This is a genomic window from Flavonifractor sp. HCP28S3_F3, from assembly GCF_052065355.1.
Taxonomy (GTDB): domain Bacteria; phylum Bacillota; class Clostridia; order Oscillospirales; family Oscillospiraceae; genus Flavonifractor.
On sequence record NZ_JBQHUF010000015.1, the window covers coordinates 1 to 56821 of the forward strand.

The following is a 56821-nucleotide window of genomic DNA, read 5'->3' on the forward strand; positions in this document are numbered from 1 at the left end:
CCCCGCCCCCCCGCCCCCCCCCCCCCCCACGGTTTTACCGCTTCATCACAAAGTTGGTCAGCAGCACGCCGCGGCGCTCCACCTGCTGCTCCTTCACCACCCGCCAGCCTCTTTGCTCAAAAAAGGGCCGGGCGGTGAGGGAAGCGTGGGTCAATTGGGCTTCGGGCAGGGCATCGCACAGGGCGGTGGCTACTCCTCTCCCCTGCCAGTCCTTGTGAACATACAGCCGATCCAGGTAACCGTCGTCCGCCAGGTCGGCAAAGCCCACGATGCTCCCCTCCGCCTCCGCCACCAGAGTAGTGTGAGCCAGGAAGGAGGCATCCCAGGCGGCCAGATCCACCTGTCCGTCGGCCCAGGCATCCAACTGTTCGGGCGTATAGTCCCGGGCATTGACGGTGTGGACGGTGTCATAAAACAGCGCGGCCAGGGCGGGGCAGTCCTCAGAGCGATAGAGACGCAGGGTCATAGCTTCCGCCTCCCCCGCAGGTGCTTTCCCTTATTGATCAGGGAACTACCCAGCTCAAAGAGGTTGAGCATCAGCTTGAATACCGAGTAGGACAGACCCAGGAAGACCAGCAATACCAGGAAGGGCTGGATTTCCAAAGGGCTGAGGCCGAAATTCTGGCCAAAGAAGATGATCGTCACCGCCGAGGAGCCCGCCATGGCCCCCCACAGCACCCGCCGCTTCCAGTCAAAGGGCTTGCACACCTGATAGAGCACCAGGATACCCACCACGATCAGCAGAATGGCGGAGATGGTAGACAGCTCGTCGGTGGTGAAGCCGAAGGCCAGGTAGAAGGCCTCCGCCCCCAGCACCACAATGAGGTCGGTAAGGCCGCCGGGCAGGGCGGAGCGGAACACGTTGCCCAGGAATTTGCCCTTTACCAGGCTGTGGTTGGGCTCCAGGGCCAGGAAGAAGGAGGGCACGCCGATAGTGACGGCACTGAGCAGGGAGAGCTGCAGAGGAGTCACCGGATAGGGCACCGTGGCAAACAGAGAGATAATGGACAGGCAGAAGGAAAAAATATTCTTTACCAGGTAGAGGGCGGCGGCCCGCTGGATGTTGTTGATGACCCGCCGGCCCTCGGCCACCACCTTGGGCATGGCGGAGAAGTCGGAGTTGAGGAGCACCAGCTGGGCGGCGTGGCAGGCGGCATCGGCACCGGAGGCCATAGCGATGCCGCAGTCGGCATCCTTCAAGGCCAGCACATCGTTGACACCGTCGCCCGTCATGGCCACGGTGTGGCCTTCCTTCTGGAGGGCACGGACCAGCTTGCGCTTCTGGTTGGGGGTCACCCGGCCGAAGACGGTATACTGGCGTACCGCCCGCTCGATGGCGGCGTCCGACTGAAGGGTGGCGGCATCCACGTACTTGTCCGCCCCCTCGATGCCCGCCTGGCGGGCCACCTCGGCCACCGTCACCGGGTTATCGCCGGAGATGACCTTCACCGCCACACCCTGCTCAGCAAAGTAGCGGAAGGTCTTGGGGGCTGCGGGACGCACCCGGTTGGCCAGCATGGTCAGGGCCATGGGGGACACCCGTCGTGGGTCCAGGCCCCGCTGCTGATCGGGCACGCCGTCGTACTCCGCCACCAGCAGCACCCGGTAACCCTTGGCAGACCAGGGCTCTACCTGCTCCTTCAGGTCGGAATACCGCTGGCCCATAATGAACTCGGGGGCACCCACCACATAGGAGCCATGGCCGGGGAAAACGGCGGCGCTCCACTTGGCTGCCGAGGTGAAAGGAATGGTTTGTGAGGCGTGCCACGCGGAATTGCCGTGGAATTTCTTCTGCATAGCCCGGCCGGTGTCGTTGTCCGCCTCCATTACCTTATAAAAAGCGTTGAGGGTCTCGGTGACCACCGTCTCGGCGTACTTCTCCTCGTCCAGGTACACCACCTCCCCCACCTCCATCTGGGGTTCGGTGATGGTGCCTGTCTTGTCCACGCACAGCACGTCCACACGGGCCAGGGTCTCAATACAGTTCATATCCTGGGCCAGAACCTTACCCTGGGCCAGGCGGATCATGCTCACCGCCAGAGCCACGCTGGTCAGCAGGTACAGGCCCTCAGGGATCATACCGATAAGGGCCGCCACCACGGACACCACCGCCTCCTGGGCGGTACGTTCCAGGAAAAAGTACTCCTTTACAAACAGAGCCACGCCGATGGGCACCAGCAGGATACCGATGATGCGGATGAGCTTGTCCAGGGAGGACATCATCTCACTCTTGCCTACGGTGACATCCTTTTTGGCCTCCAGCGTCAGCTTGGCGGCATAGGAATCGGCGCCCACCCGGTCCAGCCGGGCCCGGCACCGGCCGGCCACCACGAAGGAACCGGAGAGCAGCTCGTCGCCGGGATTTTTTACGATTGCATCGGCCTCGCCGGTGATCAGAGCCTCATTCACCTGCACCTGGCCGGAGAGGACGGTGGCGTCGGCGGGGATCTGCTCCCCAGAGGAGAGCTCCGCCACGTCGTCCCGCACCAACTGGGCCGCAGGGACGGACACCACGTTCCCTTCCCGCACCACGTTGGCTCGGGGTGCAGACAGCAGATTCAACTTGTCCACCGTCTGCTTGGATCGCAGCTGCTGGATGATGCCGATGCCGGTATTGGCCAGGGCGATGAGCAGGAACAGCAAGTCGTCAAGGGACCCCACCGCAATGAGCAGGGCCGCCAGTACGATAAAAATGAAGTTGAAGAAGGTGCAGCAGTTTTCCCGCACGATCTGGCCCACCGTCTTGGTGGGGGATTCCACCGGGTCGTTGGCCCAGCCGTGGTGCTGCCGCTCCTTCACCTGGGACAGGTTCAGGCCCTTTTCCGGGTCTGCAGTCACCCGGGGGACCTCCCGCCGGGCCGGTTTTACTGCCTCCGCCGGGGCTTTCCGACGCAATTGTTTCTTTGCCATGCTCCCGCCTCTGCTTTTTTGTGGTCTTTTGTAGGCATTATACTGGATTTGCTTCCGCCGGACAAGGGCGGCAGGCAAATCTTAACTGTTTCCTCACAATTTTTTCGTATTTTATTCGTTTTCAAGGGAACCGCTTTCCCGGTCTGTCCGGGCACGTCCTCCGCTATACTGGATAGAAAGGAGGGTCGCCTATGGAGTGGAACATGGACCGAAAGCAGGCCGCCGGCCGGCTGATGCTGTGCGGAGGCCTGGCTGCGGTGCTCTGCGGGGCGGCTGTCAAGCTGCCTGCTCTGGAGGAGCATCGCCCCTGGCTGGAGGAGCACAAGCTGGAAGTGGGGGCGGTAACGGCGGCGGCGCTGTTTGGCCTGTCCCTGCTGGTTTTTCCTCTGCCAGAGGAATGCGAAGAGGAGGAACCGGACCCCTGTGACGGATACTGCCCCGTGGAATAGCCGCAAAAAGGACCCGCCGAAGGGCGGGTCCTTTGTCGTTCAGCGGAACAGGGGCAGCAGGGCCGCGCCGATGATGCCGGCGTCGTTGCCCAGAGCGGCCCGCACCAGCCGGGTGCGGTGGACACTGTTGCGGGCGTAGTCCTCCCGGTTCAGGATGTAGCGCACCGGAGCCATCAGGGTCTCCCCCTGAGCGGAAGGTCCGCCGCCGATGCAGAACACTTCCGGCTGGAAGATGTTCACCAGGCTGGCCACGCCGCAGCCCAGGTAGTCCACATACTCGTCGATGACCTTTCCGGCGGCGGCGTCCCCCTGAGCGGCGGCGTCAAAGGGAGTACGGCCGTTGACCTTGTCCAGGCTGCCCGCCAGCTGCCACAGCAGGGAGTCGGGATTTTCCTCCATCACTTCCCGGGTTCGCTTGATGAGGGCGGTGGCGGAGCAGTAGGCCTCGAAGCAACCCTTCCGGCCGCAGGTGCACAGCCGGCCGCCGTGCTCGATCACGAAGTGGCCCACCTCCATACCGGCGTAGTTGAAGCCGGTATACAGCTTGCCACCCAGTACGGCGCCGCCTCCCACGCCGGTACCCAGGGTAATGGCCACCATGGACTGGCTGCCCTTGCCCGCTCCGGCGGCAAATTCGCCCAGGGCGGCGGCGTTGGCGTCGTTCTCCAGATAAATGGGTTTGTTCAGCCGCTCCTCCATCAGGGCTGCCAGGGGCACATCCTCAAAGTCCAAATTGGACCAGAATTTGATCAGGCCGTGCTGGGGCTCGATGGTGCCGGGGGAGCCAATGCCCACCGACCGGATCTCCTCCATCCCGATCCCCGCCTGTTCCGCCGCGGCCCGGGCGGCGGCGGCCATTTGGTCGGCCACAGCCTCAGGACCCGTCCGGGGGGTAGGCAGGCTGACCTTGCCCAGGATGGTCCCGTCCTGATCCACAACGGCGGCGGCCACGTTGGTGCCGCCCAGATCAATGCCAAGATAGTGCATACTCCAGCCTCCTCGTTTCTTCTGCTGACATTATAAGACACCTCCGCCCCCAGTACAAGCAAAAAACGCCCCGGAGCGAAAACTTCGCTCCGGGGCGGATGATGTCTGAATGCCAGGGCGGGCCGTCAGGTGGTCACGGTCCCCCGGGCCGTCCTAGGGAGCCGGGGAGAGATGGCTACCTGCTTCTTCTGACGGGAACGCAGGTGGACCAGCAGGGTAATACCGCCGCTGATAATCAGGAAGGAATAGAAGCTGATGCCCCGGGACACCAGCACCGCCGGAGTCACCAGGGTGGGGCCGAAGAAAAGGGCCATAGCGGTGACGAAGCCTCCCTCAGAGGCGCCTACCGCCCCGGGCAGAGGCAGATTGGACACCGCCAGGGTCACCAGCGCCTGGGTGCAGATGATGCTCACTGCGCTGCTGCCGGTAAGGCCGAAGGCGTTGTACACCATCACCGGCACAGCAAAGAGGGCGGTAAGCTGGAGGAAGGTGAGCCCCAGCAGCACCGGCACCAGGCCGGGATTGGCTTTGACGCACTCCGCGCCCCGGCGGTACTCCGCCAGCTGACGCTCCAGCTTCTCCTGGGCCGCCTGCTCGTTGCGCACCAGATGCAGCCGTACCAGCAGTCTGAGCACGCCGCCGGTGAGCTTGCGGGCGGCATTGGGCAAAAACATTAGGCAGAGCATACCCGCCGTCAATGCGCCGTTGACCAGTGTACCATAGAGCAGCAGAAGCATAAGCCCATTCCCAAGGTTGGTCACCAGCTTGAAATGGGAGAGCACCACTACCAGAGCGTAACACACCACCGTCACCTGATAGCACACGGCAATGAGCATCATGTTCAGAGCACCATGGGCGGCGGGGATGTTGTCCCGGCTCATATAGTAGACCTGGGCAGGCTGGCCTCCGGTAGAAGAGGGGGTAATGGAGCTTACGTAGAACCCCACAAAGGAGTAACCCAGGCAGCGGCGGTAACTGGCCCTGTGGCCCAGCCGCCCCAGGATGAGGTGGGAACACATAGCCTCGCACCCCACAAAGGCCACCATCAGGCCCAGGCCCAGCAGCAGCCAGCCCGGCTTGACCTGGACCAGGATGCCGGCCAGCTTGTTCAGGGACAGGTCCTTCAGCAGCAAATAGCCGGTGAGGGCCATCAGTGCCAGGATCATCCCGATGCCCAGCAGACTTTTCCGTTTGTTCATCCGACTTTCGCCTCCCGTTCCACGGCCAGCCCGGAGAGGATGCGGTTCAGGCCCTCTTCCTCCAGCCGGGCTTTCATGGCCTGCATCCGGGCGGACATCGCGGCCAATGCCTCGTCATCATAGATCAGGTTCCGGATAGCCGCCAGACAGGCCTCCGGCTCCTTGGACGCCACCCGTCCCATTCCCTTCCGCACCAGGAAACGGGCGTTGTTCTTCTCCTGCTCCAGGAAGGGCTCCCAGGCCAGGATGGGCAGCTCAGAAAAAATACTCTCAAACATGGTAATGCCGCCGGGCTTGGTGAGTACCAGATCGGAGGCGGCCATATACTCGTACACCCGGTCGGTAAAGCCCAGCACCTCAATGTTGGCGTATTTCCCCGCCAGGCGCTCGTATAGCTTCTGATTTCCACCGGTAATAATCGTGGTGTGGACGTTGGGCAGATCGTTGAGCTCCTCATAGAAGGAGTCCTTCCGGGGCATCAGCCCCAGGCCGCCGCCCATGACCAGCAGCCGCCGCTCCTCGCCGCCCCGCCGCCGGGCAGGGTGCTTGAACTCCAGGCGCACCGGGATACCGGTGACGCAGATGATCTCCCGGTCCACGCCCTTGGCCGCCAGCTTCTCCCGGATATCCTCAGAGCCCACCAGATAGCAGTCCGTGCTCTTGTGGATCCACTCGGAGTGGCTGGACAGATCGGTAACACAGGTGATCAGGGGCAGATTGCTCCCTGTCTCTCCCTTCCAGCGGGACATCATCCGGGCGCAGATGGGATGGGTGGCGATGACCGCGTCGGGCCGCCGGTCATCCAGCAGTTCCTCCAGCCGGTCCATCTCCTGCTCCTCAAACAGCTGCCAGTCCGTGGAGGGCAGGTCCTGGGTGATCTTATAGTAAAGGTTGAACAGCCCGCTGCCGCGGGTCACCAGCAGGTTGAACCAGCGGTACATGGCCTCCGAGGTGTTGGGCTTGGTATAGGCGATGAGATCCAGCACCTCTGCCTGGGCGTCGGGGAACGCCCGAAGCAGCTGCTGACGCAGAGACATGGACGCGGACCAGTGGCCCATGCCGAATTTTCCGGTCAAAATCAAGATCTTCACGGGGTTTCCCTCCCTTTCCTAGCTTACAGGTCTAGTATAAAGGAGGTTTCTTTAGAAAACGTTGGGCAGATTCTTAAAAAGAAATTAAGAAAAAGAAACATTTTGCTCACAAAGCATTTCCACGGCCTCCGGCGGGCGCTCCGGAGGCGTGCAGCAGGCCGCTCCCCGCCACCCGGAACCGGCGTAGGCGTGGAAGATCAATCCATCCAGCTCCCCGGTCCCGCCGGGGGCGATCAGAGGAACGGCAATGGTCTTGGGAAGCTGACGCAGGCCCTGACCGGTACACTTGATCCTGGCCTCCTTCAGGGTCCAGATGGTGTACAGGCTTTCCCAGTCGCCCCCCAGCTCCTCATACCAGGCATACTCCGCCGGGGAGCAGATATACCGGACCAGGCCGCTTCGCCGGGGGCGTACTTCCTCGATATCCACCCCCAAAGGGGCGGAACCCGTGCCGCACAGGGCCAGGCCGCCGCTGTGGCTCACGTTGAAATGGAGGTCCGGATGTTGGGGAAAGAAGGGTTTACCCCCCTCCTGCCGTGCCAGTTCCGGCAGCTGAGGCAGACCGTATTCCGCCGCCAGCAGCTTTGCCAGCAGCCCGTATGCCTCTTCCCTTCCCTGCCAGAGCACCATATCCGTCCCCTCCTTTTTCTTCAGCATACCACAGAACCCCTTTGTTGGGTATCCCCTTTGCCTCCGTCTTTTCTTTCAGTTGCTTTTGGGTGGACAGGTGGGGTAAAATGATTCTTGGTCTTAAGGCACTCTTAAAACATTTCCACCTTCGGACTTAAATCTTTTCATCTAAACTGAGACCACAGTATGAGGTGAGGATATGAATACCATTCTGATCTGCGACGACGACAAAGACATCGTATCCGCCCTGGACATCTACCTGTCCAGCGAGGGCTTTGCCACCCTGAAAGCCTATGACGGGCTGGAGTGTCTCCGCCTGGCGGAGAGCAACCCGGTGGATCTGATCCTGCTGGACGTGATGATGCCCGGCCTGGACGGCATCCGCACCACCGCCAAGCTGCGGGAAAGCTGCAACGTGCCTATCATTCTGCTCACCGCCAAAAGCGAGGACGCGGACAAGGTGCTGGGTCTGAACATTGGGGCGGACGATTATATCACCAAACCCTTCAATCCCATTGAGGTCATCGCCCGGGTGAAGAGCCAGCTGCGGCGGTACACCAGTCTGGGCGGCAAGAGCTCCGGCGGCGGGGCGGCAGACCCCACCCTGCTCACCAACGGCGGCATCACCATGGATGACGGAGCCAAGTCGGTGACGGTGGATGGGGAGCCTGTGAGCCTCACTCCGCTGGAGTACAACATTCTTCTGCTGCTGATGAAAAACCAGGGACGGGTGTTTTCTACCAGCCAGATCTATGAACTGGTGTGGAACGACCCCTCTCTGGGCTCGGAGAACACGGTAGCCGTCCACATCCGCCACCTGCGGGAGAAAATAGAGATCGACCCGGCCAACCCCCGATATATTAAGGTGGTGTGGGGCCTGGGCTACAAGATGGAAAAGGCGTAAGGGTCCGCCTGGCGCCGCCTATTGGGGAGGACTGCATATGAGAACTAAATTTGCCGTGAAGCTGGCCACCTTTCTGCTGGCCCTGGCCACCGGCGTGGGGGGCTTCTGGGCCTCCCTGTTCATCCTCTCCCAATGGGATACTCTGTGGACAGGGACAGGCTATTACACCAGCAATTCCTACTATCAGGACCTGAACAACCGCTTTTACCAGGCCAGGGAGCTGGCCCTGCTGCTGCAGCACAAGGAGTGGAACAACGGCACTCTGCCCTACCTGGACCAACAACGGCTGGCCGATCTGGAAGCGCTTTTGGACCCGGAGCAGACCAATTTCCGTTTTGCCATCCGCCGCAACGATACCGGTACCCTGATCTATACCAACGGCGACGCCGACCAGTCTCTGGAAAGTCAGGTCCACACGGTGGAGCGGGAGGCAGTCACTCCTACCCTGGAGACGGAGCCAACAATAAGCAGTGACAGGGTCACTCAGGAGGGAGACGAGCCGCCGGTGCTCCATGTCATCGCAGGCGGCAAGGAGTACACCTATACCCCGGATACCGCCGCGGGTGCCGCCCAATATGGCTACACTTACAGCGGCTATGGGGAATGGAGCTATAATACCGACCAGGACAGCCGAATTCTCCGTTCTGAGCTGGCACTGGAGTTCGGCGTCACCGATCGGCTGACAGCCGAGGATGAGTTTCTGTCCGGCTATCGGGACTACGTAGAATACGCCAGTTATCTGCCCGCCCTGGCTCTGCTGGCCCTGGCTCTGGACACACTGTTTGTGGTAACACTTACCCTTCTGCTCCGCTCCGCCGGGTGGCGGAAGGATGCAGAACGTCCGGTCCGAAGCGGCTTTGACCGCATTCCTCTGGACCTGTTGGCCTTCGGCCTGTTCTGGGCAATCATGCTTCTGCTGGCCGGCGGAGATTCCATGGCCTTTGCCGTCAACCAAAACGGCCTGACCCGGGACCTGGTGGTGGGACTGGCCCTGATCTCCTGCGGCATCGCGCTGTGCCTGCTGTCCTTCCTGCTTACCCTGGCTGTACGCATCAAAACCCACACCGTTCTGTCCTGTACTCTGATTGCCGCCCTGTGCCGGCTTATTGTCCGCCTTATTCGGGCCATGAGCCGGAGCTGGCCCCTCATCTGGCGGGTGGTGCTGGTGTTTCTGCTCTATGTGCTGGGCTCCGTACTCACTTTCTTCACTGTTATCCTGTTTCCCATCTACCAGATCGCGGTGCTGTTTGCTATCTGCCTCTGGGCTATTCAATGGAGCAAGGTACGGGAAGGAACCGGTAAGATCCTGGGCGGCGAGCAGGACTACCAGATCGATACCACCCATATGTACCACGACCTGGCCGGCCACGCTCGGCAGCTCAACGACCTGGGCCAGGCCATTGGCGCGGCGGTGGAGGAGCGCATCCAGAGCGAGCGGTTCAAGGCCGAGCTGATCACCAACGTCTCCCACGATCTAAAGACCCCACTCACCTCTATTATCAACTATGTGGACCTGCTGAAAAAGCAAGGGCTGGACAGTCCGGACGCTCCCGCCTACCTGGAGGTACTGGACCGGAAGAGCCAGCGGCTGAAGAAGCTGACGGAGGATCTTGTTGAGGCATCCAAGGCTTCCACCGGCAGCCTGCCTGTCCACCTGGAGCAGCTGGGCATGGTACAGCTGTTTCAACAGGCGCTGGGAGAATTTGAGGAAAAATTTGAGCAGAGCGGTCTGACTGTGGTACCCAGGTTCCCGCCGGAGGAGCTGTGGATCATGGCTGACGGCCGTCATCTGTGGCGGGTGATGGATAACCTGCTCTCCAACTGCAACAAGTACGCCCAGCAGGGCACCCGCATCTATGTGGACATCTTCCGGCAGGAGGGCCGGGCGGTGCTCACCATCAAAAATGTCTCCCGCCAGCAGCTGAATATCCCCGCTCAGCAGCTGATGGAGCGGTTTGTCCGGGGCGACGAGTCCCGTACCACCGAGGGCTCCGGTCTGGGACTGTCTATTGCCCGCAGCCTCACCGAGCTGCAGGGCGGACAGTTTACCATCGACATTGACGGAGACCTGTTCAAAGCGGCTGTCTCCTTCCCAGAGGCGCCCGCCTTGCCCGTTCCCACAATGCTGAAATAAAAAAGAGCCGTCCCATTCGGGACGGCTCTTTCTTCTGCTGATTAGTCGGTGACGAAGGGCAGCAGCGCGATCTGACGGGCGCGCTTGATGGCCTCGGTCAGCTGACGCTGATGCATAGCGCAGGTGCCGGTGGTGCGGCGGGGCAGGATCTTGCTCCGCTCAGACAGGAACCGGCGCAGCTTGGCGGCATCCTTGTAGTCGATGTGCTCCACCTTATCCACGCAGAAGGTGCAGACCTTGCGGCGCTTCCGGCCGCGGGGACGCTCTCTATCCATAGCCATAACAGGAAAACCTCCTTTTGACGGGCCTGCAGCCCGTTTGTTTTATGAGGGCGGTACGCACCGCCGAAAGTTCAATCAGAAGGGCAGCTCCCCGTCGTCGTCGGAGAGCTCGGCGAACTGATCCCCCGCAGCGGGAGGCGCGTAGGCGCCGCTGGCCGGAGCCGCCGGAGGAGCATATCCGCCGGGAGCTCCATAGCCGCCGGGCGCGGCGTAACCGCCGGCCTCAGCGTCTCGCTTGGAGTCGCCAAAATACACGTTGTCAGCCACCACTTCGGCGCTGGTACGCTTGTTGCCGTCCTTGTCGGTCCAGTCACGCATCTGGAGCCGGCCCTCCACCACGGCCAGCCGGCCCTTGGTGAAGTAACGGGAGACAAACTCCGCCGTCTGGCGCCAGGCCACCACATCGATCCAGTCGGTGGCCTTTTCGCCGGTGGTTCTGTCCTTAAAGTCCCGGTCCACGGCCAGCCGGAAGGAGGCCACAGGGGTCCCCGTCTGGGTGTGGCGGAGCTCGGGATCACGGGCCAGGCGGCCCATGAGAATGATTCGGTTCAGCATAAGCGCTTCCCCTTTCTTACTCGTCCGTGCAGACGATCAGGGAACGCATCACGCCGTCGGTGATCCGCAGGATACGATCCAGCTCGCGGGGGAACTCGGGCTTGGAGCTGAAGGTCATCAGCACATAGTAGCCCTCGGTCATGTCGTTGATGGGATAAGCCAGGTGGCGCTTGCCCCACTCGTTGACCTCAGCCAGAGTGCCGTTCTGCTCCACCAGAGTCTGGAACTTGGACACCATGGCAGCGGTAGCCTCCTCGTTCATGTTGGGATCGAGGATGTAGACCACCTCATAATTTCCGCTGAGTTTTGCCATTTTGTTTGCACCTCCTTATGGACGTATGGCCCCCGCCCTTTGTCGGGGGCAAGGATAGTGCCTGTTTTTGAAACAAGCCCTATTATTATATAAAAATTCTCCAAAAAGTCAAGCCTTTTTCCGCATTTTAAAAAAGAAAAGATTTTTTGAAAAATTTTTGCCCGGTCTGCAATAAACCGGCCCTCCCCCGCATTTTACAGTCAGAACGGAGGGAGCAGCCCCCACGGGGCCCGCCGGTATCATAAATAAACAACAAATCAAATTGCAAAGGAGTTTTTGACATGAAGAAGGGTTTCGGTAAAGGTTTCGCCACTGGTATTCTGGTCACCGCGCTGACGGTTGGTCTGGGCGTGTCCGCCCTGGCCGCCACCCGCACCATCACGGTGGACGACAACATCCGGGTCACCATCAACGGTGCCACGTTCACCCCCAAGAACGAGCAGGGCAAGGAAGTCCCCCTGTTCTCCTACAACGGCACCACCTACGCCCCTGTCCGGGCCATCTGTGAGGCCGCCGGTCTGAAGGTGGACTTCGACTCCGCCAGCTACACCGCCGTGCTCACCACCCAGGATCAGTATATTGCCTCCACTCCCGGCGCCTCCGACTATATCACGGTGGAGAAGGCCAAGCAGATCGCTCTGGATCACGCCGGTGTCAAGGCCTCCGACGCCGTTTTCGTCAAGGCCGGTCTGGACTGGGACGACGGCAAGGTGGAATATGAGGTAGAGTTCTACGCCGGCAACACCGAGTATGACTACGATATTGACGCCGTCAGCGGTGCCATCCGCTCTTACGACCGGGACTGGGATGACTTCTCCCTGAAGAATACCTCCTCCGGCTCCGGCTCTTCCGCTACCACCGACGGCCTGATTTCCGAGGCCAAGGCCAAGGAGATCGCCCTGGCCAAGGCTCCCTCCGGCGCAACGGTGGTCAAGTGCGAGCTGGATCGGGACGACGGGCGCTACGTCTTTGAGGTGGAGATGCGCTCCGGCCGCACCGAGTACGACTGCGAAATCAACGCCGTCACCGGCGTCATCCTGGACTGGGATGTGGACTACGACGACTAATCGCAAACGGCAAGCAAAAGCGGGGCGGCTGCTCTGGCAGCCGGCCCGCTTCCTATTATATATTACGCCAACAGATCGGGCCCGGGCAGGTCCATCTGCCGCTTCCGGGCAGCGGAGAAGGCCAGCTTCTCCGCCAGAGCCTGCCGGTCGCCGGAGGCCAGCACGTCCCGGTAGGACTGGAGGTTGCCCAGCAGCCTGTCCAGCACCGAGAGCAGGGCGGGCCGGTTCAGGGAAAACAGCTGGGTCCACAGGCCCACGTCCAGAGCGGCCACCCGGGTACAGCCCCGGAAGGAAGAGCCCTCGAAGCCCTTGCAGGCAAACAGATCCGGGTCGTCGCACACTGCCACGGCAATGATGTGCATGACCTGGCTGGTATAGGCGATGAGGGCGTCATGATCCTCACCGGTGGTGCGGCACACGTCCTTGCAGCCGATATAGTCTGCCAGCCGCTCCAGCAGGGCGATGTTCTCCGGCTTGCTATCTTTGCGAGGAACCAGCAGGAAGTGGGAGCCCTGAAACATCTCCCCAAAGGCGTGCTCCACGCCGGAAAACTCCGTACCGGCCATGGGGTGGCAGCCAATAAAGTCCACTGTATCAGGCAGCACCGACGCTCCCTCCAGAATGGCGGACTTGACGCCGCACACATCCCACACCAGGGCACCGGGCTTGAAATGGTCCCGGTGGGCCGCCAGGAAATCCAGGATACCCTGGGGATGGAGAGCCAATGCCACCACATCGGCCTGAGGGAGCACCTCCTCCGCCCGCTCGGTCACCCGGTCGCCCACGCCATGTTCGGCGGCGTAACGCAGGGTGGGCTGGGATACATCCACTCCCACGATCTCAAAATCCTCAAAGCCCTTCAGGGCAATGGCCAGGGAACCGCCAATCAGGCCAAGTCCCACGATGACCAGCGTTTTTTTCATATTTTACAGCTCCTTTCCCACACAGGGGGCCAGTACCCGCAGCTTATCCATGAGAGCGGAGAATTGGTCAGGAGTGATGGACTGGGCCCCGTCGCACAGGGCATGGGGCGGATCGTTGTGGACCTCAATGATCAGGCCGTCCGCCCCGGCGGCCACGGCAGCCTGGCTCATGCGCTCCACCATCCATGCCTTGCCGCAGGCGTGGGAGGGATCCACCACCACCGGCAGGTGAGAGAGCTGCTTCACCGCCAGCACTGCCGACAGGTCCAGGGTATTGCGGGTGAAGGTCTCAAAGGTACGGATGCCACGCTCGCACAGGATCACCTTCTCGTTGCCCCCGGCCATGATATACTCGGCAGACATGAGCCACTCCTCAATGGTGGAGCTGAGGCCCCGCTTGAGGAGGATAGGTTTGGTGGTCTTGCCCAGCTGCTTCAAAAGGTCAAAATTCTGCATGTTCCGGGCCCCAACCTGGATCACGTCCACGCACATCTCGAACATCTCCACATTGTCGGTGGACATGATCTCGGTGACGATGGGCAGACCGGTGACCGCCTTGGCCTCCTGGAGCAGGCGGATGCCGTCATTGCCCATGCCCTGGAAGGCGTAGGGGGAGGTACGGGGCTTGAAGGCGCCCCCCCGGAGGGCGGAGGCTCCGGCGGCCTTGACGGCCTGGGCCACCCCCACGATCTGCTCCTCACTCTCCACCGAGCAGGGCCCGGCAATGACCGCCAGCTTCTCGCCCCCAACCAAGATGCCGTTGCCCAGGTCCACCAGGCTGTCGTCCGGGTGGTACTTCCGGTTGGCTTTCTTGTAGGGCTCGGTGACCCGCATCACCCGGTCCACGCCGGGCAGCAGGGACAGCTTTTCCTGGTTGATGCCGGCGGCGTTGCCCTCCGCACCCAGAATAGTGGTCTCGGTGCCTTTGGACACCATCACCTTTACGCCGCCCTCCTCCATGGTGCGGATAGCCTGCTGTAATTGCTCCGGGGTAAAGCCCGGCTTCATAATCACTACCATAATTCTGGTCCTTTCGGTAAAAAACAAAGAACCGCGGCCGCCCCACGGTGCCCGCGGATCCTTCTGCTCCTCTCTCGGAGAATGGTCCCGTCACAGGCCGGTCATGGGCACGCAAAATCGCCGCTGGCAAAATAGCAGCGGTAGTAGCGATACACATAACCGGCAACGTGTTTCACAGGGACACACCCTCCTTTCCTTGTGTGCACTTTAGCACTTTTTGGCGCGAAAGTCAATAGGAAATTTTGCTTGAAATCCTACCACTTTTATGGTATTATAAATTCTATTAAAGCAAGGTAGGGATGTACATGAAAATTTCTACAAAAGGCCGCTATGCTCTGCGTTTGATGCTGGATGTGGCGCTGCACAGCAACGGTGCGGCAGTCCCCCTGCGGGACGTGGCCCAGCGGCAGGAGATTTCTGATAAATACCTGGAGCAGATCGTGACCCAGCTCTCCCGGGCGGGCCTGGTGCGCTCAGTGCGGGGAGCCGGCGGCGGTTATCTGCTGACCCGGGAGCCCTCGGAGTACACCGTGGGTGAGATCCTCCGTACCCTGGAGGGAAACCTGGCTCCGGTGAGCTGCGCCGACAGCGACGATGTGTGCCGGTGCAGCCGCGCCGAGCAGTGCGTGACCGTGGAGATCTGGCGGGATATTCAGGCCGCCGTGTCAAGCGTGGTGGACCACCTGACCCTGGCCGATCTGGTGGAGCGCTATCACCAGAAGTGCCCGGATAAGCAGGAAACCGCCGGCTGACACCGGATGTAAAAGGATCTTTGCGTGACAAATCTGCCGGTCCGGCCTATCCTTGAGGCGAGGTGATAAGGGTATGCGCGACATCGGCAAGAACATCCGATCCCTACGCGAAAAAAAGGGCATGACCCAGGAGGCGCTGGCGGAGGCCCTGTTTGTCACGAGGCAGACGGTATCCAACTACGAGACCGGCCGCAGCCGCCCCGACCTGGATATGCTGGTAAAGATCGCACAGGTGCTGGAGGCCGACGTGAACCAGGTGCTCTACGGCCTGCCGGCAGATCAGGACCGGAGCCAGGAGGCCAGACGGCTGGGGATCGGGTGTCTGATTCTGGCGGCGGTGTTTCTGCTGCTGACTCTTCCCGCGCCGCTGCTAAATGAGATGCTGAAGCGGGCCTATGTAGGGGCAACTCTGGTCATGGCGCTGTCTTTTCTGCTGAAGCCTGCCTTATGGCTGGTGCTGGGCTGGTGCGTACTTCAGGGCCTGTGGCTGCTCCGGGTGATCCGTCCCCTGGAAGAGCGGGCGTGGATGACCTGGACACGGCGTGGGGTGCTGCTTCTGCTGGCGGTATATGTGGTGCTGCTTCTTCCCCCGCTGGTGGTGGGACTGATCCAGGTGATCCAGGCCGGTCTGGGTATGCCTTATGAGGCTCTTGCGGAAATTCCTCAGATCCCGGCGTACACACGGCTGATGAATCGGCTGCTGTACTTTACCGTGTTCATCCCTCAGGGATGTGCGCTTATAGGTGCAGCCCTGTGGCTCCTCCGGTTCCCAAAACCATAAAAAAGGGACGCTGCTCTTGCAGCGTCCCTTTTTTGTTTTTATTCGCCCTTGATGCTCTCCGCGATATGAGCGTCGCTGTAACCCATCAGCTTGCCGTAGCGGGTGGCCAGGTCGATCTGGGCAGCCTCGGTATAGGTACCGTCAGCGATCATCTACTTCTCTTCCGCCTTCAGGTCCAGGTACTGCTGGAGCACAGCGTCATCCTGATAGAGGATATAGACCCACTGTCCGTCCATCTCAACCCCTGCAAAGAGCTTGGTGAGCAGAAGGTCCTTGTCGATGTAATACTTCACCCCGTAGCTCTCACACTTTTTGGCCACATAAGGAGTGAGGATGGGCTCGTCCTCCGGGTCAAAGGGATCGCTGAACGCCAGATCCTTGGTACCCGTCATGATCACATCGCAGAACGCACCGATGGTACCGTCAAAGTTCCCCAGCTGGAAGCTGTATTCATCCACCTCAGGAGCGGGAGTCACCTGCTCGTCGGCAGTCTTTTTTCCGATGGAAACACAGGCACCGTCCTGGTACCAGTTGGTGTGGTAGCCCAGGCCCTCCATCAGGGCGCGGACACCTACATAGCGCACGCCGCCGATCTCTTTGACCGGCACCTGGACCGTCTTGTCGTCCAGAGTCACGGAAACCGGATTCTCCCCGGCGACAGTGGCGCCGATGCCGTTGACCATGTCGTTCAGAGGCACATAGATGGTGCCGGGCTCCACCACGATCTCGCTGTTGAAGGTCAGAGGATCGCCCTGCCATACGATGGTGGGATCGGAGGTATCCTTGGCATACACCAGTTCATTGCCCACATAGGTGGCCAGGACCTGGATGTCCTTGATGTCAGCCTCGGGACAGGTCATGTAGTCGCGGTCGATGATGATGAAGTCAGCCAGCTTGATGGCCTCGTACATCTCCTCGTCGGTAAAGCGGTACTCACCCTTGGTTCCCGGCGCATCGCTGTAATCCTCCAGCATGGCGGAGGACCGGGAGCCCAGAGAGCCGTCACCCACGATCTTCACACCCCGCACCAGCATGCGGTTGCCGTACAGCTCCTCTGTGGGCTCATGGGTACGGATATACTCCGCCTCCGCGCTGGTCAGGTCGTTGGTCAGCATGATCATAGGATAGGTGCGCAGCTTCATCTGACCGCTCTCGTACAGTGCCTCAAAGTTCTTCAGGCCCTGCACTGTGGTGCCGGCGTTCACCGCGCTGGTAAAGCCGTAGCTGAACAGATGGTCCTGGGCCAGCAGGAGAGCCTGCTGCTGCTCCTCCACGGTATAGCTGGGCACCAGGTCACGGACCAGGTTGATGGCGGTATCGGTCAGGCAGCCCCATACCTCGCCGTCATCCGTCTTAAGGATCTTGCCGCCCTGGGGATCGGGGGTATCCTTGGTGATGCCCGCCAGCTCCAGAGCCTTGCTGTTGACCCAGCACATGTGGTTGTCCGAGCGGATCAGGATCACCGGGTTGTCGGGCGCCACGGCGTCCAGCTCCTCCTTGGTGGGGTAGCCCGGGGTCTCCCACAGAGTATCCAGCCAGCCGGAGCCCTGGATCCATGTGCCCGGTTCAGCCTTCTCCGCCTCCTGGCGAACCAGTTCCAGGATGGCTTCCTTGCTCTTCCAATAGGCGTCGATCTTCATCTGATTTTCGCCCAGATTGTTGATGTGCATGTGTCCTTCGATCAGACCGGGAAGCACGGTCTTTCCATTAAGATCTGTAACCTCAGTGCCTGCGCCCACATAGGCCTCCGCACCAGCCTGGTCACCCACATACAGGATTCGGTCATCCTTCACTGCCATTGCAGTGGCGGTGGAGAAATCTTCATCCACGGTATAGATATTGCCATTGATGTAGACGCTGTCGGCCACCTCTCCCGACCCGGCCGCCAGTGCGGGCACCATTCCCGCCAGTATGGACAGGCTCAATCCCACCGCACACAGTTTGCGCAAAGTGTTTCCTTTCATTTACAGTATTCCTCCCTTTCTAATTTTTGAGACGATCTTTGCAGCGCATCAGGCAGGTATCTGTACATATTTTATAAAAGTTTCTCTTTTCTTTCTGTTAAGTACTTCACATCTTGCCTAAATTCTGCAAGAATAGGGAGGCCGGCAGATTCTCCGGACCGGCAAACGGCAATGGGAGAGGAGAGAGCTCCATTGGGAACTGAAACGCCCTGGGAAAAGAGATGGATACCCCAGCGCCTCCCCTCATTGGGAAACCAGCGGTGGGATACCGTGTGGGACGGACTGACAGAGGGCTTTGAGCGGGAGACCGCACCGGCAGGGACGGCACTCTATCAGCAGGGCGACCCTGCCAGCGAGGTGATCTTCCTCCACACTGGACAGGTCCGGATAGAATGTGTCCACAGCAACGGAAAAAAGCGGGTGCTCTGCCTGCTCTTTGACGGGATCCCTGTGGGAGAAGAGGAATGCCTGTTCGGCGGACCTCGGGAATACCGGGCCGTCGCGGTTACGGAGTGTCAGTTCTCCCGCATCCCGGCGGAGGTATTCAAGGACCGGGCAGAGGCCTCCCCCGCCTTGGCGCTGAAGCTGTTTCAGATCTCCGCCCGAAAGTGGCAAATGCTCAGCCGCACCGTGGTCCGGGACAGCTTTTTGGACGCGCGGGGACGGGTGATCCAGTTTCTGCTCTCCATATCGGGGCCATATGGCGTGAAAGAGGCGGCGGGTATTCGCTTCACCATCCGGCTGACTCACCAGGAAGTCGCGGACTTTCTGGGGCTTTCCCGGGTGGTAGTGTCCCAATGCTTTCAGAGTCTGATACGGGACGGGCTGCTGAAAAAGGCCCACCAATATTATTTGATTCCGGACCGTGCATCGCTTGAGGCGCAGCTTTACCTATAAAAATACGGCTCCGGCCGCGGGCAGGATACCCGCAGCCGGAGCCGTACTGTTTTTGTCTATATTTCCCTGTCAGTCAAACACCCCGGTGGAGAGATAGCGCTCTCCGGTGTCGGGCAGGACCGCTACAATGGTCTTGTCCCGGAAGGCAGGGTCCTTAGCCAGCTCCAGGGCCGCCCAATAGGCCGCGCCGGAGGAGATCCCAGCCAGCACACCCTTGCCCCGGGCCAGTTCTTTTGCGGTATCCATAGCCGCCTGGCCAGGGACGGGAAGCACCTTGTCCACCACGCTCACATCCAGAGTGCCGGGGACAAAGCCGGCGCCGATGCCCTGAATCTTGTGGGGGCCCGGCTTGCCGCCGGAGAGGACGGGGGATTCAGCGGGCTCCACCGCCACCACGGTAATGTTGGGATTCTGCTCCTTTAAATAGCGGCCCGCACCGGTGATGGTGCCGCCGGAGCCTACCCCGGCCACCAGTACATCCACCTTGCCCTCGGTGTCCCGCCAGATCTCGGGACCGGTGGCCTCATAGTGGGCCCGGGCATTGGCCGGGTTGTTGAACTGGTCGGGCATCCAGGCGCCTGGCACGGTGTCCAGCAGCTCCTTAGCCTTGGCGATGGCGCCGCCCATGCCCTTGGCACCCTCGGTGAGTACCAGTTCCGCCCCCAGTGCGGCCAGCAGGCTGCGCCGCTCCTGGCTCATGGTCTCAGGCATGGTAAGCACAACCTTATATCCCCGCTGGCGGCCGATATAGGCCAGCGCTACGCCGGTGTTGCCGCTGGTGGGCTCCACGATGGTGGCCCCGGGCTTCAGCAGCCCCTTCTCTTCGGCGTCCAGAATCATATACAGCCCCGCCCGGTCCTTGGCGGAGGACAGGGGATTGAAGCTCTCCAGCTTGCCCAGCACCGCTCCGCTGCCGTTGTCCGCCAGCTTGAGCAGGGGGGTATTGCCGATCAGCTGTGCAATGGAATCCGCGATCTTCATAGGAAAGTTCCTCCCATAGTTTTTCTCCAGTATAACACGAAATTCCTATCAAATCAATAGGAATTTTAAAAAGACACAAGGCCCGCCGTTTGGCGGGCCTTGCTGTGATTAAAACATGGGGACAACAGCGCCCTCGTAGGTCTCCTCCATGAAGGTCTTGACCTCGTCGCTCTGCAGGGCGTCAACCAGAGCCTGGATGGCAGGATCGTTCTCATGGCCCTCCTTGACGGCCAGGACGTTGACGTAGGCCTGAGCGGCTTCGCCCTCAGCGGACTCCACGGCCAGGGCATCGGCCATCTTCAGGCCGGCGTCAATGGCGTAGTTGCCGTTGATGACGGCCAGGTCCACATCGGCCAGGCGGGAGGTGATCTGAGCGGCTTCCAGCTCCACGATCTCCAGGTTCTTGGGGTTCTCAGCGATGTCAGCCTTGGTGGCAGTGATGCCGGCACCCTCCTTCAGGGTGATGAGGCCCTCCTGCTGGAGCAGGAGCAGAGCCCGGGCTTCGTTGGTGGTGTCGTTGGGCACGGCGATCTGAGCGCCGTCGGGCAGCTCTTCCAGAGAGGTGGTCTTACCGGCGTACAGGCCCAGAGGCTCGTAGTGGATGCCAGCGGCGCTCACCAGGTGGGTGCCGTCGCTCTCGTTGAACTGGTTCATGTAGGTGATGTGCTGGAAGTAGTTGGCGTCCAGCTCCTCATTCTCCACGGCCAGGTTGGGCTGGATGTAGTCGTTGAACTCCACGATCTCCAGGGTGATGCCCTGCTCAGCCAGGATGTCCTTCACGACCTCCAGGATCTCAGCGTGGGGAGCGGGAGTGGCGCCCACCTTCAGGACGGTGCCCTCCAGGGTGCTGCCGGTCTCGGAAGGAGCCTGGGAGCCGCCGGGGGCGGGGGTGTTGGTGGAGCCGGTGCCGGAGCCGCAGCCGGCCAGCAGGCCGAAGGTCAGGGCGCCGGTGAGGAGCAGAGAGACGAGCTTTTTCATGATTCATTTCTCCTTTTCACGGTGTTGTTACCCAAAATCCGAGCACAAAAAAACGCCCTTGAACTAATTCAAGGACGAGAGCTTTCGCTTCGTGGTACCACCTTGCTTCACCCATGCCTCACGGCAAGGGCCTTATGGAGTACAGTCATACTCCTGCGCGTTCACGGGCGCGCCCGTCGCAGCCTATACCTTGCGGTAGTCGGTGCGCCGCTCCAAGACCATCTTCACCAAAGCCTTCCGTACCCGTTCCCACCATACCGGGCTCTCTGTGCCGTATCTCAATGGCTACTCTTCTCTTCCTCGCGTTTGAGGGGCGTTATTCAGTTCCCTTTTGGGTTGCACTTAGTATATTCCAGTGGACCCCGCTCCGTCAAGCCGCCATTTTACACAAAAGAGCCGGGGTGCGCATCCTTTTTTTGCACACCCCGGCCAATTTTTCTATTTTATTGGATGCCGGACTTTTCCGGTTTGTGATCCCGGAGCTTCTTTTTCCGGTCTGTATCCCGCAGCCGCTTATCAAAGCGCACGGCAGCCCGGGAGCCGATGGACTGGAAGATCTGCACCAGGATTACCAGCACCACCACAGACACCCACAGGATGATCTTCATCCGGCGCTGGTAGCCCAGCATCAGGGACATAGAGCCCAAGCCGCCGCCGCCGATGGCGCCAGCCATGGCACCGTAGCTGAGGATGGTAATGAAGGCGGTGGTAAAGCCGGAGATCAGGGACGGGCGGCTCTCGGGGATCATCACCTTGGTGATGACCTGGAGGGGAGAACAGCCCATGGACAGAGCGGCCTCTACCACACCGCTGTCCACCTCACGCAAAGAGGCCTCCACCAAACGGGCCACAAAGGGGAAGGCGGCCACGATCAGGGGCACGATGGTGGCGGTGGTACCGATGGAGGTTCCCACAAAGAACCGGGAGACAGGAATGACCACCACCATCAGGATCAGGAAGGGCACCGACCGGAGAATGTTGATGACGAAGTTGAGCACTGTCATCACCGGCCGGGGAAGAGGCAGCACGCCTCCCGGCTCTCCCACTACCGTGATAACGCCCAGGGGCAGGCCGATGACATAGGAAAAGAAGGTGGCGATCACCGTTACGTACATGGTCTCCCAGATGGCAAAGAGCAGACCGTTCTTGCTCAGCTCCAACAGCCGGAGGACCTCTTCATTTTGCAGCAGTTCAGCCATGGTAATCGGGCACCTCCTCTACGGTGACGTCTTTCTGGGCTTTCAGATAGTTCATAGCCTTGGCGGCCTCGCTCTTGTCCTCAGGCAGGCCCAGCAGCATGGAGCCAAAAGCCTTGCCGTTGACATTGCGGGTATCGGCGCCCAGAATGTTCACCTTCACGCCGCAGTCGATGGCCAGGGAGGCGATGAGAGGCTCGTAGGAGGAGCCGCCGTTGAACACCACCCGCACCACGCTGGCCACCGGGAACTGATCGATGTGGGCTCCCTCAGGGAACACCAGCTTGCGGCCGGCCTCGGTCTTGGGATTGGAGAAGACCTCCTCCACCGTGCCGGTCTCCACCATATTGCCGTGCTCCAGGATAGCAACATGGGTGCAGATCTCCTCCACCACTGCCATCTCATGGGTGATGATGATGGCGGTAATGCCCATGCGCTTGTTGATATCCTGGATCAGCTTCAGAATGGCCCGGGTGGTAGTGGGGTCCAGAGCGGAGGTGGCCTCGTCACACAGCAGGACCTTGGGGTTAGATGCCAGGGCCCGGGCGATGGCAATCCGCTGCTTCTGGCCGCCGGAGAGCTGGGCGGGATAGGCGTTGGCCTTATCGGGCAGACCCACGATGTCCAGATACTCCAGGGCACGCTTTTTGGCCTCCGCCGCCGGCACACCGGCAATCTCCATGGGGAAGCAGATGTTTTTCAGGCAGGTGCGCTGCATGAGCAGGTTGAACTGCTGAAAGATCATAGCGATGGACCGGCGTGCCTGCCGCAGCCTGGCGGGAGAAAAGGTCATCAGGTCCTCCCCGTCCATCAGCACCTGACCGGAGGTGGGCCGCTCCAGCAGATTGATGCAGCGGACCAGGGTGGACTTACCCGCGCCGCTCATGCCCACGATGCCGAAGATATCCCCATCCCGGATGGTCAGGCTCACATCCTTCAGGGCCTGAAAATCCCCCTCGGATGTGGGAAAGATTTTCGATACCTGTTTTAGTTCGATCACAGAACCGTACCCCTCTAACTGTAAAAATAGTCTGGAAACCGCCCGATTGAGACCAAAAGGGCGGATTTTCGCGCATATGATATTCTATGCCAACCCTGTCCCGCTGTCAAGGAAAAAAGCCCCCGGCGGGCCGAATGGTCCGCCGGGGGCTTTCAATCAATGTCCGCAGGAACAGCAGCTGCCGTGCTCCTCGTCCTCACAGGGCAGCTTCAGGTTCTCCGGCACCTCTTTTCCCTGCCGCTTGTAGTAGTCGGCCAGAGCGGCCTTGATGGCCTCCTCCGCCAGCACGGAGCAGTGCATCTTGTAGCCGGGCAGCCCGTCCAGAGCCTCAGCCACCGCCGCGTTGGTTAGGTTCATGGCCTCCCCGATGGTCTTGCCCTTGATCATCTCGGTAGCCATGGAGGAGGTGGCAATGGCCGAACCGCAGCCAAAGGTCTTGAACTTCACGTCGGTGATCACGTCGCCGTCGATCTTCAGGTACATCTTCATAATGTCCCCGCACTTGGGGTTGCCCACCTGACCCACTCCGTCAGCGTCAGCAATCTCACCCACATTCCGGGGGTGCTCAAAGTGATCCATTACCTTATCCGAATACAACATGTAATATTCTCCTTCCAAATCACAATACCCAAGTGGGTTTCTGGTTTTCCTTGTCCCAAACCGGTGACATCTCCCGCAGGTAATTCACCACAGCGGGCACTTCGTTCAGCATATAGTCCACATCAGCTTCCGTGTTGTCCGGCCCCAGGGAGATACGCAGGGAGCCGTGGGCGATGGCGTGAGGCAGACCGATGGACAGCAGCACATGAGAGGGGTCCAGGGAGGCCGAGGAACAAGCCGAGCCAGAAGAGGCGCAGATGCCCTTGGCGTCCAGATGGAGGAGAAGCGCCTCTCCCTCCACTCCCTCAAACACAAAGGAGGCGGTACCGGGAAGCCGGTAAGTCAGGCTGCCGGTAGCCTTGGTGTAAGGCAGCTTGGTCAGGCCCTCGATCAGCTTGTCCCGCAGGGCAGCCAGCCGGACAGACTCAGCAGAGAGATTTTCCACCGCCTCGGTGAGAGCGGCGGCCAGGCCCACGGCCCCGGGCACGTTCTCAGTACCGGAGCGGCGGCCCTTCTCTTGTCCGCCGCCGTGGATGAGGGGCGGCAGCCGCAGGGGCTTACGCATATACAGCACTCCCACGCCCTTGGGTCCGCCAAACTTGTGGCCGGACAGGGAGAGCAGATCCACCTGCCACGCTTCCACATCCACCGGGATATGTCCCACTGCCTGGACGGCATCGGTGTGGAAGAGTACCTTGTGGGCCTTTGCAATGGCACCGATCTCTGCAATAGGCTCAACGGTGCCGATCTCGTTATTGGCTGCCATGACGGAGATCAGAATGGTGTCGGGGCGGATAGCCGCCTCCACCGCGGCGGGGTCCACCCGCCCTTCCCCGTCCACCGGCAGATAAGTCACCTCGTACCCCTGCTTCTCCAGATACTGGGCGGTGTGGAGAACAGCATGGTGCTCGATGGCAGTGGTAATGATGTGGCCGGTCTTTTTACCCTTCAGGGCCATCAGTTCAGCCACACCCCGCAGGGCCCAGTTGTCTGCCTCGGTTCCGCCGGAGGTAAAATAAATTTCCTCCGGCTTGGCATTCAGACAGCGGGCCACAGCGGCGCGGGCTTTCTCCAGGTCACTTTTGGCCTGCTGGCCAAAGGCATACAAGCTGGAGGGATTACCGTAACCCTGGGTAAAATAAGGAAGCATGGCCTCCAGCGCCTTAGGGGAAAGAGCGGTGGTGGAGGCGTGGTCGGCGTAGATCATGGTATGGTTCATGGAGCGTGCTCCTTTCTATTTACTAAATTCCTATATGTTTACTATGATTATAGTCACACAAATTCTGTTTGTCAAGAAAAACTTTCCGCGACGGTTTTTCCGTTGACGGCAAAAGTTGGGGATGCTATATTGAGCGTAAGAAGATATCATGCGAACAAATACAGGAGACAACTTTATGGATAAACGGCTGTTCAAAAGTATTTTGCTCATCATCACCTACGCGGTGGTTCTGGTGATGGTGCTGGCCCGGCTGGACGTTGTCGGCTTTGCACTGGGCCGTCTGCTGGGTCTGTTTCGGCCGCTGATCATCGGTTTTGCTCTGGCCTTCATTCTCAACCGCCCCTGTCACTTCTTTTTCCGGCTGTACAATTGCGGCCTGGGGAAAACCAAGGCCGCAGGCGCTGCCCGGCCCCTGGCTGTAGTCACCTCCTACCTGGCCCTGATCGTGGTCATTACCGGGGTGTTCTCCTTCGTGCTGCCCAAGCTGACGGAAAGTATCCAGACCTTTGCGCTAAACCTCAGCGGCTACATTTCAAATGTTCAGGACTGGATCAATCATCTGGCGGACTATCTCCATCTGGATATGGAGGCTCTGGATCTGTCCAGTTTGAACCAAACTCTGGAAAACCTCTTTAAACAGGCCCTTGGCTTCCTGTCCAGTCTGGCGCCCCAGCTGCTTGAGATCACCACCAGCATTGTCTCGCTGGTGGTCACCGGAGTGCTGGCTCTGGTGTTCTCCATTTATATGCTCTCAGGTAAGGAAAAGCTGCTGGGCCAGTGCCGCCGGGTGCTGCGGGCCTATGTACCCAAAAAATTCGCCGATCCCATTACCGATGTGATCCATCTGACCTCGGACACCTTTACCCGTTTTATTACCGGTCAGCTCATTGAGGCCTGCATTCTTGGCGGCCTGTGCACTGTGGGGATGCTGTTCATTCAGCCGGACTACGCCCCCCTCATCGGCGTCACTGTAGGCGCCTCCGCCATTATCCCTGTGGCGGGCGCCTATATCGGCGCCATCCTCTCGGCGGTGCTGCTGCTGATGGTCTCCCCCCTGAAGGCTCTGATTTTCCTGGTCTTTCTAGTCATCCTTCAGCAGATCGAGGGCAATGTGATCTATCCCAAGGTGGTGGGCTCTTCCATCGGCCTGCCCGGCATCTGGGTGCTGGCCGCCGTCACCGTGGGCGGCGGACTACTGGGGCTGGAGGGCGTCCTGCTCAGCGTGCCGGTGGCCTCGGTGCTGTACACTCTGCTGCGGCGGGACGTGCGCCGCAGACTGGACCACTCCGGTGAAGCGTAAATACTTTTATGAACCAACACAAAGAGGCGGCAGATACGATCTGCCGCCTCTTTGCTCGTTTCTTTCGGATATAGCCCCTTCGGTTGACAAGGGCGCAGGGGGTGAAATATAATAAATCCGATAACTGGCGAATTCTGACGATTCGCCCATAAAGGAGAAGGAAGTCTATGATGGATAACAGGCTTATCGCAGTGGCTCAGGGGCAGGCTCCCGCTGATGTGATCATCCGTGGCGGCCAGCTGGTCAACGTTCACACTGCAGAGATCTACCCCGCCGACATTGCTATCGCCGGAGAGCGCATCGCCGCTGTGGGCAACCTGCCCGAAGGCTGCTGCGGCCCAGACACTAAGATCATCGACGCCGCCGGCAAGTACCTGGCTCCCGGCTTTATCGACGCCCACATCCACATTGAGAGCAGCATGCTCACCTACACCGAGTTTGCCAAGATGGTGGTCAAGCACGGCACCACCGCCGTGGCCAGCGACCTGATGGAGGTCACCATCGTCTCCGGCGTGGAAGGCATGAAGGAAGTGCTGGCCGAGTCCGCCGGCACCCCCGTGAAGCTGTACTACCCCGTCCCCGCCTTCATGGAGGAGAACGGCCTTCAGACCACCGGTTCCACCCTCCACACCGCCATGATGGACGAGCTGATCCAGCTGCCCCAGGCCGTGGGTCTGGCCGAGGTGCTGGTGCCCCCCATCCTGGGCGGCAGCCCCGCCTCCGCCCACATGCTGGAACTGGCGGAGAAGTACCACAAGACCGCTGAGGGCCACGCCCCCGCCACCTATGACGGAGCGCTGAACGCCTACGCCTCCACCGGCATCAACTCCGACCACGAGTCCACCAACAAGGAGGAGGCTCTCCAGAAGCTGCGCGCCGGCCTGCATGTGCTGATGCGGGAGGGCTCCGCCTCCACCGACCTGCGTGCCTGCCTAAAGGTGCTCACCGAGAACCACGTGGACGCCCGCCACTGCTGCATGGTGTCCGACGACATCGACGCCCTCCACATCAAGGATCTGGGCCACCTGGATCACAAGGTGCGCATCGCCGTGGAGGAGGGTGTGGATCCGGTGACCGCCATCCAGATGGTCACCCTCAACCCCGCTGAGAGCTTCCGCATCGACAACGAGTGCGGCTCCATCACCCCCGGCAAGTATGCCGACGTGGTGCTGCTGTCCTCCCTGGAGCAGTGCAAGGTGGAGCAGGTGGTGTCCAAGGGCGAGCTCATCGTGGACAACGGCGCCCTCACCCGGGAGCTGAAGGCTCCCGCTTACAGCGACAAGCTGCTGGGCACCGTACATATGAACCACGTCACCGGGGACGACCTGGTGCTGAAGGTGGATCCCAAGGCCTCCAAGGCCACCGTCCATGTCATCGGTGCCTCCCCCGTGTCCCTGCTCACCGACGACCTCACCGTCACCCTGCCGGTGGTGGACGGCGTGGTGCAGCCTGACGTGGAAAACGACATCCTGCGCATCGCCTGCGTGGAGCGCTACGGCAAAAACGGCTCCATCGGCCGCGCCTTCATCAAGAATTTTGGTCTGAAGTCCGGCGCCATCGCCATCTCCGTGGGCCACGACCACCACAACGTCAGCGTGGTGGGTTCCAACCCCGACGACATGGCTCTGGCCGTCAACCGCATTCAGGAGCTCCAGGGCGGCCTGGTGTTCGTGGACGGCGGCAAGGTCATCGAGGAGATCGCCCTGCCCATCTGCGGCCTGCTGGCCAACGAGCCCGGCGAGGTCATTGCCGAGAAGCTGAGGGCCGTCATCGCCGCCATGGCTCAGCGGGGCTGCACCGTTCCCTCCCCCAACGTCACCCTGTCCTTCATCACCCTGATCTTCATCCCCGCGCTGGCCATCTCCGACCAGGGTCTGTTCGACGTGAGCAAGTTCCAGATCATCGACCCCGTCATCTCGGTGGAATAAGGAGGCAGCGGCAATGGCTCAGACTTATCTGAAAAATGGTTATGTCCTCTCTATGGACGCCAATGACACCGTCTATGACGGCGGCGGCGTGCTGGTGGAGGACGACAAGATCGTCGCCGTAGGCAAGGTGGATCCCGCTCTGGTCAAGCCCGACGCGGAGGTCATTGAGCTGGGCGGCAAGTACGTCCTGCCCGGCTTCGTCAACACCCACGTCCACACCTCCCAGCAGATCAGCCGGGGCGTGGGCGACGACGTGGACTTCATCACCTGGCTCCACGACCGGATGTGGCCCTATGAGAGCAACATGACCGAGGAGGACTCCTACGTCTCCACCCTGATGACCTCCCTGGAGCTCATCCGCTCCGGCGTCACCTCTTTCGCCGAGCCCGGTGGACAGTTCGTCTCCGGCATGGCCCGGGCCACCAAGGAGTCCGGCCTGCGGGGCAAGCTGGCCAAGTCCGTCATGGACTGCGGCGACGGTCTGCCCAAGATCTGGCAGCGCACCATGGAGCAGGAGCTGGAGCAGCAGGTGGTCGACCTGGAAAAGTACCACAACACCGCCGACGGCCGCGTCCAGGTGTGGTTTGGCCTGCGTACCATCTTCAACAACACCGACGAGCTGTGCGTGCGCACCAAGGAGCTGGCCGACAAGTACGGCGTAGGCATCCACATGCACGTGGCCGAGGCCAAGGAGGAGAAGGAGTACACCTACGCCCGCTGGGGCGAGGGTACCGTCAAGCACCTGGAGAACCTGGGCGTGCTGGACAAAAACCTGCTGGCCGTCCACACCGTGTGGCTCAACGACGAGGAGCTGGAGCTCTTCAAGAAGCGGGACGTGAAGGTGTCCCACAACCCCGCCTCCGCCATGCGGGTGCTGGGCTTCGCCCGCATCCCCAAGATGCTGAACATGGGCATCTGCGTTTCCATCGGCACCGACGGCGCTTCCTCCTCCAACCACATGGACATGGTGGATGAGATGTGGCTTACCTCCCTGATCCACAAGGGCTGGCGGCTGGATCCCACCGTGGTGCCCGCTCAGGACATCCTGCGGATGGCCACCAAGTGGGGTGCCCGTGCTCTGATGGACGAGAACCTGTACGGCTCCCTGGAGGCCGGCAAGAAGGCCGACCTTATCGTCATCGACCCCCACGGCCCCTCCATGATGCCGGTGAACGACAAGATCGCCGCTCTGGTCACCGCCATGCACTCTGTCAATGTGCAGTCCACCATGTGCGACGGCAAGTGGCTCATGCGGGATCGGAAGATCCTGGTGCTGGACGAGGAGGCCATCCTGAAGGAGGCCTGCGAGCGCGGCGCCGCCATCTACGACCGGGCGGGCATCAAGCTGCCCGACCGCTTCCCCGTGGTGAAGGTAAACCAGGACTGATCAACAACAAAAAACGGAGCGGTGCAGCTTTGGCTGCACTGCTCCGTTTTTTATTGTTTACACATAGAGGTAATCGTTGAGCACAGGCTGGAGGCCCTCGGCGGAGATGTCGGCGTACATGGCTTCAAAGCTGCGATCGTCGCTGATCTCAAACTGCTCGTCGCCCTCTGCGCCATCGCTCTCTTTGCCGGTGTATTTGCTCTCATGGTCGCCGATGCCGGTGGAGACCCCAGCGGACACCTTGGTGGCGGCGATCTTCACGATGCCGTTGCGGAACTCCGCGCTCTCCCGGGAGGATACGGTGATGCCCGCAAAAGGCAGGAAGATCCGGTAGGCGCACAGCACCTGGCACAGCTGCCGCTCGTGGACGTCCCGGGGGTTGATTCTGTCGTTGTTGATGATGGGCCGCAACCGGGGACAGGACAGAGACATCTCGGCGTGGGGGTACTTGCGCTGGAGGTAATAGACGTGCAGGCCGGTGGCCAGGGCATCCTTGCGGAAGTCCGCCAGGCCCAGCAGGGCGGAGAAGCCCACACCCCGCATGCCGCCCATGAGGGCACGCTCCTGGGCCTCGAAGCGGTAGGGCCACACCCGCTTGTGGCCCATCAGGTGGAGGGTCTCGTACTTGTCGGCGTCATAGGTCTCCTGGAACACGGTAACATAGTCGGCGCCGCACTCCCGGAGGTAGCGGTACTCGTCGCTGTTCACCGGGTAGATCTCCAGGCCCACCATGCGAAAATACTTCCGGGCCAGCTTACAGGCCTCGCCGATGTACTCCACCCCGCTCATGGAACGGCTCTCGCCGGTAAGCAGCAGCACCTCCTCCATACCGGAGGCGGCGATGACCTGCATCTCGTGCTCGATCTGCTCCTGATTTAGCTTCATCCGCTTGATGTGGTTGTAGCAGTTGAAGCCGCAGTAGATACAGTAGTTCTCGCAGTAGTTGGCGATGTACAGCGGGGTGAAGAGGTAGACCGTATTGCCGAAGTGCTTCCGGGTCTCCAGCCGGGCCCGCTGGGCCATCCGCTCCAGATAGGGCTCCGCCGCCGGAGAGAGGAGGGCTTTGAAATCCTCGATGGAGCAGGTCTCGTGGTTCAGAGCCGCCTCCACCTCCCGGGCGGTGTACCGCTCCGGGTCGTAGTCGTTCATATGGGCCAGTACCTTGTCCATCACATCGGACTGGATGCGCTCCATACCGGGGAGGTAGGCCATGTGGTCCGCCCGGCTGGCGGGATCGGTCTCCAGCTGGTGCTTGCGCTCCAGAGCCTGAGGACTCAGAAACTCCGAATCCACAAAGAACTGATTTTCCTTGTTTTCCATGGTGCGCCCCCCTCTCAGTCCCGAAGGAAGCCGGTAAGGGGGTCGGAGGCAGCGGCCCCCCGGAGCAGCACCCGGCCCAGGCCGGACAGATAGGCCTGACGGCCCGCCTCAATGGCCTTGCGGAAGGCGGAGGCCATCAGAGGCAGGTCGCCCGCGGTGGCCAGGGCGGTGTTGGCCATGATGGCGGCGGCGCCCATCTCCATAGCCTCGCAGGCCTGGGAGGGTCGGCCGATGCCGGCGTCCACAATGATGGGCAGGTCGATCTCGTCAATGAGGATCTGTATAAATTCCCGGGTAGCCAGGCCCTTGTTGGAGCCGATGGGAGACGCCAGGGGCATCACCGCCGCCGCGCCGGCGTTCACCAGATCCCGGGCCGTATTCAGATCCGGGTACATGTAGGGCATGACCACAAAGCCCTCCTTGGCCAAAATCTCCGTGGCCCGGATGGTCTCCTGGTTGTCGGGCAGCAGATACTTGGTGTCCCGCATGATCTCCACCTTCACAAAGTCACCACAGCCCAGCTCCCGGGCCAGCCGGGCAATGCGCACCGCCTCGTCGGCGTTCCGGGCGCCGGAGGTGTTGGGCAGGAGGGTGACGCCCTTGGGAATGTAGTCCAGGATATTTTCGTGCTCCTTGGTATTGGCCCGGCGGACTGCCAGGGTGATGAGCTCCGCTCCCGCGTCCCGGACGGCGGCCTCAATGAGCTGCAGGGAGTACTTCCCGGAGCCCAGGATGAAGCGGGACGTAAAGGTGTGGCCGCCGATGACCAGCGGGTCGTTCTTCAGCTGTTCTGTCATAAGTATCTCCTCTTCTTTCTGTATTTGATTGGATGAATAGCGTGTTAAGGTTCCGTCTCCCCGGCCAGGAGCCGGAGGATCATGTTGGCCTGATGGGCGGCGCACACCGCCACCCTTGCAGACACCAGGCCCAGCCCGTGGGATACGTCGGAGGTCTCGTCGCCGCACAGGTACAACTTCCCGAACGCCCGCCGGGTGCGGATAGTATTGGCGCTGCCCAGCCCGGCCATACCGGAGGCGGCAACCAGGGGCTTTTGGGGAAAATGCTCCAGCACGCCGGAAACCAGCATGGCTTTGGCCTCCGGCCGGTCAAAGGCCTCACAAACGATGTCGTCCTCCGTCAGCAGCTCGGGCAGGTTTTCCTCCGTCACCCGCACCGTGTCTGTTCGCACCTTACAATAGGGAGCGATCCGCTTCAAGGTCTCCGCCAGGGCTTCCGTTTTGTACCTGCCCAGCTGATCCGCCATGTACTGCTGGCGGTTCAGGTTGGTGAGATCCACCTTGTCAAAGTCAATGAGGTGGAGGGTACCCACCCCCGCTCGGGCCAGGGCGATGGCCACGTTTGAGCCCAACCCGCCCAGGCCGCAGACCGCCACCCGTCCGGCGTCAAATCTGGCCTGTAGAGCCTGACCGTGGCGCTCCTCCAGGGCCCGGTGCATCTCTTCTTGTGTGGGGATCATGTCAGCCGCCCCCCACGAAGCCCACCACTTCCAGGGCGTCCCCGTCTGTGAGAATGGTCTCGCCGTAAAGCCGTTTGGGCACGATCTCGCCGTTGCGCTCCACCGCCACCCGGGTCAGGTTGAATCCCGCCTCCGCCAGATAGTCCGCCAGGATTCGGCCCGCCAGATCAAGCTCCGTTCCGTTGATTCTGACCACGCACTTTTCCTCCTTCAGCAGCAAAAAAGCCGCACGAAAGGATTACACCCGTGGTGGTGTACCCCTTCGTGCGGCTCTTGCCTTACACTCTGGCGATTATTATAGCATATGAAAGCGGAATGTCAAGCCGCCCGGTTATGAACCTTCTCCTTATTCCACAGGCTTGAACATGCCCTTGTCCACGCCGCACAGGGGGCAGGACCAGGAAGAGGGGATGGCGTCAAAGGGTGTGCCGGGAGCTACGCCGTGGGCAGGGTCGCCCTCGGCGGGATCGTAGATGTAGCCGCACAGGGCGCAGACAAACTTGCCGCCGGCGGGCTTTTCAGCGGGGGCGTCCACAGGCACGGTGCACAGGGCGGCCACGCTGCGGGCGTAGTCGGCCATGGCGTCCAGGTCGGCCTGGGTGGGGGTAAAGAGCACCCGGAAGGGAGCCTCGGGGGCAGCATAGCGCAGGCCCTTCAGGAAGGTGTGGAGCATGGGAGCGGCCTCTCCGCTCCAGCCGTAAGCACCGAAGGCACCGGCGGCCTTGCCCTTCAGGTTGATGGGATCGATGGAGGTGAGCACATCCCACACTGCCTTGGGAGCGGCGCGGTTGATGGTGGGAGAGCCTACCAACAGCACGTCGGCCTCGTGGGCCAGCTTGACGCACTCGGCATAGGGCACCACGGTGACGTCGGCGGTGGTCACGTCGTAGCCCTCACCCTCCAGAGCCTTGGCGGCAGTCTCCGCCAGGGTGCGGGTACAGCCGTAGGCGGAAGCGTACACCACGAAGGCGGTGCGCTTGGTCTTGGGAGCGGGAGTGCTCCAGGTGCGGTAGAGCTCCTTAGCCTTGCTAATGGTCTCGGTCAGGCAGGGGCCGTGGCTGGTGCACACCATGTCCACGTCGGCGGGCATCTTGTCCAGGCCGGCCAGCACGCTGGACTTGAAAGGCCCGAAAATACCGGCGAAGTAATAGGCAAACTCGCCCTCATAGGCGGTCTTGTCGTGGATGTTCACATCCAGCATGGTGGGCTCGCAGAAGTGGCAGCCCAGGAAATCGCAGGTGAACAGGGTCTTGCCCGCCTTGTCCCAGGTGAACATGGAGTCGGCCCAGTGGAGCATAGGGGCGGGGATGAATTCCAGCACCCGGTCGCCCAGGTCCAGAGTATCCCCGGCAGCCACGGTGCGGCAGTTCAGCTCCAGGTTGGTGATATCCTGCAGGTGCTTCTTGCCCGCCTTGGTGGCAATGATCTCCAGCTTGGGGCAGACAGAGAGCAGCTTGGCCACGCTGCCGGAGTGGTCGGGCTCGTTATGGTTCATAATGAGGTAATCCACATCCTCCACCGGGATGACCTGGCGGATGTTGTCCAGATACTCCTCAAAATAATCGGTATGTACGGTCTCAATGAGGACGTTCTTCTCCCCCGTGAGCAGATAGGCATTGTAGGAGGTGCCGTATTTGGACTCCATTACGATATCAAAGACGCGCAGGGCGGGGTTGAGTACGCCCACGGACCAGAGGTTTTCCTTCAGCTTGATCGCGCTCATGGCGATTCCTTCCTTTCTTTTTGTCTCATTTTATTTCCTAGCAGAACACAGTATATTATTCCAGTATCCCCTTGTCAAGGGCATTTACAAAAACTGCCTGGTCTGTTTTCTGCTCTCCCGTCGCCTTGACTTTCCCAAGGGCGGAGGATACAATGAAATGGCACGAAATGACTGATTCTGAGGTGAGACCATGCCCATTTATCTTGATAACGCCGCCACCACTCAGGTGTGCGTCCAGGCGGCCCGGGCAGCCTATGAGGCCATGACGGAGGGCTTTGGCAACCCCTCCTCCGGCTACGCCCTGGGCCAGCAGGCAGCGGCTCTGGTGAAGGAACGCCGGGAGACGGTGGCCCGCTGCCTGGGCTGTCTGCCCGAGGAGCTCTTCTTTATTTCCTGCGGCACCGAGGGAGACAACTGGTCCATCCGGGCCGCCGTGGAATATGGAAAGCGGAAAGGAAAGCACCTGATCACCACCGCCATCGAGCACTCGGCTGTACTGGAGCCCATGAAGGACCTGGAGCGTCAGGGGTATGAGGTCACCTATCTCAAGCCGGACAAGACCGGTCACATCTCCATCGACGACCTGACCGCCGCCCTGCGGCCGGACACCATTCTGGTATCCATGATGCTGGTGAACAACGAGGTGGGGACCATCCTGCCGGTGGCGGAGGCCGCCCGGGCCATCAAGGCCGCCGGCTCCCCCGCCCTGCTCCACTGCGACGCGGTACAGGGCTTTTTAAAGGTACCCTTCACCCCCAAGGAGCTGGGGGTGGACCTGCTCACCATCAGCGGCCACAAGATCCACGCCCCCAAGGGCATCGGCGCACAGTACATCCGCAAGGGGCTGAATGTGAAGCCCCTGCTGATGGGAGGCGGACAGGAGAGCGGCCTGCGCTCGGGCACTGAGCCCACCGTCCAGATCGCCGCCCTGGCCGCCGCCTGCGAGGCCTGGAAGCCGGAATACCGGGAGCAGATCCGAGCGGTGAAGGACTACGCCCTGGAAAAGCTGAAGGAGGTACCCGGCCTGGAGGTAGTCAGCCCGGGAGATGCCCCTCACGTCTGCGCCATTTCCCTGCCCGGCTACCCCAGCGAGATGCTGGTCCGCGACCTGTCCGACATGGGCATCTGCGTCTCCTCCGGCTCGGCCTGCCACAAGGGCAAGCCCAGCCACGTGTTCGCCGCCCTGGGCCTGCCCAAGCGCACCCTGATGGGCGTGCTGCGGGTGTCCTTCTCGGCGGAAAACACCCGGGAGGATGTAGACGCGCTGGCCCAGGGGCTGATTTCCATTACAAAAAATCGGATCGCAATGAGGTGAGACTTTGTTTTCCTGTCTGAGGCGGGGTCCCGCCTTTTACAAGAATGTGGTGCTGCTGGCCCTGCCCATTCTGCTGCAGAACCTGTGCACCACCCTGCTGGGCCTGATGGACACCTTCATGGTGGGTGCCCTGGGCGAGGCACCCCTGGCCGCAGTGCTGGTGGCCAACACGCCGGTGTTCGTCATCCAGCTGGTCATCTTCGGCCTGCAGAGCGGCTCGTCGGTGCTCATCAGTCAGTTCTGGGGCAAGGGAGACACCGACTCCATCAACCGAGTCATCGGCCTGGGCTGCTATGTGGCGGGTGCCATCTCTCTAGCCTTTGCGGGGATTATGTTTTTCCTGCCGGTGCCCCTGATGGGCCTACTCACCGACAACCAGGAACTGGTACCCCTGGCGGCATCCTACGCCCGGATCGTGGGCTTCTCCTACATCCTCAACAGCCTTACCGGCGTGTATGTGGGGGCTCACCGGTCCATGGAAAACCCCAAGCTTGGCATGATCATCTTCGCCATCTCCATGGTGACCAACACCTTCCTGAACTGGGTACTCATCTTCGGCAATCTGGGGGCGCCCGCCCTGGGGGTGGAGGGGGCCGCCCTGGCCACCCTGCTCTCCCGGGTGGTGGAGTTCGTCATTATGCTCACTTATGCCCTCACCAACCGCCGGTTCAAGCTGCGGGCAGGGCCTCTGTTCCGGCCGGGAAGCGCACTGATCCAGAAATTCATCCGCTATTCCGGCCCGGTTGTCCTCAACGAGACTCTGTGGGGACTGGGCAACTCCATGTATAAGGTAGTCATGGGCCACATGGAGGGCTCTACCGAGATCCTGGCTGCCCGGGCCCTGGCGGGCAACATTGAGGACCTATGCACCGTGGCCATCTTCGCCATCTCAGGCACCACCGCCATCATCATCGGCCGGGAAATCGGCGCCGGCCGGCGGGAACAGGTATACGAGATGGGAGGCGCCCTCAACCTGCTGGCCATGGGCTGCGGACTGGTCATCGGCCTGCCTCTCATCGCCGGGGCCTGGTTCCTGTTCCCAAGCCTGCTCTATCCCTTCTTCCACTTGTCTGCGGTGTCCGGCGGTATCACCACCATGATGCTCACCTTCACCGGCGCTATCCTCCCCCTGCGGGCCTTCAACACGGTCAATACCGTGGGGGTGCTCCGGGGCGGAGGTGACGTGCGGGCCGCCACCATCATCGACCTGCTTCCTCTTTGGCTGGTAGCTCTCCCCCTGGCCGCTCTCTTCGGCCTGGTGCTGAAGTGGGGCATCTTTTGGGTCTATGTGGGCGTCATCATGGAGAGCACCTCAAAATTCTTCTTCGGCGTGCCCCGGTTCCGTTCCCGGGTTTGGATCAACGACGTCACGCAATTCACCCACGAAAAGGAGGCGTCCCAATGAAGGTCACCGTTCTGATGGAAAACTCCGCGCCGGAAGGTCTGATCCCCGAACACGGTCTCTCCTTTTATATCGAATACCGGGGCGGCCGCTATCTGCTGGATGCCGGGGAGTGCGGCGCAGTGCTGGTCAACGCCCACAATCTGGGTGTTGATCTGTCGAAGGTGGATAGAGCCGCCCTGTCCCATGGCCACTATGACCACGCCGATGGCTTCAATGCCTTCTTTGCCGTCAATCACACCGCCTCCGTCTGCGCCCGGCCCCGGATCGTGGAGCCGGAGTACTGGGAGGAGAAAGAGTACATCGGCGTCAACCCCGGCATGCTATGCCGATATGAGGAGCGCTTTGACCTGGCGGAAGGGCCTCGGGAGCTGGCTCCCGGCCTCCACCTCATCCCCGACCGGGTGAAGCATGAACAGTCCCTGGTGGCTGAAACCAGCCAGGGACTGGTGGTGTTCAACTCCTGCTGCCATGCGGGAGTAGTGAAGATCCTGACCCAGCTGAAGGATCAGTTCCCCCAAACACCTATCCGGGCGGTGCTGGGCGGCTTCCATCTGATGGGAAAGGACGGTCCCTCCACCCTGGGCCCTGCTCCGGAAAAGGTGCACGCCATCGGCGCCGCCCTCCGGGACGAGCTGGATGTAAGGGCGGTCTACACCGGACACTGCACAGGGACACCCGCTTACACCATTTTAAAGGAGGAGCTGGGCGACCGGCTCCACGCCCTCACCACCGGAGCCATCTACGAATTTGAAGATTAAGAAAGGACGCGCCATCCGGCGCGTCCTTTTTATAACTCCCGTTCCATTCTGATATCGGAAAGTTGAAACCATTTATCGGAATACGTTACGTATTCAAAACCCAGCTTTTCGTAGATCCTGAGGGCGGATTTCAGCTTGTGGTTGGAGGTGACCACGATGGTCTTCTGCCCCGCGTCCCGGGCGGCCTGGAGCACAGCTTCCATCAGGGCGGTACCGATGCCCTGCTCCCGATACTCCTCCTTGACGCCGAACTTCAACGCCTCGCACACGCCCTCGCCCTGGAGCTCCAGCATCACCATCCCCACGATCTCATCCTTTGCCCTGGCCAGCAGCACCCGACCGCCCCCGGCGATGAACCGGTGGGGATCAGCCAGCATCTCCAGATCCACCGGTTCCAGCAGATCGTACTCCAGCAGCCAGGGCAGGGAGATATCCTCCAGCGCCTGCTTGTAGCGGTCCTCATAATCGATGATCTCTACCGGTAAGCCGTCCAACACGCATACCCCCTCTTGTGCCCATCATATCATTGAATCTCCCTCCCGTCAACCGCACCTTGTTTGCAGTCTTGTCCCCCGTCTGCCATAGTTTTTCCGTTCACATTTAATTTACAACCCTGCCTATTGACTTTTTCGGCGGGGGGTGCTACATTATGGTTAGCACTCAGGGAGTATGAGTGCTAAATTCGTAGAGAGGTGGCCGGAATGGATTTAACAGAACGAAAAAGACGCATACTCCGTGCCATCATCGAAAGCTACATTCAGTCGGCGGAGCCGGTGGGCTCCAAGGCCATCGCCCAGGCCATCGGCATGGAGGTCTCCTCCGCCACCATCCGGAATGAGATGGCGGACCTGGAGTCTATGGGCCTGCTGGAGAAGCCCCACACCTCCGCCGGACGTATCCCCTCTCCCAAGGGTTACCGGCTGTACGTCAATGAACTGATGGAGGAGCACAAGCTCTCCCTTCAGGAGACCGAGCGCATCAACCAAGCCCTGCGGCTGAAGATGCAGGAGCTGGACCGGGTGCTGGATCAGGCGGGCCGGGTGGTTTCCCAGCTCACCAATTATCCCGCCTTTGCCCTCTCCTCCGGGATGGACCGGGTAACCATTCGCCGGTTCGACCTTTTGATGGTGGAGCGCAACGCTTTTATTATTGTAGTAATGACGGACAGCAACATCGTCCGCAACCGGCTGATCCGCCTGCCCTCCGATCTGACGGAGGCCCAGCTGCAGATGCTCAACACCCTGCTCAACACCACCTTCACCGGCCTGACGCTGGAGGAGATCACACCGGAGCTGATGCGGGTGGCCCAGCACGCCGCCGGAGACGCCTATGGGCTGATCTCCCTGGTGGTTTCCTTCGCCATCGAGGTGTTGGAAAGCCTGGAACGGCGTACCGTCCACACCTCTGGCCTTGCACATCTGCTGGAGCTGCCGGAATACCGGAGCCTGGACCGGGCCCAGCCTCTGCTGAGCTATCTGTCGGAGGACGCTGATCCCGCCCGGTTCCCCGTACCCAAGGACGACCCCATGAAGATCCTCATCGGCCCGGAAAACGTAGCCGATGCCCTGAAGGACACCAGCGTTGTGGTGGCCAGCTATGATATCGGAGAAGGCATGCGGGGCGTCATCGGCGTAGTGGGACCCACAAGAATGGATTACGCCAAGATCACCGCCCGTCTGTCTTATCTGGCCGAAGGCCTGAGCCGTCTGTTCGGCCAGGGCGAGCTGCCGGACGGCAGGGACGATCACAAATAGGAGATGAGTGTACTCAATGAGCAGCAAGAAAGAAAACAAGCCGGCGGAGGAGCTGGAGCAGACCGTTTCTCAGCAGCCTGAGGAGCAGGCCGCCGAAGCCGCCGCCCCGGAGGAGACGCCCGATCCCCTGCTGGAGGAACTGGAGGCACTGAAAAAGAACCTCAGCGATCAGGAGGATAAATTCCTCCGTCTGGCCGCCGAGTACGACAACTACCGCCGCCGCAGCCAGAAGGAAAAGGAATCCGCCTGGGCGGACTCCAAGGCAGAGACTGCCGCCGCCTTCCTGCCGGTATATGATAATCTGGAGCGGGCTCTGAAGCAGGAAACCGCAGACGAGGCCTACAAGAAAGGCGTGGAGATGACCATGAACCAGCTGCGGGAGGTTCTCTCCAAGCTGGGTATCGAGGAGATCCCCGCTCTGGGCCAGCCCTTTGACCCCAACCTTCACAACGCCGTGATGCATGTGGAGGACGAGAACGCCGGAGAGAACACCATCGTTGAGGTGTTCCAGGCCGGTTTCCGCAACGGAGACAAGGTCATCCGGTTCTCTATGGTTAAGGTAGCAAACTGATTTCATTTGTTAAAAACCAATTTCTTTATTATTGGAGGAATAGATTATGTCTAAGATTATTGGTATCGACCTCGGTACAACTAACTCTTGCGTCGCCGTTATGGAAGGCGGCGAGGCTGTCGTCATCGCCAACGCGGAAGGCAACCGCACTACCCCCTCTGTCGTGGCCTTCTCCAAGGACGGCGAGCGTATGGTGGGCCAGGTGGCCAAGCGCCAGGCTATCACCAACCCCGACCGCACCATCGCTTCCATCAAGCGTGAGATGGGCACCAACTACAAGGTGAACATCGACGGCAAGGCCTACACCCCCCAGGAAATCTCCGCCATGATTCTGCAGAAGCTGAAGGCGGACGCCGAGGCTTATCTGGGCCAGCCTGTCACCGAAGCTGTCATCACCGTTCCCGCTTACTTCACCGACGCTCAGCGTCAGGCCACCAAGGACGCCGGCAAGATCGCCGGTCTGGACGTAAAGCGTATCATCAACGAGCCCACCGCCGCTGCTCTGGCCTACGGTGTGGATAAGGAGACCGACCAGAAGATCATGGTGTACGATCTGGGCGGCGGCACCTTCGATGTGTCCGTGCTGGAAGTAGGCGACGGCGTCATCGAGGTTCTGGCCACCGCTGGCAACAACCGTCTGGGCGGCGACGACTTCGATAAGGCCGTCATGGATTGGATGGCCGCTGAGTTTAAGAAGGACACCGGCATCGACCTGACCGGCGACAAGGTTGCCATGCAGCGTCTGAAGGAGGCTGCTGAGAAGGCCAAGATCGAGCTGTCCGGCGTTACCTCCACCAACATCAACCTGCCCTATATCACCGCCGATGCCACCGGCCCCAAGCACCTGGATCTGACCCTGACCCGTGCCAAATTCGACCAGCTGACCGCTTCCCTGGTGGAGGCCACTGCCGGCCCCGTGCGTCAGGCCATGAGCGACGCTGGCCTGGGCTCCGGCGACCTGGCCAAGGTACTGCTGGTGGGCGGCTCCAGCCGTATCCCCGCCGTGCAGGACATGGTGAAGAAGCTGACCGGCAAGGAAGGCTTCAAGGGCATCAACCCCGACGAGTGCGTGGCCATGGGCGCTGCCCTGCAGGGCGGCGTTCTGGTGGGCGACGTGAAGGGCCTGCTGCTGCTGGACGTCACCCCCCTGTCCCTGGGCATTGAGACCATGGGCGGCGTGATGACCAAGCTCATCGAGCGCAACACCACCATCCCCGCCAAGAAGAGCCAGATCTTCACCACCGCCGCCGACAACCAGACCTCCGTTGAGGTTCACGTACTCCAGGGCGAGCGTGAGATGGCTCAGTACAACAAGACTCTGGGCCGGTTCAACCTGGACGGCATCGCTCCCGCCCGCCGCGGCGTGCCTCAGATCGAGGTCACCTTCGACATCGACGCCAACGGCATCGTGAACGTGTCCGCTAAGGATCTGGGCACCGGCAAGGAGCAGCACATCACCATCACCTCCTCCACCAACATGTCCAAGGAGGACATCGACAAGGCCGTCAAGGAGGCCGAGCAGTTCGCCGCCGAGGACGCCAAGCGGAAGGAAGAGGTTGATGTCCGCAACCAGGCCGACCAGGTGGTCTACCAGACCGAGAAGGCTCTGGAGGACGCCAAGGACAAGATCGACGCCGGCGACAAGGCCAATGTGGAGGCCGCTCTGAACAAGCTGAAGGACGCCCTGAAGGGCACCGACATCGAAGCCATCAAGGCCGCCACCGAGGAGACCACCAAGGCCTTCTATCCCGTGGCTGAGAAGATGTATCAGCAGGCCAACCCCCAGGGCGGTCAGCCCGGCCCCGACATGGGCGGCGCCAACTTTGGCGGCCAGGCCGGCGGCGCCAACACCGACCCCAACGTGGTGGACGCCGACTATCAGGTAGTCGATGACGACAACAAGTAATAGCCGGAGCAAAGCGGCGGGGGCTTGCCCCCGCTGCTTTCCGTGTGTAAAGAGGTGAACACCAATGCCTGAACAGAAACGAGATTATTACGAGGTCCTGGGGGTATCCAAAGGGGTCTCTGACGACGAACTGAAAAAGGCCTACCGCAAGCTGGCCAAAAAGTACCACCCGGACCTGAACCCCGGCGACAAGGAGGCCGAGGCCAAGTTCAAGGAGGTCAATGAGGCCTACGAGGTACTGTCCGATAAGGAAAAGCGAGCCAAATACGACCAGTTTGGCCACGCGGGTGTAGACCCCAACTTCGGCGCAGGCGGCTTTGGCGGCGGCGGGTTCGGTGGTTTCGATATGGGCGACATCGACCTTGGGGACATCTTTGGTTCCTTCTTCGGCGGCGGATTCGGCGGCGGCAGCGGCAGCCGTCAGCGCACCGGCCCCATGAAGGGCGAGACTCTGCGGGCCGCAGTCACCATCACCTTTGAGGAGGCCGCCTTCGGCTGCGAGAAGGAGATCGTCCTCAACCGCACCGAGACCTGTGATGACTGCCACGGCACCGGCTGCGCCCCCGGCACCACCGCTGAGGTGTGCCCCGACTGCCACGGCAGCGGCACCATCCGCATCCAGCGGGGCGGCGGCGCCTTTACCTTCGCTACCACCACCACCTGCCCCAAGTGCGGCGGCAAAGGCAAGATCATCCATCAGCCCTGCAAGTCCTGCAACGGCACCGGCACCACCCGGAAGCAGCGGAAGATCACCGTCAATATCCCCGCCGGTATCGACAACGGCCAGGCGGTCTCCCTCCGGGGCCAGGGCGGCGCGGGCCGCAACGGCGGGCCCGCCGGCGACCTGCTCATCAGCGTCACTGTACGTCCTCACCCCTTCTTCAAGCGTGAGGGCACATCGGTGTACCTGGACCACCCGGTCACCTTCCTTCAGGCCACCCTGGGCGCGGAGCTGGAGATCCCCACCATCGATGGCAAGGTGAAATGGAACCTGCCCGCCGGTACCCAGCCGGGCACCACCTTCCGGCTGCGGGGCAAGGGCATTCCCAGCGTCAACGGCCGGGGCCGGGGCGACCAGTTCGTCACCGTAAACGTGCAGGTGCCTACCAATCTGAGCCACGAGCAGAAGGAGGCGCTGCGTGCCTATGGCGAAGCCATGGGCGAGATTCAACCGGGTCCGGTGGACAGCGTAAAATCTTTCTTTGACAAAAAGAAGAAGAAGAAATAAAATAGGAGGATGAGTGCATACTCATCCTCTTACTTTTTGTCTTGATACATCCGGGAGGTGTGTTCCCCGTGGGTCCCATCCGATATATCGTCTATCTGTTCCCCGTACTCACCGTGGCAGCCCTGTTCTACTTCTTCGCCTGGTACGCTCAGACCCAGCGGCGGCCTTTGGCTCAGCAGCTGGATCCGGCACCGGTGAAGCCGCGGCTGTCCTTCACCGCTCCCTGCCACCCGATGGTGCGAAAGGACGCCATCCTGGCGCTGATCATCACGGTCCTCTACGCGGTTACCGCCTTCGCCCACCTGGGGGATACAGAGGCTCCTCAAAGCGCCCGGGATTTTGGGGACGAAACCGCCCAGACCTTCGTGCTGCCGGAGGAAACTCTGGTGTCCAAGATCTGGTACTTCTGCGGCCTGGGCACCGGTAAATATCAGGTGGAGATTTCCTCGGACGGGGTAACTTGGCTGTCTCTGTGGCAGCGAAAGGATGATCCGGAGGACGCCAGCAAGATTACCGGCTACTACTGGGCTGACGGAACCGGTTACGGGACCAGCTACGCCATGACCCAGAACTACAACCAGCTGTTCAAGTGGAATGAGATTGTTATCGATAACCCTCAGTATATCCGCTATCTGCGTATTACAGGTCAGGCCAACAAGGAGCTGCTGGAGCTGAATGAGGTGGCTTTCTTCGATGCCGACGGCAATTTTGTGGATCTGAGTGACGCTACCAATCCTCTGTTCGACGAGCAGGATCTGGTTCCCGAGGCCATCACCTATATGAACAGCGCCTACTTTGACGAGATCTACCATCCCCGCACCGCTTATGAACACATTCGGGGCGTCTATCCCTACGAGATCACCCATCCGCCCCTGGGTAAGCTCATCATGAGTATCGGCATCCGGCTGTTCGGCATGACCCCCTTTGGCTGGCGGTTCATGGGCACTCTGTTTGGGGTGGCGATGCTGCCCCTACTGTATGTGTTCCTGAAAAATCTCTTCGGCCGCACCTCTATCGCCACCTGCGGCACTATTCTGCTGGCTGCCGACTTCATGCACCTGACTCAGACCCGGCTGGCCACTATCGACACCTACGCTTTCTTCTTCATCCTGCTCATGTACTGGTTTATGTACCGGTGGCTGGCCCTCCCCGCCGGCGCCTCCTTCAAGACCTGCGCCCTGCCCCTGTTCCTGTCGGGGCTGTTCTGGGGCATCGGCGCCGCCTCCAAGTGGACGGTCATCTACGGCTGTACCGGCCTGGTGGTGCTCTACTTCATGGGCCTGGTGCTCAAGCTGCGCCAGTGGCCGGAGGAAACCCGCCATGAGCGCGTCGGCTGGACCGTAAAGATCCTGGCTTGGTCTGTTTTGGTGTTCGCCCTCATTCCCGCCGTGATCTATACTCTGTCCTACCTGCCCTACGCCGCCGCCTCCGGCGATGTGTCCCTGAGCAATCTCATCCATGAGATGTGGGAAAATCAGAAGTATATGCTCTCCTACCACCAGGGGGTCACCGACACCCACCCTTACTCCTCCCGGTGGTACCAGTGGCTGCTGGACATCCGTCCCATTCTCTACTATATGGACAACTCGGTATCGGGAGTTACCACCCGTTTCGCCGCCTTCGTCAACCCGGTGGTGTGCTGGGGCGGCCTGCTGGCTATCCTGGCCTGCGGCTTCCACGGCATTGTCCGCCGCAGCGGAAAGGCCCTGTTCATCTTCATCGGCTATCTGGCACAGCTGGTGCCCTGGCTCTTTATCGGGCGGATCACCTTCGCCTACCACTACTTCCCCTCGGTGCTCTTCCTCATCCTGGCCCTGTGCTATGTGTTCCACACTCTGGCTCAAAAGGAGGAGCTGATTCACTGGAAGCCAGCCATGTACGCCGTCACCGGCGGAGCTGTGGTGCTGTTTGCCCTGTTCTATCCGGTACTGGTGGGCATCACCTACCCAACCTGGTATGGCACCTGCGTCCTTCGCTGGTTCCCATCCTGGCCGTTTTAAAGGAGACGTTTTATGTACTGTTCTGATTACCACACCCACAGTCAGCTCTCTCCCGACAGCGATGCCCCGCTGGCACAGATGGCCCAGGCGGCGGTGGACGCCGGACTGGACGAGCTGTGCGTCACCGACCACTGCGACCTGCTGAGCCTTCAGGGCGAGCCGGTAGATCACTACGACTGGCCGCCCGCTGTAGCCCAGTATCGGGAAGTCGTTCCGCAATTTGCTCCCAAGCTCACCTTAAAGCTGGGTCTGGAGCTGGGCATGGCCCACCTCAATCCCGCCGCCTCCGCAGACATTGTAAGCCTGCCGGAGCTGGACTTTGTGCTGGGTTCCATCCACAACCTGTCCCCGGAAAAGGGCGGCACCGATTTTTACTATGTCCCCTACCCCGATTCCGCCGCCTGCTACGCCGCACTGGACGATTATTTTACCTCCATGGCGGCTATGGCCGCCACACCCTACTATGACGTGCTGGCCCACATTATTTACCCCCTGCGGTACATGGAAGCACCGGTGTCTCTGGAGCCGTACTATGAACGAATCCGTTCCATCCTGCGCACCGCTGTGGAAAACGGCCGGGGCATGGAAGTCAACACCTACCGGGGCCGCACCGTCGCCGAGTGGGAGCCGATTCTGGCACTGTACAAGGACTGCGGCGGCGAGATCCTAACCGTAGGCTCCGACGCCCACGTTCCGGGCGGTGTGGGCAAGGGAATCCGGGAAGCGCTGGAGCTGATCGCTCACTGCGGCTTCCGGTACATTTGCACCTATGACAAGCATAAGCCTGTGTTCCACAAGCTGTAATAAAGAGAGGAGTTTTTTACATGATCGCATTGGGTTCCGACCACGGAGGACTGGCCCTGAAGCAGCACGTGATGCAGTATCTGGACGCTCACGGCCTGGCCTACAAGGACTATGGCTGCTACACTTCTGATAGCTGCGACTACCCCGACTTCGGCCGGGCTGCGGCAGAGGCGGTAGCCAGCGGGGAGTGTGACCGGGGCATCGTTATCTGCACCACCGGCATCGGCATCTCCATCGCCGCCAACAAGGTGAAGGGCATCCGCTGCGCCCTGTGCAGCGAGCCTCTGTCCGCCGAGATGACCCGGCGGCACAACAACGCCAACATGCTGGCCATGGGCGGCGGACTGATTGGCAACAACATGGCCGACAAGATTCTGGACGCCTTCCTCAACACCGAGTTTGAGGGCGGCCGTCATCAGCGCCGGATCGACAAGCTGGAGGGCTGAGACAAACAAAAAGCAAAAGGACGGGCAGGTTTATAAACCTGCCCGTCCCTTTTATATTTGCGGAAAAATTCAGCCCTGATATTGCAGATGGGGCAAACCCTGGAAGGCGTCCTCGGTAATCTTCCAGGTGGTGGTAAACTCAAACTTGGGGAAAGACTCTTGCGTAGCAGGCACACTCACTGAAGTTCCATCATTGGAGTAAGTGGTTCCAACAACGGACTGATCCACCCGATAACAGTCAAAGCTGATGACCACTCTCGCCGTCAGGCCGCCCACATAGGAATCGGCACCGCCGGACACATCTCCGGCAGCATAGCACTGCCCCAGGGTGGTCTCAAGCAGCCAGCCACCCAGGCCGCCGGCAAATACAGAGGAATTGGTGGACGTTATGGCCTTTCTGGCAGTAACATTGCCCAGCGCGAAGCAGTTACTGATCTTCAGGCGGCTTCCGCTGCCCAGCAGGCCCCCTACCTGGGTCCCCGAGCTTCCACTGCTGCCGCCCGGATAATTTACCGACACGTTTCCGGTGGCATAGCAACGGGAAATCGCGGTGCTCTTATACCCGTTCCCACTCTCCACTTTGCCGATCAGACCGCCTGCCATACAGATATTGCTGGCCGTAGCCCGGCTGGATTCGGCCGACACCTGGCAGTTAGAGAAGCAGTTGGTCACCTGGTTCTCCGGCTTGTTCATCAGGTAGCCCACCAGACCGCCGGCATAAGGCGCGGCTCCGTTGGCGGACACCGGCCCGCCGGTGGTATAGCAGTTGATGAAATCTGTATTGCGGGAGTCGCCCACCAGGCCGGCGGCGTAAGCCACATCGCCGCCAGCGGTATCGTCATAGGCGCTGACACCTCTGGGATCGATCTCCACCCCCAGATTTTTGATGACGGCGTCATAGGCGGAGGCAAACAATCCCGCCAGCTGTTCCTTGCTGGAGGCAGAGATATACAACCCGCTGATCTTGTGGCCTCTGCCGTCCAGAGTTCCCTGGAAGCCGTAGATGGGTTCCCACTCGCCGGTAAGCTGGATATCATTGGTCAGGTAGTAGGTCTTACCCGCAGTATTGGCCCCATCCGACGTGTCGTTGAGCGCCGCCAGTTCCTGGGCGCTGGAGATGGGGATGGCATCCTCCGGCAGAGGATCGGCCGTAGGATTGGCCAGGAAGCCCAGATTTACTACCGGCGCCACACCCGTAACCGGTACCTCAACGCTCTTGGTAATGCCGCCCTCACTGTAGGAAACCGTAATAGATCCGGTTCCTTCCTTTTTGATAAGCAGGTTCTGTGAGGGATAACTCACCAGGACAACGTCGTAATCCGGTTTTATAGTAATATTATAGGTCACGACTGCGTCCGGTTTACCGTTGGTGTAGTGGGCAGTCACCGTGGGCCTGGCAACAGTTTCGCCCACCTGACCTACAATGGGGTTGGGGGACACCGAGATAGAGGCCAGCTCCTGGAACACCTTGGCCTCAGAAACCTCATAGGTCAGCGGCTCACAGTAAGGCTGCCGGGTCACGCTGTCCAGACAAAACACCTTGATTTGGGCATCTGCCGGAAGCTGGTCAATAGAGGGATAGTGCATGGTAACGGACTTTTTCTCGGTTCCACTGGACAACGCCATGGACTCCACAGCTGACCCCAGCATTTTTCCGTTCTGATAGGCCGCCGCATAGAGATCCACTGTCTTATCCTTCGGCAGAGTGTTTGTCACGTTAAAGGTGATCTCATAGTCGGTGCGCTTCTCCAGTTTTGTCTTTTCCATGGCCAGCTTCTGGCTGCTGAAGGTATAGCGGAACGTGCTGGTGGTACCATAGGTGCCGTTCAGTTCCGGCACAGCCCTGATGGTAATCGGCTCTGGATCCTCAATATGGATCTGAACCTCACCAACGCCGCTGCTTCTGGTAGGGCTTGTTTTGGGATCGCTGCCATCGGTGGTGTAGTAAATGGTGTAAAACTTATTGGGCGCAGTCAGCTCAATATCCTCCGGAGCCGTGATATCTCCCGCAGCCGGGTCAGCAGTCACACTGGGGACGGCGGACAGATTGTAGCTGAAGCTGTCGGTCTTTACCTCGTGCTTGCCGTATTTAGCGCACACCTTCAGGGTGGCAGAGTGATCCAGCTCAAAGGGTTCGCTGTAAAGCACGCCTTCCGTAGCCGGATCGCCGCCGTCCAGGGTATAGTAAAGCTGATAGGACGGGATATTACAACTCAGCGTAATGGTCTGGATCTCGCTGTATGCTCCCGCTCCAGGGTCGGCGGTGATCTCCGGCTCCGGAAGGGTGTAGGTCCAGTTCTTTTCGGCCGCAATCTGACCGTTGTGCTTGGCATATACTGTCAGCTCTGCACTCTTGTAAATGTCAATGGTATCCCCGGGTTCATACGGCGTTTCCATGGCAGTCAGGCCGGGTGCATAATAGGACAGGGTAAGATATGGGGTATCACATGTCAGCGTGAGATGTACCACATCTTTATACTCTCCCTCTTCCACCGACGGGGTAATGACAGGTTCAGGAAAATCATACTGGAAGGTGGTAATGTCGCTCCATTCCTCTTCAAAGGTACTGGCCACACGGAGGGTAGTAGTCTTATAAATCTCAATTCCCTGGTCGGGGTCATACTTCGTTCCATTGACCGTGGGGTCAGAGGAGCCGTCCACCGTATAATAAATGTCATACTGGGGTACGGAACTGGTCAGCCTTACCGTAAAGGGCTCTGTGTAGTCCCCCTCCAGTTTGTCCGGTGTGATTTTAGGGGATATCTTGTAGGTGAAGCTCAGAGGATCTCCCCACTCATCGCCAACCTTTGCCGCCGCAGTCACAGTCGTGTTCTTGAAGATAACGAATGAACCGCTAAAGCTGTCCTCGGTGGGAGTGGTGCCGTCAAGGGTATAATAGATCTTCGCACCAGGCGTCTGAGTGGTAAGGGTGATCGTCTGCGGCACAGTTATATAGGTACCCGGCGCCGGGCTGGCCTCCACCGGATACTTGGCCGTCTTATACCGGAAGGTACTGACCCGATAGGAATTGGGCTTGTCTTCATCTGCCGCACGCACCCGGACCACAGCACCCTGATTCAACCGAATCGACCCATCGCAGGCCTGCCAGCCTTCGGTCTCTCCGTCGATGGAGTACTCAAGCTGATCGGATCCAGGCGCGCGGTCGCTGGTGATCCCAACTGTGACCGGCATATGATACGTACCGGATGGGGGATTGGCTGAAACCGTCAGGTTCTGCATGGCCTGCACAACCTGTGCCGTTCCCTCGCTACTTATCCCAAGTTCCCAGCTGCAATCGGAGCAGTTTCCATCCAACGTTGCAGCAAAGGCGGAGCTTTTGATCTCAGCATCTGATATACGGGTTCCAGTGCCGCTGCCCTCGCTGTAATAGCTATCGGTGACGCTTCCTCTATTCAGGTCGCACAGCGCACTGGTCGATGCGCCTGTAACAGCGGTTGTACTGTAACAATTATGTATGGTGCCGCTGCTTTCGTTTTTTCCGGAAATGCCGCCCACATTCACGCTGGCACTTGCTTCTGCACCTGCAATATTGTATTTTTCGCACGTGCCATACCCATATATCGAACCAGTGATATAGCAGCAGCTGATGGTGCCTCTGTTAATCCCCACCATCCCCCCTACATCCAATGTAAGGCTGGCAAAACTATGGCTAGCCTTCATGGAAATGGATACGAACATATACATGTTGTCCACATAGCAGCTGTGGATGGTGCCGTCATTCGTCTCCACAAGCCCGCCAACGGTATAGGTGAGATGCTGGCCGTACGGCCTGCTGGTATCAGTAATCTGGCTGTTCTTCATCCCCAGATTTTTGATGGTCCCGCTATTGGAGGAAAAGAGAGCGGAGGAACCCTTATACCCTGTAATACAGTTACCCCCACCGTCGTACACTCCGCTTCCGGCGATAGACTGGGACGGCATATAGGAAACATCGCTCAGGTCAATATCGTTGGTCTGTAAAAAATGGGAACCGGAATAGTCCTTTACCACTTTCAGTTGCTCCGGTGTGGACACCAGATAAGGGTCCTCCTCCGTGCCGCTGCCGCCGTCGAAGGGAGAATCTGCCGCAGTCGCAAAGGGGCTTCCCGCTGGCAGCCAGGCCATGGCCATGGCCAGACATAAGATCAGGCTCACCAGTTTTTTCATCGTATCACCTTTCCTTTTTTTGTTTGCCTGTCTCCGTTTTGATTTTAGTATATCACTGGAAAAGAGTTCTTGAAAGTATGCTCTGTGCATACCCTTCGGACATATTTTTGAACTGTGCGGCCAAGGCCGCACATATTTTTTGTCCTTTTTCCCATACTAACCCTGTCTCAAAACCACTGGAAAGGCAGGGAAAAGCCATAATGGAGCGATTTTCCGTTCCCACCACCGTCTGTTTTGGCCCCGGCGCGCTGGACGCCCTGGGTAAACTGGCGGGGCGGCGGGTGTTGGTGGTCACCGATGCATTTCTGGCCCGCTCGGGTCTGCTGGATCAAATTCTCTCCCGTCTGACGGGCTGCACGGTGGAGACCTTCACCGATGTGGTGCCCGACCCGCCGTTGGAGGTGGTGGCCAAGGGAGTGCACAAAGTGGAGAAGTTCAAGCCCGATGCCCTGGTGGCCTTCGGCGGCGGTTCCCCCATGGACTGCGCCAAGGCCATGGCCCACTTCTCCACCCTCCGTCCACCCCTTTGGGCCATCCCCACCACCGCAGGCACCGGATCAGAGGTCACCTCCTTCGCCGTCCTCACCGACAGCCAGAAGGGGATCAAGTACCCCCTGGTGGACGACAGCCTGCTGCCTCAGACGGCAGTACTGGAGCCCTCCTTCTTAAAAGGAGTGCCTCCCGCCGTGACGGCAGACACAGGCATGGACGTGCTCACCCACGCCGCCGAGGCCTATGTGGCCAACCGCGCCACCCCCTACTCCGACGCCCTGGCGGAAAAGGCCTTTGCCCTGGCCTGGGAAAACCTGTCCGCCGCCTTCCGGGGTGAACAGGAGGCCAAGGCCAATATGCTGCTGGCCTCCAACCTGGCGGGGCTGGCCTTCAACGCCGCCGGACTGGGGCTTTGCCATGGTATGGCCCATACCTTAGGAGGCAGATACCATGTGCCCCACGGGCGGCTCAACGCCATGCTGCTGCCCCACGTTATCCGCTTCAACGCCACAGATGAAAGGGCCGCCAAGAAGTACGGCAGGCTGGCCAAGGCCTGCGGTCTGACACCCACCTGGCGGGCGCTGGCTGCAGGATTGGACCGGCTGCGGAGCCAACTGAAGCTGCCCGCCAAGCTCACCGCCTGCGGAGTGGAGAGCAAGACGTTCAAGGCCGATGCCGACGCCATTGCCGCCTCCGCCCTGGCCGACCGCTGCACCCCCGCCAACCCCAGAACCGTCACCGCCGACGATGTGAAGGCCCTTCTGAAGGAGCTGGCCTGATGGGGGAGCAGCTGTTATCGGTAGGCATCGACATCGGCACCAGCACCACACAGCTGATTTTGTCCCGGCTGACTCTGGAAAACCGGGCCGCACCCTTCACGGTGCCCAGGGTGGCTATCTCGGATCGGGAGGTGCTCTACCGCTCAGACATCCACTTCACCCCCCTGCTGTCCGACACGGTGATCGACGCCGCCGGGGTGCGGGACATTGTGGCGGAGGAATACCGGAAGTCGGGCTTCTCCCCTCACCAGGTGGACACCGGCGCGGTCATCATCACCGGGGAGACCGCCCGAAAGGAGAACGCCAGAGAGGTGCTTTCCGCCCTGTCGGAGTTCGCCGGGGATTTTGTAGTGGCCACCGCCGGGCCTGATCTGGAATCTATCCTGGCCGCCCGTGGCGCAGGTGCAGACGAATACTCCCGGGAGCATCACACCACAGTATTACACTTTGATATCGGCGGCGGCACCGCCAACCTAGCCAAATACGCCCATGGAGAGCTGACCGCCACCGGCTGTCTGGACGTGGGCGGGCGGCTTATCAAGCTGGATGGGGGCGGGAGGGTCACCTATGTGTCCCCGGTATTTGCCCGGGCCGGGTGTCCCGCTCCTCAGGTAGGAGAAGCCGTCACACCGGAGGGTCTAAGGCCGGTCATCCAGACCATGGTGGAGGCCCTGGAGCAGGCTGCGGGGCTGCGGCCCGGCCGAGACAGGCTGGACGCCTTCCTCACCCAGGGCACCAGCTGGACGCCGGAGCCGGTGCCGTCGGTGTCCTTCTCCGGAGGCGTGGCTGACTGCATTGACAAGCCACCGGAGGACTGGCTGGCCTTCGGGGATATCGGGGTATTGCTGGGACGGGCTATCGCCGCCTCCCCCGCCTTTCATCAGGCGGGCCGATTCCGAGGCGGGGAGACCATCCGGGCCACGGTGGTGGGGGCAGGAAGCCACGCCACCGATCTGTCCGGCTCCACCATTTTCTACCGGGACATTCCCTTTCCGCTGAAAAGCATCCCCATTCTCAAACTGACCGCTCAGGAGGAAACAGGGTCGGCGGAGGAATTGTCCGCCGCCATCCGGGACAAACTGGGCTGGTACGCCGATCAGGGCGGGCTGGTGCAGCTGGCTCTGGCCCTCCGGGGAGAACAAAACCCCAGCTATGCCCGCATCCAGGAGCTGGCCCGGGGCATTGTGGACGGTCTGGAACCCCTGCGCCGGGCGGGTTTTGTGCCCATTGTGGCGGTGGAGGCCGACCAGGCCAAGGTGCTGGGCCAGGCCATGGCCGCCCTGGTCTCTGGCCCCCTGCTCTGCCTGGACGGCGTGGGCATGGACAACGGGGACTATATCGACATCGGAACCCCGGTAGCCGGCGGTTCCGTATTACCCATCGTTATCAAGACCCTTGCATTTCACAAATCGTAGCCGCAAAGGAGCGATCACATGATACTCAAGACCAAGCTGCTGGGGCATGTCTACGAATTCAAGTCGGTAAAAGACGCCCTGGCCAAAGCCAACGAGGAGAAGTCGGGCGACCGGCTGGCGGGCATCGCCGCCGAGAACGCCGAGGAGCGGATAGCGGCCAAGGTGGTGGTAGCCAACCTGACCCTAGCCGACCTGCGCAACAACCCCGCCGTCCCCTACGAGGAGGACGAGGTCACCCGCATCATCCAGGATGACGTGAATGAGAAGATCTACGACCAGATCAAGAACTGGACGGTATCCGAGCTGCGGGAGTGGCTGCTGGCGGAAAACCACGACGGGGACGCCATCCGGTGGGTGAGCCGGGGCCTGACGGCGGAGATGATCGCCGCCGTGGCCAAGCTGATGAGCAATATGGATCTCATCTACGCCGCCAAGAAGATCAAGGTCACCGCCCACTGCAACACCACCATCGGCCTGCCGGGCACCCTGTCCTGCCGTCTCCAGCCCAACCACCCCACCGACGACCCGGACGGCATTCTGGCCTCCCTGCTGGAGGGCCTGACCTACGGCGCCGGTGACGCGGTGCTGGGTCTGAACCCTGTGGACGATTCGGTGGAAAGTGTGCGCCGGGTACTGGATCGGTTCCACGAGGTGCGCAACCGCTGGAACATCCCCACCCAGATCTGCGTGCTGGCCCACGTCACCACCCAGATGGAGGCGGTGCGCAAGGGCGCGCCCTGCGACCTGATCTTCCAGTCCATCGCCGGCTCCCAGAAGGGCAACGAGGCCTTCGGCCTGGACGGCAAGCTCATTGAGGAAGCCCGGCAGCTGGCTCTGAAGGAGGGCACCGCCGTGGGGCCCAACGTGATGTACTTTGAGACCGGCCAGGGCTCCGAGCTGTCCTCCGAAGCACACCACGGGGCCGACCAGGTGGTGATGGAGGCCCGGTGCTACGGTTTTGCCAAGCGGTTCCAGCCCTACCTGGTAAACACGGTAGTGGGCTTCATCGGGCCGGAATATCTGTATAATTCCAAGCAGGTAATACGGGCTGGATTGGAAGACCACTTCATGGGTAAGCTCACCGGCGTGCCCATGGGGTGCGACGCCTGCTACACCAACCACATGAAGGCCGATCAGAACGACATCGAGGACCTGGCGGTACTGCTTACCGCCGCCGGGTGCAACTATTTTATGGGCATTCCTCACGGGGACGACGTGATGCTCAACTACCAGACCACCGGCTTCCACGAGACCGCCGCCCTGCGGGAGCTGTTCGGCCTCACCGCCATCCCCCCCTTCCAGCGGTGGCTGGAGGATATGGGCTTTGTGGAGAATGGCAGGCTGACCCCCCTGGCGGGCGACGCGTCGGTGCTGCTGGCATAAGGAGGTTTTCGGTTTGAATGAACAAGAGCTGCGCTCCCTGGTGGAGCGGATGGTGCTGGAGATGGCGGGAGAGGGGACGGTAACAACCACCGCCACCCCCCGCCGCACCTCCACGGAGGTCTCCGACGGCTGTCTGGAGGACATCACCCAGACCGATCTGCGGGGACAGTATTTGGTGGAGAATCCCCGCAACGGCGGCGCTTTCCTGGATCTGAAGAAAAAGACCCCGGCCCGGCTGGGCCTGGGCCGGGCGGGTGCCCGATACCGCACCCTGTCCATGCTGCGGATGCGGGCCGACCACGCCGCCGCCCAGGACTCGGTATTCTCCCACGTGCCCGACGAGTTCGCCGCCCAGAACGGCTTTACTCCCGTCCAGACCCTGTGTCAGACCAAGGATGAATACCTGACCCGGCCCGATCGGGGCCGCCGGTTCGACGAGGCCAATCAGGCCATCATCAAGAAAACCTTTGGCTCCAACCCGAAAATCGCCCTGGTGGTGGGCGACGGCCTCTCCTCCGCCGCCATCGAGGCCAACGCGGTGGACTGCCTCCAGGCCATCCGGGCGGGCCTGAAGGCCTACGGCCTGGAGGGCGGCCCGGTGCTCTACGTGAAGTACTGCCGGGTGGGCGCCTCCGACCACATCGGTGATCTCACCGGTGCGGAGGTGGTGTGCATGCTGGTGGGCGAGCGGCCCGGCCTGGTGACGGCGGAGTCCATGTCCGCCTACTTGACCTACAAGCCCCACATCGGCATCCCGGAATCCAAGCGCACCGTGATCTCCAACATCCACAAGGGGGGCACCACGGCAGTAGAGGCAGGTGCCCATATCGCGGAACTAATCAAAACCATGCTGGACAAAAAGGCCAGCGGCATTGATCTGAAGGGGTGAGGACATGACAGGCGATCTGATCCCGGCCAAGGTACTGGCCACCCACACCATCGCCAACGTCAGCGAGACGCTGGCCAAAAAGCTGGGCCTGCCCCGGCAATACCGCTCCATCGGCCTCATCACCGCCGACAGCGACGACGTAACCTACTGCGCCCTGGACGAGGCCACCAAGGCCGCGGCAGTGGAGGTGGTATACGGCCGCTCCCTATACGCCGGGGCGGCCAACGCGTCCACCAAGCTGGCGGGCGAGGTCATCGGCATCCTGGCCGGGCCCAACCCGGCGGAGGTGGAGTCCGGCCTGCGGGCCTGCGCCGACTTTATGGAGAGCGGCGTGGGTTTCCGCTCCGCCAATGAGGACGACTCCATCGTCTACTTCGCCCACACTGTCTCCCGGACGGGCACCTACCTGTCCAAGACGGCAGGCGTGAAAGAGGGGGAGGCCCTGGCCTACCTTATTGCCCCGCCCCTGGAGGCCATGGTAGGCCTGGACGAGGCCATGAAGGCCGCCGACGTGGAGCTGGTGACCCTGTTCGAGCCCCCCAGCGAGACCAACTTCGGCGGCGGCCTGCTCACCGGCACCCAAAGCGCCTGTGACGCCGCCTGCGCGGCCTTTGCCGAGGCGGTAAAGGCTGTGGCCGCCCATCCCAAGGAGGTGTGACCCTATGGAATTTGATAAAGACCTCCGCTCCATCCAGGAGGTACGGGATCTGCTGACTCAAGCCAAGCGGGCCCAGAACGCCCTGGCAGGCATGAGCCAGGAAGATCTGGACCGGATCACCGCCGCCATCTCCACAGCAGGAGCGGAGCACGCCGCCCGTCTGGCGGCCATGGCGGCGGAGGAGACCGGATTTGGTAAAAAAGAAGACAAGGAGATCAAAAACCGCTTCGCGGCGGTGACCTTATACGAGGCCATTAAGGATCAGAAGACCCACGGCGTCCTCCATGAGGACAAAGAGCACCGGACGGTGGACATCGGGGTGCCGGTGGGCGTGGTGGCCGGGCTGGTGCCCTCCACCAACCCCACCTCCACGGTGATCTACAAGGCCATGATCTGCCTGAAGGCGGGCAACCCCATCATCTTCTCTCCCCATCCCAGCGCGGTGGGCTGCATCCTGGAGACGGTAAAGGTGATCCGCCAGGCGGCGGAGCGGGCAGGCGCCCCCACCGGCAGCATCTCCTGCATCACCACACCCACCATCGAGGCCACCAACACCCTGATGCGCCACGACATCACCCGGCTCATTCTGGCCACCGGCGGCGCGGCCATGGTGAAGGCGGCCTACTCCTCTGGCACCCCCGCCATCGGCGTGGGCGCGGGCAACGGCCCGGCCTATATCCACCACACCGCCAATGTGGATCTGGCGGTCAAGCGCATCCTGGACTCCAAGACCTTTGACAACGGCACCATCTGCGCCAGCGAGCAGAGCGTCATCATGGAGGCCCGGATGGAGCCGGCGGTGAAGGCCGCCCTCCGGGCTCAGGGGGCCTATCTGCTGGATGTGGAGGAAACCCAGCAGCTCTCCCGGTTCATTCTCCGGGCCAA

General features: G+C 60.8%; 51 protein-coding genes (1 of these 51 cut by a window edge). 26 read left to right on the forward strand and 25 right to left on the reverse strand.

The annotated features are described in order from the left end of the window. Nucleotides 1–34: 34 nt before the first annotated feature. Together ACTNB1_RS12540 and ACTNB1_RS12545 are read right to left on the reverse strand one after the other, a co-directional pair. Nucleotides 35–466, reverse strand: a complete 432-nt coding sequence (locus ACTNB1_RS12540; RefSeq protein ID WP_441169891.1) for a GNAT family N-acetyltransferase — start codon at nt 464–466, stop codon at nt 35–37. Then, nucleotides 463–2910, reverse strand: coding sequence for an HAD-IC family P-type ATPase (locus tag ACTNB1_RS12545; RefSeq protein ID WP_441169892.1), 2448 nt, complete (start codon nt 2908–2910; stop codon nt 463–465). Before ACTNB1_RS12545 ends, ACTNB1_RS12540 begins: the two co-directional genes overlap by 4 nt. A 191-nt stretch (nt 2911–3101) precedes the next feature. Between ACTNB1_RS12545 and ACTNB1_RS12550 the strand changes: the two genes are divergently transcribed. After that, nucleotides 3102–3359, forward strand: coding sequence for a hypothetical protein (locus ACTNB1_RS12550; protein WP_441169893.1), 258 nt, complete (start codon nt 3102–3104; stop codon nt 3357–3359). A gap of 39 nt (nt 3360–3398) precedes the next feature. Here the strand turns inward: ACTNB1_RS12550 and ACTNB1_RS12555 are convergent, their stop codons facing one another. From ACTNB1_RS12555 to ACTNB1_RS12570, 4 genes are all read right to left on the reverse strand, one after another. Next, nucleotides 3399–4346 (reverse strand): ROK family protein, encoded by a 948-nt coding sequence (locus tag ACTNB1_RS12555; protein WP_441169894.1) that lies wholly within the window; start codon nt 4344–4346, stop codon nt 3399–3401. Nucleotides 4347–4471: 125 nt separating this feature from the next. Then, nucleotides 4472–5545 (reverse strand): lysylphosphatidylglycerol synthase transmembrane domain-containing protein, encoded by a 1074-nt coding sequence (locus ACTNB1_RS12560; protein ID WP_441169895.1) that lies wholly within the window; start codon nt 5543–5545, stop codon nt 4472–4474. Beyond that, entirely contained in the window at nt 5542–6636 is a 1095-nt protein-coding gene (locus ACTNB1_RS12565) for an MGDG synthase family glycosyltransferase (protein WP_441169896.1), read from the reverse strand. Before ACTNB1_RS12565 ends, ACTNB1_RS12560 begins: the two co-directional genes overlap by 4 nt. Nucleotides 6637–6720: 84 nt before the next feature. Beyond that, nucleotides 6721–7293 carry a 4'-phosphopantetheinyl transferase family protein gene (locus ACTNB1_RS12570; protein WP_441169898.1) on the reverse strand — a complete coding sequence of 191 codons (573 nt, stop codon included), beginning with the start codon at nt 7291–7293 and terminating at the stop codon, nt 6721–6723. 172 nt (nt 7294–7465) lie between these two features. Between ACTNB1_RS12570 and ACTNB1_RS12575 the strand changes: the two genes are divergently transcribed. Both ACTNB1_RS12575 and ACTNB1_RS12580 read left to right on the forward strand, forming a co-directional pair. After that, nucleotides 7466–8170 carry a response regulator transcription factor gene (locus ACTNB1_RS12575; protein ID WP_441169899.1) on the forward strand — a complete coding sequence of 235 codons (705 nt, stop codon included), beginning with the start codon at nt 7466–7468 and terminating at the stop codon, nt 8168–8170. 37 nt (nt 8171–8207) lie between these two features. Continuing rightward, nucleotides 8208–10304, forward strand: coding sequence for a sensor histidine kinase (locus ACTNB1_RS12580; protein ID WP_441169901.1), 2097 nt, complete (start codon nt 8208–8210; stop codon nt 10302–10304). A gap of 41 nt (nt 10305–10345) precedes the next feature. Here the strand turns inward: ACTNB1_RS12580 and rpsR are convergent, their stop codons facing one another. The 3 genes from rpsR to rpsF form a co-directional block, all read right to left on the reverse strand. Beyond that, nucleotides 10346–10585, reverse strand: a complete 240-nt coding sequence (rpsR, locus tag ACTNB1_RS12585; protein ID WP_087238992.1) for a 30S ribosomal protein S18 — start codon at nt 10583–10585, stop codon at nt 10346–10348. A 75-nt stretch (nt 10586–10660) separates the two neighbouring features. After that, nucleotides 10661–11140, reverse strand: coding sequence for a single-stranded DNA-binding protein (locus tag ACTNB1_RS12590; RefSeq protein WP_441169903.1), 480 nt, complete (start codon nt 11138–11140; stop codon nt 10661–10663). 16 nt (nt 11141–11156) lie between these two features. Further along, nucleotides 11157–11453, reverse strand: coding sequence for a 30S ribosomal protein S6 (rpsF, locus tag ACTNB1_RS12595; protein WP_441169904.1), 297 nt, complete (start codon nt 11451–11453; stop codon nt 11157–11159). Nucleotides 11454–11734: 281 nt separating this feature from the next. Here rpsF and ACTNB1_RS12600 point away from each other — a divergent pair, with 281 nt between their 5' ends. Then, complete coding sequence (locus ACTNB1_RS12600; RefSeq protein ID WP_441169905.1) at nt 11735–12520, forward strand: PepSY domain-containing protein; 786 nt, start codon at nt 11735–11737, stop codon at nt 12518–12520. A 62-nt stretch (nt 12521–12582) separates the two neighbouring features. Here ACTNB1_RS12600 and ACTNB1_RS12605 read toward each other — a convergent pair whose 3' ends face one another. Both ACTNB1_RS12605 and aroF read right to left on the reverse strand, forming a co-directional pair. Then, complete coding sequence (locus ACTNB1_RS12605) at nt 12583–13443, reverse strand: prephenate dehydrogenase (RefSeq protein ID WP_441169907.1); 861 nt, start codon at nt 13441–13443, stop codon at nt 12583–12585. A gap of 3 nt (nt 13444–13446) precedes the next feature. Continuing rightward, the gene (gene aroF / locus ACTNB1_RS12610) at nt 13447–14463 is read right to left on the reverse strand and encodes a 3-deoxy-7-phosphoheptulonate synthase (protein WP_441169909.1); all 1017 of its coding nucleotides are present in this window, start codon (nt 14461–14463) and stop codon (nt 13447–13449) included. A 305-nt stretch (nt 14464–14768) separates the two neighbouring features. On the opposite strand from aroF, the gene ACTNB1_RS12615 reads away from it, so the two are divergent. Next, nucleotides 14769–15215, forward strand: coding sequence for an RrF2 family transcriptional regulator (locus tag ACTNB1_RS12615; protein WP_441169910.1), 447 nt, complete (start codon nt 14769–14771; stop codon nt 15213–15215). 73 nt (nt 15216–15288) lie between these two features. Next, entirely contained in the window at nt 15289–15996 is a 708-nt protein-coding gene (locus ACTNB1_RS12620; RefSeq protein ID WP_441169912.1) for a helix-turn-helix domain-containing protein, read from the forward strand. Between the two features lie 152 nt (nt 15997–16148). On the opposite strand, the gene ACTNB1_RS12625 is transcribed toward ACTNB1_RS12620, so the two are convergent. Continuing rightward, on the reverse strand, nt 16149–17960 hold the full coding sequence (locus ACTNB1_RS12625; RefSeq protein WP_441169914.1) for an amidohydrolase family protein: 1812 nt from the start codon (nt 17958–17960) through the stop codon (nt 16149–16151). A 192-nt stretch (nt 17961–18152) separates the two neighbouring features. Here ACTNB1_RS12625 and ACTNB1_RS12630 point away from each other — a divergent pair, with 192 nt between their 5' ends. After that, the gene (locus ACTNB1_RS12630; RefSeq protein WP_441169916.1) at nt 18153–18857 is read left to right on the forward strand and encodes a Crp/Fnr family transcriptional regulator; all 705 of its coding nucleotides are present in this window, start codon (nt 18153–18155) and stop codon (nt 18855–18857) included. Nucleotides 18858–18926: 69 nt separating this feature from the next. Here the strand turns inward: ACTNB1_RS12630 and cysK are convergent, their stop codons facing one another. The 6 genes from cysK to nifS form a co-directional block, all read right to left on the reverse strand. After that, nucleotides 18927–19838, reverse strand: coding sequence for a cysteine synthase A (cysK, locus tag ACTNB1_RS12635; protein WP_441169918.1), 912 nt, complete (start codon nt 19836–19838; stop codon nt 18927–18929). A 108-nt stretch (nt 19839–19946) separates the two neighbouring features. Continuing rightward, nucleotides 19947–20816: a MetQ/NlpA family ABC transporter substrate-binding protein gene (locus tag ACTNB1_RS12640; protein WP_441169920.1), complete on the reverse strand. Its 870-nt coding sequence runs from the start codon at nt 20814–20816 to the stop codon at nt 19947–19949. 443 nt (nt 20817–21259) lie between these two features. Continuing rightward, on the reverse strand, nt 21260–22015 hold the full coding sequence (locus tag ACTNB1_RS12645; RefSeq protein ID WP_441169922.1) for a methionine ABC transporter permease: 756 nt from the start codon (nt 22013–22015) through the stop codon (nt 21260–21262). Then, on the reverse strand, nt 22008–23012 hold the full coding sequence (locus ACTNB1_RS12650) for a methionine ABC transporter ATP-binding protein (RefSeq protein ID WP_441169924.1): 1005 nt from the start codon (nt 23010–23012) through the stop codon (nt 22008–22010). Before ACTNB1_RS12650 ends, ACTNB1_RS12645 begins: the two co-directional genes overlap by 8 nt. 156 nt (nt 23013–23168) lie before the next feature. Next, nucleotides 23169–23612 (reverse strand): Fe-S cluster assembly scaffold protein NifU, encoded by a 444-nt coding sequence (gene nifU / locus ACTNB1_RS12655; protein ID WP_441169926.1) that lies wholly within the window; start codon nt 23610–23612, stop codon nt 23169–23171. Between the two features lie 19 nt (nt 23613–23631). Beyond that, entirely contained in the window at nt 23632–24831 is a 1200-nt protein-coding gene (nifS, locus tag ACTNB1_RS12660) for a cysteine desulfurase NifS (RefSeq protein WP_441169928.1), read from the reverse strand. 175 nt (nt 24832–25006) lie between these two features. On the opposite strand from nifS, the gene ACTNB1_RS12665 reads away from it, so the two are divergent. The 3 genes from ACTNB1_RS12665 (at nt 25007) to ACTNB1_RS12675 (ending at nt 29446) form a co-directional block, all read left to right on the forward strand. Next, on the forward strand, nt 25007–26131 hold the full coding sequence (locus ACTNB1_RS12665) for an AI-2E family transporter (protein WP_441169930.1): 1125 nt from the start codon (nt 25007–25009) through the stop codon (nt 26129–26131). A gap of 167 nt (nt 26132–26298) precedes the next feature. Beyond that, nucleotides 26299–28059 carry an adenine deaminase gene (gene ade, locus ACTNB1_RS12670; protein WP_441169931.1) on the forward strand — a complete coding sequence of 587 codons (1761 nt, stop codon included), beginning with the start codon at nt 26299–26301 and terminating at the stop codon, nt 28057–28059. A gap of 13 nt (nt 28060–28072) precedes the next feature. Continuing rightward, the gene (locus ACTNB1_RS12675) at nt 28073–29446 is read left to right on the forward strand and encodes an amidohydrolase (protein ID WP_441169933.1); all 1374 of its coding nucleotides are present in this window, start codon (nt 28073–28075) and stop codon (nt 29444–29446) included. Nucleotides 29447–29503: 57 nt separating this feature from the next. On the opposite strand, the gene thiH is transcribed toward ACTNB1_RS12675, so the two are convergent. From thiH to ACTNB1_RS12700, 5 genes are all read right to left on the reverse strand, one after another. Beyond that, nucleotides 29504–30766: a 2-iminoacetate synthase ThiH gene (thiH, locus tag ACTNB1_RS12680; RefSeq protein ID WP_441169935.1), complete on the reverse strand. Its 1263-nt coding sequence runs from the start codon at nt 30764–30766 to the stop codon at nt 29504–29506. Between the two features lie 14 nt (nt 30767–30780). Then, complete coding sequence (locus ACTNB1_RS12685; protein WP_441169937.1) at nt 30781–31563, reverse strand: thiazole synthase; 783 nt, start codon at nt 31561–31563, stop codon at nt 30781–30783. 44 nt (nt 31564–31607) lie between these two features. Continuing rightward, a complete protein-coding gene (gene thiF / locus ACTNB1_RS12690) occupies nt 31608–32243 on the reverse strand; it encodes a sulfur carrier protein ThiS adenylyltransferase ThiF (protein WP_441169939.1) in 636 nt (211 codons plus the stop codon). A 1-nt stretch (nt 32244) separates the two neighbouring features. Further along, the gene (gene thiS / locus ACTNB1_RS12695) at nt 32245–32439 is read right to left on the reverse strand and encodes a sulfur carrier protein ThiS (RefSeq protein ID WP_441169941.1); all 195 of its coding nucleotides are present in this window, start codon (nt 32437–32439) and stop codon (nt 32245–32247) included. 150 nt (nt 32440–32589) lie between these two features. After that, complete coding sequence (locus tag ACTNB1_RS12700) at nt 32590–33966, reverse strand: rubredoxin (protein ID WP_441169943.1); 1377 nt, start codon at nt 33964–33966, stop codon at nt 32590–32592. Nucleotides 33967–34156: 190 nt separating this feature from the next. Here ACTNB1_RS12700 and ACTNB1_RS12705 point away from each other — a divergent pair, with 190 nt between their 5' ends. Genes ACTNB1_RS12705 through ACTNB1_RS12715 form a run of 3 tightly spaced genes read left to right on the forward strand, consistent with a single transcriptional unit; the run spans nt 34157 to nt 37444 of the window. After that, nucleotides 34157–35281, forward strand: a complete 1125-nt coding sequence (locus ACTNB1_RS12705; RefSeq protein WP_441169945.1) for a cysteine desulfurase family protein — start codon at nt 34157–34159, stop codon at nt 35279–35281. Nucleotides 35282–35285: 4 nt separating this feature from the next. Then, a complete protein-coding gene (locus tag ACTNB1_RS12710) occupies nt 35286–36686 on the forward strand; it encodes an MATE family efflux transporter (protein ID WP_441169947.1) in 1401 nt (466 codons plus the stop codon). Next, entirely contained in the window at nt 36683–37444 is a 762-nt protein-coding gene (locus ACTNB1_RS12715) for an MBL fold metallo-hydrolase (protein WP_441169948.1), read from the forward strand. Before ACTNB1_RS12710 ends, ACTNB1_RS12715 begins: the two co-directional genes overlap by 4 nt. A gap of 29 nt (nt 37445–37473) precedes the next feature. Here the strand turns inward: ACTNB1_RS12715 and ACTNB1_RS12720 are convergent, their stop codons facing one another. Beyond that, the gene (locus ACTNB1_RS12720) at nt 37474–37941 is read right to left on the reverse strand and encodes a GNAT family N-acetyltransferase (RefSeq protein WP_441169950.1); all 468 of its coding nucleotides are present in this window, start codon (nt 37939–37941) and stop codon (nt 37474–37476) included. A 204-nt stretch (nt 37942–38145) separates the two neighbouring features. On the opposite strand from ACTNB1_RS12720, the gene hrcA reads away from it, so the two are divergent. From hrcA to rpiB, 7 genes are all read left to right on the forward strand, one after another. Continuing rightward, the gene (hrcA, locus tag ACTNB1_RS12725; RefSeq protein WP_441169952.1) at nt 38146–39198 is read left to right on the forward strand and encodes a heat-inducible transcriptional repressor HrcA; all 1053 of its coding nucleotides are present in this window, start codon (nt 38146–38148) and stop codon (nt 39196–39198) included. Nucleotides 39199–39214: 16 nt separating this feature from the next. Further along, nucleotides 39215–39769, forward strand: a complete 555-nt coding sequence (gene grpE / locus ACTNB1_RS12730) for a nucleotide exchange factor GrpE (RefSeq protein ID WP_441169954.1) — start codon at nt 39215–39217, stop codon at nt 39767–39769. A 46-nt stretch (nt 39770–39815) separates the two neighbouring features. Beyond that, nucleotides 39816–41675: a molecular chaperone DnaK gene (dnaK, locus tag ACTNB1_RS12735; protein ID WP_441169956.1), complete on the forward strand. Its 1860-nt coding sequence runs from the start codon at nt 39816–39818 to the stop codon at nt 41673–41675. Between the two features lie 64 nt (nt 41676–41739). After that, nucleotides 41740–42903 carry a molecular chaperone DnaJ gene (dnaJ, locus tag ACTNB1_RS12740; RefSeq protein ID WP_441169958.1) on the forward strand — a complete coding sequence of 388 codons (1164 nt, stop codon included), beginning with the start codon at nt 41740–41742 and terminating at the stop codon, nt 42901–42903. A 68-nt stretch (nt 42904–42971) separates the two neighbouring features. After that, entirely contained in the window at nt 42972–44903 is a 1932-nt protein-coding gene (locus ACTNB1_RS12745; RefSeq protein WP_441169960.1) for a glycosyltransferase family 39 protein, read from the forward strand. A 12-nt stretch (nt 44904–44915) separates the two neighbouring features. Continuing rightward, complete coding sequence (locus ACTNB1_RS12750; RefSeq protein ID WP_441169962.1) at nt 44916–45707, forward strand: histidinol-phosphatase HisJ family protein; 792 nt, start codon at nt 44916–44918, stop codon at nt 45705–45707. Nucleotides 45708–45727: 20 nt separating this feature from the next. Further along, nucleotides 45728–46153 (forward strand): ribose 5-phosphate isomerase B, encoded by a 426-nt coding sequence (rpiB, locus tag ACTNB1_RS12755; RefSeq protein WP_441169964.1) that lies wholly within the window; start codon nt 45728–45730, stop codon nt 46151–46153. 69 nt (nt 46154–46222) lie between these two features. On the opposite strand, the gene ACTNB1_RS12760 is transcribed toward rpiB, so the two are convergent. Beyond that, entirely contained in the window at nt 46223–50320 is a 4098-nt protein-coding gene (locus tag ACTNB1_RS12760) for a chitobiase/beta-hexosaminidase C-terminal domain-containing protein (protein WP_441169966.1), read from the reverse strand. A gap of 200 nt (nt 50321–50520) precedes the next feature. Here ACTNB1_RS12760 and ACTNB1_RS12765 point away from each other — a divergent pair, with 200 nt between their 5' ends. The 6 genes in view from ACTNB1_RS12765 to ACTNB1_RS12790 are tightly spaced (at most 18 nt apart) and all read left to right on the forward strand, a layout consistent with a single transcriptional unit that may run on beyond the window. After that, complete coding sequence (locus ACTNB1_RS12765) at nt 50521–51591, forward strand: 1-propanol dehydrogenase PduQ (protein WP_441169968.1); 1071 nt, start codon at nt 50521–50523, stop codon at nt 51589–51591. Then, nucleotides 51591–53006: an ethanolamine ammonia-lyase reactivating factor EutA gene (locus tag ACTNB1_RS12770; protein ID WP_441169970.1), complete on the forward strand. Its 1416-nt coding sequence runs from the start codon at nt 51591–51593 to the stop codon at nt 53004–53006. Before ACTNB1_RS12765 ends, ACTNB1_RS12770 begins: the two co-directional genes overlap by 1 nt. Nucleotides 53007–53024: 18 nt before the next feature. Then, nucleotides 53025–54389, forward strand: coding sequence for an ethanolamine ammonia-lyase subunit EutB (locus ACTNB1_RS12775; protein ID WP_441169972.1), 1365 nt, complete (start codon nt 53025–53027; stop codon nt 54387–54389). A gap of 13 nt (nt 54390–54402) precedes the next feature. Continuing rightward, nucleotides 54403–55278 carry an ethanolamine ammonia-lyase subunit EutC gene (gene eutC / locus ACTNB1_RS12780; RefSeq protein ID WP_441169974.1) on the forward strand — a complete coding sequence of 292 codons (876 nt, stop codon included), beginning with the start codon at nt 54403–54405 and terminating at the stop codon, nt 55276–55278. Nucleotides 55279–55282: 4 nt separating this feature from the next. Beyond that, a complete protein-coding gene (gene eutL, locus ACTNB1_RS12785) occupies nt 55283–55936 on the forward strand; it encodes an ethanolamine utilization microcompartment protein EutL (RefSeq protein ID WP_441169976.1) in 654 nt (217 codons plus the stop codon). A gap of 4 nt (nt 55937–55940) precedes the next feature. Then, nucleotides 55941–56821, forward strand: partial view of an acetaldehyde dehydrogenase (acetylating) gene (locus ACTNB1_RS12790; RefSeq protein WP_441169977.1) — the 5' portion only. 574 nt of this gene lie beyond the right edge of the window; 881 of the gene's 1455 nt are visible here — the first part of the coding sequence; its start codon is at nt 55941–55943; the stop codon falls past the right edge of the window.

Excerpts from the sequence above, each read along its gene's own strand:
- ACTNB1_RS12545 (WP_441169892.1), bottom strand. The coding sequence starts at position 2,910 with ATGGCAAAGAAACAATTGCGTCGGAAAGCCCCGGCGGAGGCAGTAAAA.
- ACTNB1_RS12640 (WP_441169920.1), bottom strand. The coding sequence starts at position 20,816 with ATGAAAAAGCTCGTCTCTCTGCTCCTCACCGGCGCCCTGACCTTCGGC.
- thiF (WP_441169939.1), bottom strand. The coding sequence starts at position 32,243 with ATGATCCCCACACAAGAAGAGATGCACCGGGCCCTGGAGGAGCGCCAC.
- ACTNB1_RS12540 (WP_441169891.1), bottom strand. The coding sequence starts at position 466 with ATGACCCTGCGTCTCTATCGCTCTGAGGACTGCCCCGCCCTGGCCGCG.
- grpE (WP_441169954.1), top strand. The coding sequence starts at position 39,215 with ATGAGCAGCAAGAAAGAAAACAAGCCGGCGGAGGAGCTGGAGCAGACC.
- ACTNB1_RS12600 (WP_441169905.1), top strand. The coding sequence starts at position 11,735 with ATGAAGAAGGGTTTCGGTAAAGGTTTCGCCACTGGTATTCTGGTCACC.
- ACTNB1_RS12715 (WP_441169948.1), top strand. The coding sequence starts at position 36,683 with ATGAAGGTCACCGTTCTGATGGAAAACTCCGCGCCGGAAGGTCTGATC.
- ACTNB1_RS12580 (WP_441169901.1), top strand. The coding sequence starts at position 8,208 with ATGAGAACTAAATTTGCCGTGAAGCTGGCCACCTTTCTGCTGGCCCTG.
- rpsF (WP_441169904.1), bottom strand. The coding sequence starts at position 11,453 with ATGGCAAAACTCAGCGGAAATTATGAGGTGGTCTACATCCTCGATCCC.
- hrcA (WP_441169952.1), top strand. The coding sequence starts at position 38,146 with ATGGATTTAACAGAACGAAAAAGACGCATACTCCGTGCCATCATCGAA.
- ACTNB1_RS12685 (WP_441169937.1), bottom strand. The coding sequence starts at position 31,563 with ATGACAGAACAGCTGAAGAACGACCCGCTGGTCATCGGCGGCCACACC.
- ACTNB1_RS12765 (WP_441169968.1), top strand. The coding sequence starts at position 50,521 with ATGGAGCGATTTTCCGTTCCCACCACCGTCTGTTTTGGCCCCGGCGCG.
- rpsR (WP_087238992.1), bottom strand. The coding sequence starts at position 10,585 with ATGGCTATGGATAGAGAGCGTCCCCGCGGCCGGAAGCGCCGCAAGGTC.
- ACTNB1_RS12760 (WP_441169966.1), bottom strand. The coding sequence starts at position 50,320 with ATGAAAAAACTGGTGAGCCTGATCTTATGTCTGGCCATGGCCATGGCC.
- ACTNB1_RS12700 (WP_441169943.1), bottom strand. The coding sequence starts at position 33,966 with ATGAGCGCGATCAAGCTGAAGGAAAACCTCTGGTCCGTGGGCGTACTC.
- ACTNB1_RS12575 (WP_441169899.1), top strand. The coding sequence starts at position 7,466 with ATGAATACCATTCTGATCTGCGACGACGACAAAGACATCGTATCCGCC.
- ACTNB1_RS12590 (WP_441169903.1), bottom strand. The coding sequence starts at position 11,140 with ATGCTGAACCGAATCATTCTCATGGGCCGCCTGGCCCGTGATCCCGAG.
- ACTNB1_RS12645 (WP_441169922.1), bottom strand. The coding sequence starts at position 22,015 with ATGGCTGAACTGCTGCAAAATGAAGAGGTCCTCCGGCTGTTGGAGCTG.
- nifS (WP_441169928.1), bottom strand. The coding sequence starts at position 24,831 with ATGAACCATACCATGATCTACGCCGACCACGCCTCCACCACCGCTCTT.
- ACTNB1_RS12570 (WP_441169898.1), bottom strand. The coding sequence starts at position 7,293 with ATGCTGAAGAAAAAGGAGGGGACGGATATGGTGCTCTGGCAGGGAAGG.
- ACTNB1_RS12625 (WP_441169914.1), bottom strand. The coding sequence starts at position 17,960 with ATGAAAGGAAACACTTTGCGCAAACTGTGTGCGGTGGGATTGAGCCTG.
- ACTNB1_RS12555 (WP_441169894.1), bottom strand. The coding sequence starts at position 4,346 with ATGCACTATCTTGGCATTGATCTGGGCGGCACCAACGTGGCCGCCGCC.
- ACTNB1_RS12560 (WP_441169895.1), bottom strand. The coding sequence starts at position 5,545 with ATGAACAAACGGAAAAGTCTGCTGGGCATCGGGATGATCCTGGCACTG.
- aroF (WP_441169909.1), bottom strand. The coding sequence starts at position 14,463 with ATGGTAGTGATTATGAAGCCGGGCTTTACCCCGGAGCAATTACAGCAG.
- ACTNB1_RS12665 (WP_441169930.1), top strand. The coding sequence starts at position 25,007 with ATGGATAAACGGCTGTTCAAAAGTATTTTGCTCATCATCACCTACGCG.
- ade (WP_441169931.1), top strand. The coding sequence starts at position 26,299 with ATGATGGATAACAGGCTTATCGCAGTGGCTCAGGGGCAGGCTCCCGCT.
- ACTNB1_RS12675 (WP_441169933.1), top strand. The coding sequence starts at position 28,073 with ATGGCTCAGACTTATCTGAAAAATGGTTATGTCCTCTCTATGGACGCC.
- rpiB (WP_441169964.1), top strand. The coding sequence starts at position 45,728 with ATGATCGCATTGGGTTCCGACCACGGAGGACTGGCCCTGAAGCAGCAC.
- dnaK (WP_441169956.1), top strand. The coding sequence starts at position 39,816 with ATGTCTAAGATTATTGGTATCGACCTCGGTACAACTAACTCTTGCGTC.
- cysK (WP_441169918.1), bottom strand. The coding sequence starts at position 19,838 with ATGAAGATCGCGGATTCCATTGCACAGCTGATCGGCAATACCCCCCTG.
- thiH (WP_441169935.1), bottom strand. The coding sequence starts at position 30,766 with ATGGAAAACAAGGAAAATCAGTTCTTTGTGGATTCGGAGTTTCTGAGT.
- dnaJ (WP_441169958.1), top strand. The coding sequence starts at position 41,740 with ATGCCTGAACAGAAACGAGATTATTACGAGGTCCTGGGGGTATCCAAA.
- ACTNB1_RS12605 (WP_441169907.1), bottom strand. The coding sequence starts at position 13,443 with ATGAAAAAAACGCTGGTCATCGTGGGACTTGGCCTGATTGGCGGTTCC.
- ACTNB1_RS12615 (WP_441169910.1), top strand. The coding sequence starts at position 14,769 with ATGAAAATTTCTACAAAAGGCCGCTATGCTCTGCGTTTGATGCTGGAT.
- ACTNB1_RS12620 (WP_441169912.1), top strand. The coding sequence starts at position 15,289 with ATGCGCGACATCGGCAAGAACATCCGATCCCTACGCGAAAAAAAGGGC.
- ACTNB1_RS12705 (WP_441169945.1), top strand. The coding sequence starts at position 34,157 with ATGCCCATTTATCTTGATAACGCCGCCACCACTCAGGTGTGCGTCCAG.
- ACTNB1_RS12775 (WP_441169972.1), top strand. The coding sequence starts at position 53,025 with ATGATACTCAAGACCAAGCTGCTGGGGCATGTCTACGAATTCAAGTCG.
- ACTNB1_RS12550 (WP_441169893.1), top strand. The coding sequence starts at position 3,102 with ATGGAGTGGAACATGGACCGAAAGCAGGCCGCCGGCCGGCTGATGCTG.
- ACTNB1_RS12750 (WP_441169962.1), top strand. The coding sequence starts at position 44,916 with ATGTACTGTTCTGATTACCACACCCACAGTCAGCTCTCTCCCGACAGC.
- ACTNB1_RS12770 (WP_441169970.1), top strand. The coding sequence starts at position 51,591 with ATGGGGGAGCAGCTGTTATCGGTAGGCATCGACATCGGCACCAGCACC.
- nifU (WP_441169926.1), bottom strand. The coding sequence starts at position 23,612 with ATGTTGTATTCGGATAAGGTAATGGATCACTTTGAGCACCCCCGGAAT.
- eutL (WP_441169976.1), top strand. The coding sequence starts at position 55,283 with ATGACAGGCGATCTGATCCCGGCCAAGGTACTGGCCACCCACACCATC.